Source organism: Mesobacillus foraminis, from assembly GCF_004340465.1.
In the GTDB taxonomy this organism is placed as follows: Bacteria; Bacillota; Bacilli; order Bacillales; family Cytobacillaceae; genus Mesobacillus_B; species Mesobacillus_B foraminis.
This window is the reverse complement of record NZ_SLVV01000005.1, coordinates 61,695-119,365: the sequence shown is the minus strand read 5'-3', so window position 1 is coordinate 119,365 and position 57,671 is coordinate 61,695. Positions and strand designations below refer to the sequence as shown.

The window sequence follows — 57,671 nt, the reverse complement described above, 5'->3', positions numbered from 1 at the left end:
AAATGTATGGGAAAGAATTTTCGATTTCGGTAAAGGTTCTACAGGACCATATTTTTTCTTGACTCGCAATTTGCGCGGCACTTGCTTTTCTGAGGCAGATCTCGTTGCCGATGCCGGAAGAACGTATTCATCGGGAGAATGGTTCCATGTCGCCATGTCAGTAAGGGGAACGGAAGGCGGCACATTAAGCAGCGCCGGACCGGTCATCTATGTGAACGGTGAAATCGTGGCAGATGGCTCCATCAGCCAGACGTCCAGCGGTACATATGCGAAACTTCGCAATTGGTTTGAAACGTTCTCCGATTCAGCGAATTACAGCAATAATTATATCGGCAGATCACAATATGATGTGGATGCAGATTTCAGCGGTTCCTTGTCCGATTTCCGCATTTACAAGGCAGGATTTACGGAAGATGAAGTGATCGAGGTGATGTGCGAATCGCTTACGGAAGCCGACATTGTTCAGCTTGCCAAAGATAAATATTTATCGTTTCCAGTCACAATCGTATCAAAGGATCTTTCGCTGCCTGCTTCTCTCATGGGCGGAAAGGTGAATGTCTCCTGGAAATCCAGCGACACTTCAGCTCTATCGGATGACGGAATGGTGGGGGAAATCCAGTCTCCAAAAGGCGTGACTTTGACAGCAATTTTAAGCAAAGGAACCTCGGTGGCTGAGAAGGAATTTACCGTATCGGTTCTTCCAAACGGTATTCCCTCCCACTTGTTAACGATTGACGGCAGCGAGGAAGTGCTGGATATCAGCGAAACGCTGTACGGTTTATTTTATGAAGACATCAATAATGCAGCGGATGGCGGAATCTACGCGGAGCTTGTTCAAAACCGTTCCTTCGAATCGTTCGTATTTGATACCTACTCCCACACTTCCGGCGAGTGCGGCTGTTCTACAGGCAGAAACCACCAACCGCTCCATGCCTGGTTTGGAGAGGTTGATAAAGTTGCCGTTAAGAATACAGGAGGATTGAATGAATTCTTTGGAGTTTCCGATAAAGACGTCAATTCCCATTATATAACTGCTCCTGGCGGCACCACGATCATCAATAAGGGTTTTACTGATTCCAATCATCATTGTGCCATGTTTATTAAACAAGGCGATCGTTATGATTTTACGATCTGGGCGAAAGCGGAATCACCGTCAAGCATTGCTTTGCAGCTGCAGGATCAGGACGGCGAGCCAATTAGTGATACAGCAATCATTCAGGTGGAAGGCGGAAATACTTGGCGAAAGTACGGAGTGGATTCCAAGATTATGCTGACAGGCTCCAAAGATGTCCTGGGTCAGCTTGCGTTAACCTTTAACGGTGAGGTTTCCATCGACATGGTTTCGCTGATGCCGCAGGATGTCTGGGGCGCTGGCGAAGAAGAGGGATCGAAAACGGCTCACGCTAATTATAAAGGGAATCCTAACTACCGATTGAGAAAAGATTTGGTGAATGCACTGTTCGATTTGCACCCGACATTCCTGCGATTCCCTGGGGGCTGTATTTCCGAAGGCTCCTATATTTGGGAAAACGTCTATGAATGGAAAGACTCTGTAGGCGATATCGAGCTGCGCAAGGAAAACTTCAATGTATGGGGCTACATGATGACCATGGGGCTGGGGTATATGGAATATTTTCAATTAGCTGAAGACCTGAATGCCACCCCACTTCCTGTCATGGCCTGCGGTGTCCTTTGCCAGGCGCGTTCGAATTATGTTCATCCAGCAGGAGGAGAGCTGAGAGATTACTATGTTAAGAGCTTTACCGATTTAATTGATTTCGCAATCTCTACCGATTTTGAACATAACGAGTGGGCTGCCCTCCGCAGACAGATGGGGCATGAAGCGCCATTCGACCTTCACTACCTGGGTGTCGGCAATGAAAACTGGGGCACGGAATTTTTTGCGAACTTCGAATATTTTAAAGCAGCGATTGATGAATACATGGAAAACCACTATCCGGGTTATGTATTGCATATTATTTCAACCGTCGGAGCACAGGCGGATGATGACGCCTATCAGCAGGGATGGAAGTTCCTGAGCGGCAACCTGAAGGAAAGTGCAACCGTGAATTTTACGGATGGCAAGAGCGTTACAGAAGAAACGGTAGCCTGGTATGAAAAACAGCACAACTATATGGATACGATTGCCGATGAGCATTATTACCGTTCCAACGAGTATCTGTTAAACAATGCGGACCGATACAACTATTATTACCGCGCTTACCAGCATGATGGCACCCTGAATGAAAAGGAGACCTCGAAGGTTTTTGTTGGCGAATTTGCCTCCACCGACAAGAATACGTTGGCGGGAGCGATTGCGGAAGCAGCAGTCATGACCGGGTTTGAAAGAAATTCCGATGTCGTGAGACTGGCTGCCTATGCACCGCTATTTAACAAAGTGCTGACAGATGGAACGTATCGATGGACGCCGGATTTAATTTGGTTTGACGATGAAAGTGTCTGGTACACGCCGAATTATTACGTACAGCATTTATTTGGAAAATATCTCGGCACCAAATTGCTGGGTACTTCGTTCTCGACTTACCGCAATGGAAACCTGACAGAGCTCACTCCGCGCGGGGGAATTGAAATTGCTGCCGGCAACGCGGAACTCCATGTGAAGAGTGTAAAAGTAATAGATAACCTCAGCGGTACAGTGCTGCTTGACCAAGACTTTACGAAGGAACTGAATCCTGCATGGGAGATGATTCCGGGATCTGTCGGATATACACTGGATCCGGAAAAAGGTCTTGTATTAGAGGCTCAAAATGGCGGATTGAATGGGTTGTATATCCTGAATGAGAGCTGGGCCAACTATCGAGTCGAGGTGGAAGCGACAAAAGTATCAGGTGCCGACGGTTTTTATGTAGGGGTTGGCTTGACCGATATTTCACCGGAGAAAAAGGATGTCCTCGAATACGCGGTAGGATATAACGGAAATGCAACCGGTGTGAAAGTGTATAAGCAGGGGGTCCAAGGTTATATGCTGGGAGACTATTCCTCCAGTACGGCTGCCGGAAACCTGCGTGCAAGCTGCTACGAAGAGCTTGCGGATCAGACACCCTACACCATTTCAGTCAACTATGGCGGGGAAACAGGAGATCGGCTCGTCTGCTTCTATACGGACGGTACAGTTGTGAGCAAGGTGCTGGATTACAAACTGGAAGCTTATAACTCCGATATTTTCAACTCGGTAACGAAAGACAAACAACACGTCTATGTAAAGCTTGTAAATGCCGATCCGTTTGAAAAAACAACCAGGATCCAGCTGAAAGACCTAAACGTGGCTTCAGAGGGCCGAATGATCACTGTGACCGGGGATGCCTCTCTTGTCCATACACCAAATGTGAATAAAAAGAATGCAGAACAGGTTGTTCCTTCAGAATCGGATATAACACTGGAAGACAATTGTGCAGAGGTCAATTTATCGGCAAATTCTGTGAATGTGATCGTTTTAGATGTAAAATAAAAAATACCAGGGACATGTTTGCGAGAGCAGGCATGTCCTTTTTGTGCCCGGCATGATTTCATGTCTCTGTGCTAAAATATGCCATTGAGGTGACGGTATTTTTCAGGAGGAATACCGACCATTTTCCGGAAGGTGGCCACAAAGTGGCTGGCAGAACGGAATCCTACCGCCATGGCGATTTCACCGATGGTGGTGGAATTGTTTTCTAAAAGCAGTTTTTTAGATTGCTGGATGCGTAAATTCACAAAATAGGCATACGGGGTAACGTGAAAGGTTTTTTGAAACAATGAATTCAAATGGCGTTTTGAAGTATTTATGAAGGTGGCCATTTCATCAAGGCCGACATCCGGGTTAGAAAGCTCGGCCTTCATCCAGTCAATAAGGGAATACAGCGTTACTAGGCTGCTGGTTTCTTTTAAGCTGCTGCCTTTATTGGTTTTCCCGTACTTTTTTAAAAGCAGGAGAAATTCATAGACATTCGAAGAGGCCCTTATGCTAAAGCTGTCAGTCGCCTCGTCACTTTGCTTCAGCACTTCCGTAATGAATGTTGATAAAGGTGCTTCTTGTTCCCAGTGAAAAAAGGCAGATTGATAGAGTCCCAGTGCAATCAGGATATCTTTTGCCATCATTCCGCCAAATGTTATATACAGAGTTTTCCATGGAGCACCTTCGCCTGGTTCGCTTTTATACGAGTGTGCCATTTGCGGAAGGAGGAGCACTCCGTTATTGGGCGGGAGGTTAAACTCTTGATGCTGAAATAGGACCGACCCCGCTCCGCTGACCGTTTGGATCCAATGGTAATATGGGTACCCATTTGGGCGTCCGATATTTTCCTGTACCGGATTGAAACCGATCGTTTCAGCAAACAGAGGAAGTTTGCTTTCATTTAAAGGAATGAGGAAATGTTTTTTCATCGTCATGCCCCTCCGGGAATTCTCATTTGGATTGTTCCTTTTTCTTATATCGCTTTCCATTATATTATATTTAATAGTGTTTTGTAATCGCATACAATGGAATTAAATTGATATAAAGGAAAGGTGATGACCATGATAAACGAAAAGCTTCCTAAAATTTGGTATGGCGGAGATTATAATCCGGAGCAGTGGGAAAAAGAGGACTGGGATGAAGATGTCCGTATTTTTAAACTAGCGGGAATTGATGTGGCAACACTAAATGTTTTTTCATGGGCTTTAAATCAGCCTGATGAAGAAACATATAATTTTGAGTGGCTGGATGAGCAAATTGACCGTTTATACCAAAATGGAATCTATACCTGTCTGGCAACCAGTACAGCAGCACATCCTGCATGGATGGCTAAAAAGTATCCAGATGTACTGAGGGTAGACTACCAGGGAAGAAAGCGGAAGTTTGGCGGCAGACATAATTCCTGTCCGAACAGCCCAACTTACCGGAAGTATGCAGAACGGATCGCTGACAGATTAGGAGAAAGATATAAAGATCATCCAGGTGTGTTAATTTGGCATGTTTCGAATGAATATGGCGGCTACTGTTATTGTGATAACTGTGCTGTGAGCTTTAGAAAATGGCTTCAGGAGAAATATGGAAATCTGGAAGCTTTAAATAAAGCATGGAATACTCGATTCTGGGGCCACACATTTTACGAATGGGATGAAATTGTAGTGCCTAACGCTGTAAGCGAAGAGTGGAATGGGAACTCGACTAATTTTCAGGGGATTTCGCTGGATTACCGCATTTTTCAGTCGGAAAGTCTGCTGGACTGCTTTATTTTAGAGCGGGATGTGTTAAAGAAGCATAATCCTGATATTCCCGTTACCACCAATTTAATGGGTACCTATAATGAACTCGATTATTTTAAATGGGGCAAGGAAATGGATGTTGTTTCCTGGGATAACTATCCTTCCTACAACACACCTGAAAGCTTTACGGCAATGAGGCACGATCTGATGAGAGGCCTGAAAAGCGGCCAGCCTTTTATGCTGATGGAGCAGACGCCGAGCCAGCAAAACTGGCAGCCATATAATTCTTTAAAACGGCCGGGAGTCATGCGCTTATGGAGCTACCAGGCAGTAGCCCGAGGTGCCGATACCGTGATGTTCTTCCAATTGAGAAGGTCGGTAGGAGCCTGTGAAAAATACCATGGAGCGGTGATTGAACATGTTGGACATGAGAATACAAGGGTATTCCGGGAAACAGCCGCGCTTGGCAAGGAGCTCGCGGAGCTGTCCGAGACATTGCTCGATGCACGCGTGCCAGCTAAAGTTGCCATTGTATTTGACTGGGAAAACCGATGGGCAACGGAATTATCAAGCGGACCATCAAAGGCGTTGGATTATGTAAATGAAGTTCATAAATATTACGACGCCCTTTTTGGAGAGAATATATCGGTTGACATGGTAGGCGTTGAAGAGGATTTAAGCAAGTATGAACTTGTCTTTGCGCCAGTGTTATATATGGTGAAATCGGGTTATGCGGATAAGGTGAAGGAGTTTGTTCAAAATGGAGGAACGTTTGTGACGACGTTCTTCAGCGGAATTGTGAATGAACATGATCTTGTCACCGTGGGCGGCTATCCAGGAGAACTGAGGGATCTTCTCGGCATTTGGGTCGAAGAAATTGATGCCCTGCCGCCTGAAGTGAAAAATCAAATTGTCATGAAAAATGACGAAGGCAGCCTGAGCGGAAGCTATGACTGCAGTTTGTTATTTGATATTATCCATTCGGAGGGGGCAGAAGTGCTGGCAGAGTATGGTTCCGATTTTTATGCCGGTACTCCGGTGATTACGTGCAACTCCTACGGAAAAGGGAAAGCTTATTACGTAGGAACATGCCCTGACAAAGCGTTTTTGACCGATTTCGTGAAGACCGTTTGTGAGGAAAAGCAGGTAAAACCGTTGCTTGAGGTTCCTAAAGGCGTGGAAGTGACGGAGAGAAGGAAAGACGGCAGCTCATTCTTTTTTATCTTGAACCACAATGCAGATGAAGTGGTGCTCGGGAATGTAGAAGGTACGGACCTGTTGACAGGGAAGGAAATGAACGGGAACACTTCATTGGAAGCTTATGGAGTGATGATTGTAAAGCAATAGCGGGAGAGGCAGCAGTCAGCCTTAAGTTTTAGATTGATTTATATAATTGAAGACGAACCCAGGGGGATTTAGACCTCTGGGTTTTCTTTTGTCCATGATTACGCAACCGTAGGGTTTTTGTAAGTAGAACGCTAACAATTCAAGATCATTAATCCACTGAACAGCCGGTTTTTGACTTCTATAAATCGATTGACAAATCGTATACATATGTATACATTATAGATATAATCATTGTATACATATGTATACAGAGAGGAGATTTCCAATGAAAAGCGAGGAAAATAAGCGGCATCATGACGGCCATAAACGAAAAGATCATTCTCACCATCGCGGTGCAAAAACGTTTAGAAGAGGAAGAGCCATTGCCTTTTTAGAGATGATGAATCTTAAACGTTCTACGCTGCAGCAGCAGCTGCAATCACCAGAGCTGCAGTCCATTAATCCAATTCTCGTCGGTGAATTAAAAGCAATTGATATGGTGATTAACGAATTTGTTCAACTATTTGAACTTCACGAAATCGAAGAAATGCAAGAAACGAATAAGAAAGAACATGAAAAGGAAGAGGTATCTGAACTTACACAGGATTTAGATCGTGAAGAGGAAGATAATTAACGAGCAGACATAGAAAGGAGAAGATGGGATGAAGCAAACGAATAGTTATATCGATTCAGTTTTTTACCAGAAGGATGAAGTTTTGGAGGAGGTTCTTCACTCGATAAAAGAAAATGGAATGCGCTCGATATCCGTATCACCATCCACTGGAAAACTTCTTACCATGCTTGTCTCTATTTCGGGGGCTAAAAATGTCCTGGAAATAGGGGCTCTTGGAGGGTATAGCGGAATCTGCCTGGCAAGAGGATTCGGCAGCGGAGGAAGCTTGACTTCTCTTGAATTAATTGAGGAGTATGCAAAGCTCGCTAATAGCAACCTTTCTAAAGCTGGATTCGGCAATCAAGTATCCTATCTGACTGGACCAGCACTACAAAGCCTTGAACAATTAATAGGTGAAAGTAAAACCTTTGATTTTTTCTTTATTGATGCCGATAAAGAAAATTATACTAATTACTTGAGCTGCTGCCTTAAACTGGCTGAGCCGGGAGCATTAATTGTTGCTGATAATGTCCTTGCAGGGGGAAGTGTGGCAGATCAGAGTGTGACACCTAAACGCTATACGGATTTAATGAAGAAATTCAATGAGTCGGTGGCCAATCATCCTCAATTAGAGTCGCTGCTTATTCCGCTTGGGGACGGCCTGACCGTTTCGAGAGTAAAGAAGTAAACGTGGCAGCCATGAGCGATTTTCCAAACAATAGATAACCGCACGGTGATTTTCACTCGTGCGGTCTTTTCATTTTCGATATTCGCGGGGAAATATACAAGTTGATTTGAATAAGTATGGATCTAGTCTTCTAAAAAGGTATCAAGAGCAGCTTTGTTTTGTTCCAAGTCCACCTCCAATACTTCACCGACACCATCATAGCGTGCGTTTTGAAAAGTTCCATCTTCTGGGATTCGTACCGTCTCTATATCTCCGCTATCGTTGGCCAAAATGTCTTTTCCAATGGTCAAAAGGGTCGCTGTATCGACGTTTGTATCAATATATGTATGTAATAGGTCCAATAGCTGAGGGAGCTTTACCACGCTTTGCACACTTACGGCTTCTTCCTTCAGTTTTGAGATGACTTCCTGCTGTCTTTGTACGCGTCCAAAGTCGCTCAACCGATCCTGGCGAAAACGTACATATCCCAGGAGCTCCTCGCCATGGAGCTGTTGTGTGCCTTTTTCCAGCGTCATTCCAATCCCATCGGACATTTCATAAGGAATGTCTACTTCAATTCCATTTGGAACGAGGAGGTCAACGGCTTTTTCGAATCCTTTGAAGTCGACAATTGCATAATGATGAATATTCAGCCCCAAATTCGATTTTATCGTTCTTCTCAGTAATTCAGGACCTCCATAAGTATATGCGGCATTTAACTTTTGTTGTCCGTATTCAGGTACAGTGACATACATATCCCTCATCAGGGAAATCAATTTTACCTTATGAGTCTCTGGGTTGTAATGTGCAACCATAATGGTATCTGTTCGAGCCTGCTGTCCCCCTCGGGAGTCACTTCCCAGCAATAGAACATTGATGGCTTCCATTTTATTTTGCTCTCCCTGAAATGGCTGATTTGCCTCGACTTTTTTTAGTGGCTGGCTAAGCCCTTTTACGGTTCCTTCTATGTACTGATATACGTTTACCACACCCACCCAGAAGATTCCGATGATAAGAAGGGCGGCAACGATTCTTCCCCATTTTATTTTTAATCTTTTCTTTCTGGTAACCGCCAACTTCACACCCCCTTGTAAAAATAAATCTATGTAACAATCAAATCCTGATGATTTGGAACGTACTTCGATTGCCGTGTCAGAAAATGTAGGATTTCGACAATTTCCAACAAAACTCTTGAAGTAGTCATTATCGCATAGTTAGTTTTCAGGTAGTGGAAGATTACATTACAATTCATTAAAAATCTGTTTACAATGTTGCTTTTACAGGGGGGTGAGATGGAGGCATGCAGGTTGCTAAAGCTGAAATAATAGAGCTTGAGTGATTTAGAGGATAGGTTTCCAGAGACTGGATCCGCTGGAAGTCCAGTCAGAGAGGAACCGTGCAGGGGAAGGCGTAATAGTGGGTACTCTGGGAATCAGTGAGCTGCTCTATAAATAAAATCCCCTCAGCCATTAAGGGTAAGGGGATTTGGATATTATTACACTGATTTTCGGTCTTCGAATGGAAAATCATCCTCTAGGCTGCGTCTTTTCAGCAGGCCAAAGAAATTTTCGATTTCCCGTTCCGCACTTAAGAGGGAATCAGAACCATGAATGACGTTCTCCTCTTTCGCCGCCGCAAAGTCACCCCGGATGGTCCCCGGCATTGCTTCTGACGGATCTGTTTTTCCAATCATGAGGCGGGAAACCTCGATGACATTTTCTCCTTCCCAGGCCATTGCAAAAACTGGGCCGGAAGTAATAAAGTCGACTAATTCACCGAAAAATGGCTTTTCCTGGTGCTCCATATAATGATATTCGGCTTTAGATCGGTCAATTGTCATAAGCTCGGCATTTAATAAAGTAAAACCTTTCTGCTCAAAGCGTTTGATAATTTCCCCGATTAGTCCTCGTTTGACGCCATCAGGTTTTACCATGATAAACGTGCGCTGTAAAGACATACAATCACCTCTTGATCAAATGAATTTTAATTGAATCAGCTGAAGTCTTTTAAAGGATAATTCAACACAGTATCCATTATGGGAAAATAATACGGATTTCAAACCTTATAAAAACTGCTTACGCTATTGATGGGCTTTAAGGTTCTAATAGTTAATCGTATATTTCGCTCGGGTTAATACATACTAATTTTAGGAAAAAATAATTGGAGGTTATCTAATGCAAAAAATAACACTGGAATTAGATAACAAGCTGTTTGGCATGCTGAATGAATTAAAAAATCAATACGATGAGGAAACGAGCAAGACTGTAACTCATGATGAGCTATTAAAAGAGCTTATTGTTGCCCACTATTATATGGAGGTTAAAAAGGAATAAACTCACTGGTGTATATTTGACGTCAGGAGAATTTGTATGTCTCAGGATGCTAAATGCCTGGCATTTTTTTTGAACAACCATCCTGCATAAAAAAGGCAAAGCAAATGACAAGTGATTAAGCTGTCATTTGCTTTGCCGATTTTTTTATGTGTTGTACCTAAGCATTAATGATGATTTCCTTGCCTTCTTTACGCAGTTTCGCATATTCGGCTGTTGCGGTATAAAGGACGTCGGAGGATGAATTCAGCGCTGTTTCACATGAATCCTGCAACACTCCTATGATAAAACCAACTCCAACCACCTGCATCGCAACATCATCGGGAATACCGAACAGGCTGCACGCAAGAGGAATCAGAAGGAGAGATCCGCCGGCAACTCCTGAAGCTCCTGCTGCCGATACAGCCGATAAGACGCTAAGGATAAGTGCGGTAGCTATATCCACTTGAATGTCAAGGGTGTGGACGGCTGCTAGAGTTAAAACGGAAATTGTGACAGCTGCACCAGCCATATTGATGGTAGCGCCCAATGGAATCGATACGGAATATGTATCCTTATCGAGATCCAATTTTTCACATAAACTCATATTTACTGGGATGTTTGCAGCTGAGCTCCGGGTAAAGAAGGCGGTTAGGCCGCTTTCCTTTAAACATTTAAAGACAAGCGGGTATGGGTTCTTCCGGATATTGATGAATACGATTAATGGATTAATGACAAGCGCAACGAAAAACATGCATCCAACTAGAACAATCAGTAATTTGCCGTAGTCAAGTAAGGCAGATAGTCCATTATTGACAATTGCATCAAATACGAGGCCCATAATTCCAAGGGGTGCCAGGTTGATCACCCATTTCACTAGCTGGGAGACAGCGTCTGAAAGATTGGAAAGCAGGTTTTTTGTCGTGTCGGCAGCATTTCGAAGGGCAATTCCCAGGAGGATCGCCCAGGTCAGGATACCGATATAGTTTCCATTCAGCAATGCATTAACAGGATTGTCCACAATATTAAACAATAAGGTCCTGAGTACTTCCACGATTCCTCCTGGAGGAGTCACATCTTCGGCTCCTGCTGTCAGAGATAAGGTGACAGGGAAGATGAAGCTTGCCAGAACAGCTACAAATCCGGCCAGGAAGGTACTTAAACCATATAAAGCAACGATGGATTTCATATTGGTTCTCTGGCCGCTTCTGTGTTTGGAAATGGCATGCATGACCAAAAACAAGACCAGTACGGGTGCAACGGCCTTTAATGCACCAACAAATAAAGATCCGAAAATGGTGACCCATTTTGCAGCATCAGGAATCGTTACAGCCAGGATGATACCGACGATAATACCGACTAGTATTCGTTTGACCAGGCTCACCTGATTCCACTTGAGAATTAGATTTTTCATTTTTACCCCCGAATTATATATATGTTTAATCAATTACAGTACAGCTGCGTTGCTGTGTTTAATATTTGTTAGTTTAACACGAATATTATCAATTGTGAAACAAATTATTATATTGAAATATTTGATAAAACTCATTGCTCAACTGATGCAACATCAGTGGGGAAGAGGCGGTTTTTTTTATTATTTACATTCTTCTTAACTTAGAAACCGCTATGTTTTCCTTTATAAAATCCATCTTGGAAAACTTTGCGATTGAACCATGAAAAATACTCTCTGGATAAAAACAGTATCTACAAACAATACTATACTTAAGAAACCATTAAGGAAATGGGGGAAATATCGTGACTCATTTAACCACAAAAGAATTGGCTTTTGTTGAAGATGAAATTCGTGCGGAGGAAATTACGGCTAAGACGATGAACTGGTGTGCCTCGCAGTGCAAAGATCAGGAGCTCCGAAAAACATTGGAACAGATGGCAGAAAGTCATCAATTAAAAATTGCGAGTCTTTCCCAATACTTTAATCAAACCAACCATATTCAATAAAAAGAGGTGCTACAGATGCCAAATAATATAGAGGGGCGCGGACTGACTGACCGGGAAATGCTTCAGCTATGCCTGGAGCTGGAAAAGGGACGTTGCCGCAGCATCAGCAATACGGTATTAGAGACAACCCACAAAAAACTTCGGGAAATATATGCAAGCTGTCTCGATAATTCCAGCCAAAATCAATTTGAACTATTTGAGATCCTTGCAAACAAAGGCTGGTATAAAACAGATCTTGCCACGGTGGAGCAAATAGGCAGGGTACAGGAGCTCATGCAGAACAACCTGCATCCTGATGATCAGTTTTAGACGGTAACTTCCATGTTACAAAGGTAGAAGCGTACATCGGGTGTACGCTTTTATTTTTGCAGGAGCGTGCGATGATGGCGTTTGTCTGGAGAGCCAATCTGGAATAGACGGAAGGCAATGGATTTTCAGCCTGGAATTAAAGGTTTAAGAGACAGGAACTCCAAGCAAGCATTCAACAATCAATAAAAAGCGCCAGCTAATATATTCCCTTTTTGACCGCCTTTTGATGTAAAACAAACTCTTTTTAGTAGTACTTTGGACGCTGAATGGGATTGTAGAAGCTGGTTTATGTTTGAATGGGTTTTACTATTTTCTATCTTATTACCCATTTTCCCAATCTGCTTTTATAAAAAAAAGGGGTGCCAACGTAATGTCTATTCAGATAAAAATTGCACAAAATTTCCATGAAAACGAATAAAAAACAGATTTATAGATTTAAAATCATTTATAATATAAATGGATAAAGCGCTCTCATTAAATCTTCTTCTTATCAGTCTTAAAAAACGAAGAAGGTAGATGTGTATTGGCTAGAATAATAGCCTTTGCGGGTGACGGGGGAGAAAATGCAGAGAATGATAGCTGCGAAAAAAGTGAATGTCCTGTCGCTGCAAGGGGACTTTTAATGAAGGAGAGGAAATTATGGAATTAACTCACAAACTGCGACCGCTATTAAAAAGCTTTGTCGAAAAGGGCCCTGCTGGATGTGCATGTTCTGTTTTCCATCAAGGCAAGCAGGTTTTTGAAGATTACATAGGATATGCAGACCTTGAAACCGAAAAGCCCATTTCCCAGGATACCATTTACAGAATCTATTCCAACACGAAAGTTGTAACCTGTGTTGCGGCACTGATGCTTTATGAACGGGGGCTCTTTTTGCTCAATGATCCTCTTGAAGAATATTTGCCTGAATTTAAAACTCCCCAAGTTTACCGGACAAGTGAATCAGGGGAAATTTACACTTCGGCTGCTTCCGGTTCTATTAAAATAAGAGATCTTTTCATGATGACCTCTGGATTGACTTATGGCGGGGAAGGAAATGAAACCGAACGTCATGTCTCAAGGGCTATGGAGCGTTTAAACAGGGACGGTCAGGCCGATCAAATGGATAACAGGATGCTGGCGAAATTGCTGAGTGAAATTCCCCTTGCGTTTGATCCAGGCACCAGATGGCAATACGGACTCAGTCATGATGTATTGGGAGCCTTGATCGAGGTATTGTCCGGTAAAACATTCGGACAATTTTTGAAAGATGAAATTTTCGACCCGCTTGAGATGAAAGACACCTTTTTCAAGATTCCCGAGGCCAAAAAAGACCGCCTCTGCACGCTTTATGATCGAAAAGAAAATGGTGACCTGACCCCAAATACCTCTATGGACAGGAGTTATCATCCCGATAACCTGCTTGAAAGCGGCGGAGCGGGACTGCTGTCTACGCTGGGTGATTACAGCCGGTTTGCTCATATGCTGGCAAGCGGGGGTGAACTCGACGGTGTAAGGATATTAGGCAGAAAGACCATTGAACTAATGTCCGCCAACCACTTGCAGCCTGAGCTTTTATCAGACTACAATTGGGAATATCTGAAGGGGTACGGATACGGATTAGGGGTAAGAACGATGATGAACCCCGCCTTAGGCGGAATCAATAGTTCCATCGGAGAATTTGGCTGGTCCGGGCTGGCAGGGACGTGGGTAACCATTGACCCTAAAGAACAGCTTTCGGCCGTCTATATGCAGCAAATGTTCCCGAATTTCGAGGCTTACCATCAGCCAAGGCTTCGGTCGGTTATTTATGGGGCTTTATAGGATTCATTAAAAGTGGGCAGACGATCCCATTTGTCATTATTTACCTATAAAACCGTACAGTGATTTTATCCTGTACGGTTTTTTTTGGGTAATAAAATGCACCGGACGGCTGTTTATAAATAGATTCATTTGTACGTACAATTAAGTCTTGAATTTTCTTCAATTATAGATTATTCGTTCCATATAAGTAAACAATGGTAAAAAAATTTTTCCATAATAATTTATTTTTTTCCTGGGATGTGTTTGAAAAAGTACTAATAAAAATATAATATTCCATAAACATGAGATTAGAGTTTAGTGAAACCTTGATGCTGAGCCGTTTCGGAGGGCTATATGAGTTTTTTATGTTAGGGAAGCAGGACAATAATCGTATTGTAAGCTGAATAAAACATAGACTAATTGTAGTATTCTTTTTGTACGTATGTGTTATTTTACCTATTTACACTTGTCCGTATGACTACTATAATAGGGGGCGTTTACAAAATACATAGATTGTTCGTTATGGAGGTAGTTTTATGGGCAAGACAAATTACGAGTATTTGAATCCGTTAGTTATTCAAAGGGCAGATCCGTGGATTTACAAGCATACAGATGGATACTACTATTTCGTTGCATCTGTACCGGCTTATAATCGAATTGAAATTCGCCGTGCAAAGACCATTCAAGGGTTAAGCTTTGCACCTCCCCGTACGGTTTGGCGCAAACATGATACAGGGGAAATGAGCAAGTTGATCTGGGCTCCGGAATTGCATTTTATCCAAGGGAAATGGTATGTCTACTTCGCAGCAACTCATACCGAGGAAATTATTGATGGATTATTTACACACAGGATGTACGTCATCGAAAATGATTCCGAGAATCCAATGAATTCTAACTGGGTTGAAAAAGGCCAAGTAAAGACGAATATGGAAACGTTCTCGCTGGATGCCACAACTTTTGAACACAGGAATGAACTGTACTATGTGTGGGCACAAAAAGACCCTGCAATTAAAGGCAATTCTAATTTATACATCGCGAAGATGGAGAACCCGTGGACGATCAAAGGAGAGCCTGTTCTGATTTCAAAACCTGAATATGAATGGGAAACCAGGGGTTTCTGGGTAAATGAAGGGCCTGCCATTCTAAAGAAAAATGGGCGAATCTTCCTGACTTTTTCCGCAAGTGCAACAGATGAAAATTATTGTATGGGGCTGCTCACGGCCAGTGAGGATGCAGACTTGTTAGACAGCAAATCGTGGATAAAGTCACCGGAGCCAGTATTTAAAAGCGATCCGGAAAATGATCAATTCGGACCAGGCCATAATTCATTTACAGTCAGCGAAGATGGAAAAGAAGACATTCTCATTTACCATTGCCGCGACTATACGGAAATTATTGGGGACCCGCTTTATGATCCAAACCGTCATACGAAAGCACAGGTTATCCATTGGAATGAGGATGGAACACCTGTCTTTGGAAAGCCTGTTCCTTATTCAAAGCTGTAAAAAAGAAGAAATAAATGGTTGGGAGAGATTCATATGCTAGGAACAAAGAAGAACTTTTGGAACTTTGGAGGCTTGTTCTTCTTCTACTTTTTCATTTGGGCTACTGTGCTGACGTTTTTGCCGATATGGCTGGAAGACCAGGCAGGATTAACCGCTAAAGAATCAGGATTTGTGTTTTCCGCCATGTCTCTGGTTGCCCTTTTATATCAGCCGTTTTTTGGGGTCATTTCGGATAAGCTGGTATTTAAGAAAAATTTATTTGCAAGTGTTGTCATCGTAGCAATGTTTATGGGACCATTTTTCAATTTTCTTTTCATCCCATTACTGGATTTTAATATTTACATAGGTGCTTTGCTTGGAAGTTTATATCTTAGCTACGTCTTCTTCGGCGGTGTAGGCGTTGTTGAATCGTATATCGAAAGGTGCAGCAGGTCGAATGGCTTTGAATATGGCCGTTCGAGATTGTTTGGGTCCATTGCCGGTGCAACAGCAACCTTCGTTGGCGGAGTTCTCTTTGTGAAGGATCCGGGAAGCATCTTCTGGCTGGCATCAGCCTCTGCGGTTGTTCTTGGAATCTTGTTATATACTGCTAAAGTAAACGTTAACACGATGGGAGGAAGTCAAGGAGGTTCAGAAGCTTTAACGAAGGAGACGATTCTATCGATCTTTAAGCTGAAAAATTTCTGGATGCTGGGACTCTTTATTGTCGGTGCGGCTTGTATATATGATGTGTTTGACCAGCAATTCCCTAATTATTACAATCAATTCTTTGATTCACCTTCAGAAGGAACAAATGTATTTAGTAAACTAGTTTCCCTTCAGATTGGACTTGAAGCGATTATTATGGTGTTTATGCCTGCTTTGATTAACAAGATTGGGGCAAAAAACGGATTGCTTTTATTCGGTCTATTGACAGTTGTACGTATATTTGGAAGCGCTATTGCTGTCGGGCCAATTTCGTTAAGCTTAGTCCGTTTGATTGCTGCTGTGGAAATGCCATTGCTGCTCATCTCCATTTTTAAGTACATTACAGGTGTCTTTGATGTACGTTTATCTGCCACCGTATACCTGCTGGCTTTTAATTTCGCCAAGCAGCTGTCCGTCATGGTCTTTTCCAGTGTGGCCGGGGGATTATACTCTATGATTGGGTTTAAAGAGACCTACTATATTTTAAGCGCGATTGTTTTAGTCATCACCATTATTTCTGTGTTCACTCTTGAGAATGATAAGCCAAATAAACTGGCTTTCAAAAATAACTCTCTAAAAAAAGCGATTTAATTACTTTTTAAAAGGAATCAAACATCACCGGATTGAAAACTAGACTAATTACAGGCCCCTGCAGAAAGCAGGGGTCTTTGCCTGCTTTTAGCTTTTAGATGGATTGCCCATTTTTACCCATTCCCTTTAGTCGTGGACTCATATATTATAGTATCAACACAGCATCGTGAAGCACCTTTTGAGGCGGAAAGGGGGAAAAGTATGAACACTGACGAGGCTTTTGAGCTATTAACGGATGCAGGAGTGGCTGAAGATCTTAGTATTCAATTGGTTAGGCGCTGGCTGCGTGAAAGAAAGATTAATTATGAGGGAACTGTACGGCGAAAGCAGGGATACATACTCAAGGATACGGATCAAGCGTTGAACATGCTAATGGAAGCGGGCATACCGGAGAATGCTGGCATTCAAATTGTCCGGCGCTGGCTGAGCCAAGGCAAGATCCACTCCGTTGGAGATGGGAAGCAAAGAAACGACACGGTCCCAAAAGAAACAGCCTCCAAGAAATCTTCACCTCATACCAATGAGCACGATAAAATCATCCGCCAATTAAAAGTAAGAATCAAGACACAGGATGAACATATTAAAGGAATCGAACAGCTCCACAAGTCCTCCATCCAATCTTTAATACAGCAAAGAGAAAAATTAACAAAAGAGATTGTCGAGCTGGAAAAGGAACTCAATCAATTACAAAAGGAAACGAACCATCTATTAAAAGAGAATATTCATTTACGGAATGAACTATTAAGCTTAAAAGATGTGCTGTCAAAAAGCGGGAAGATGGACAAGGCCAGAATGAGGACGACCCTTCCCAAAAGTGGAGATTATCGTGAAAAACTGGGACTTTCAAAAACAGCAGGCCACAAAGAAGTCCTGGCAGGATTTAAGCAGCTTTTAAAAGTCACCCACCCTGATCACGGCGGAAATGCCGCGTTCTTTCATTATATAAAATCGGATTATGATCAATATAGAAACAGCAGAAATGGAGAGTAAGGCTTTCAATCATGATCCCATGGGTCCGCTTTTTTTAGAGGGAAAATATTAGATGATGTCTTTTTGAAATCCCGCACTCCTCCATTAACCCATTCAATAACTCTTGCGACTGTTACTGAATTAGTACCGGTCCATAGATTTGCAGCCTTCAAAACTAAAGTTGAAGGTTTTTTGTTTTGAATAAAATAATTCCAAAGCGCAAGGATCCCTTTTTAAAGGGCAGGGTAACCCGAAGTCTATGACCTTTTACATGATGGACAGAAAGTACAAAAAGTTCATATCAGACACATTACTTTTTTTAATGCCAAAATCTATCAATATGAAAGGAATGATACTAAGATGTAGGTAGAAAAACGCCAGCTGCTGTATTATGTAAACGGTTACTACATGCCCTTTGGCGAGTGGCTTAACTTGGCGTTAAAAAAGCACTCTGTTTGCAGCTAGTTCACGATTAAGAGGTATAAATTATAAAAGGATGGGAGACAGGAGCCAATGTCAACTTTGAAAGAAAAAGCATTAAAAATGCATAAGGAACACCAGGGAAAGCTTGGTGTCCATTCGAAGGTCCAGGTCAATAATGCACAGGATTTAAGCTTGGCGTATTCACCGGGTGTTGCGGAGCCTTGTATGGAAATCCACGAGGATGAAGGCAAGGTCTACGATTACACTGCAAAGGGAAATTTAGTTGCAGTCGTATCGGATGGCAGTGCAGTCCTTGGACTTGGAAACATCGGGCCGAGTGCGGCCATGCCTGTAATGGAAGGGAAGGCAGTTTTATTTAAATCCTTTGCAGATGTGGATGCTTTCCCAATTTGCCTGGCAGCTGCGAACACAGATCAAATTATCGAAACGGTAAAATTGCTGGAACCAACATTTGGGGGAGTAAACCTGGAGGATATTGCCGCTCCGCAATGCTTTGAAATTGAAGACCGTCTCCGCAAGGCATGCGATATTCCTATTTTCCATGATGATCAGCATGGCACGGCGATTGTCACCGCTGCCGGATTAATCAATGCATTAAAACTGGCTGGTAAAAAAATAGAGGAAATCTCCGTTGTCGTCAATGGGGCGGGGGCAGCAGGAGTAGCAATCGTTAAACTGTTATTACATATGGGTGTGAAGGATGTTATTTTATGTGATACGAAAGGCATTATCTACGAAGGGCGCACTGTTGGGATGAATCCTTTCAAAGACGAAATGGCAAGAATCACAAATCGGAAGAAGAAACAAGGAACACTTGCAGATGCCCTTGTTGATTCGGATGTGTTTGTCGGAGTTTCGGCAGCCGGGGCGGTTACCAAGGAAATGGTTCGTTCCATGAACACTGAACCGATTATTTTTGCCATGGCGAACCCTTTGCCCGAAATTATGCCGGAAGAGGCAAAGGAAGCAGGAGCACTTGTGGTCGGTACAGGGCGTTCTGATTTCCCGAACCAGGTCAACAATGTCCTTGCTTTCCCGGGAATTTTCCGAGGTGCCCTGGATGTAAGAGCAAAGGAAATCAATGAAGAAATGAAACTGGCTGCGGTATACGCCATTGCCGATTTGATCTCAGACAAAGAGCTCCATGCCGATTACGTGATTCCAGACCCCTTTGACCCAAGGGTTGCAGCACATGTTGCCTCTGAGGTAGCAAAAGCCGCAATGGAAACGCAGGCTGCCCGTAAAAAAGTGAATGTTGACGAAATTAAACAACGATTATTGCAACTGGGGGAGAAAGAACAGCGGGTTTTTGTATAAACGATTACTGGCTATAGGTCGTGGTAACGCAAGGAGAAAATGCGTGACCTGTACAGAAGGGAAGCAGTGGTGGAGGTAACGCAAGGAGAAAATGCGTGACCTGTACAGAAGGGAAGCAGTGGTGGAGGTAACGCAAGGAGAAAATGCGTGACCTGAAAGAAGGGAAGCAGTGGTGGAGGTAACGCAAGGAGAAAATGCGTGACCTGAGCAGAAGTGAAGCAGTGGTGGAGGTGACGCAAGGAGAAAATGCGTAACCTGAGCAGAAGTGAAGAGGTGGTGGAGGTAACACAAAGAGAAAATGCGTGACCTGAACAGAAGGGAAGCAGTGGTGGAGGTAACGCAAGGAGAAAATGCGTGACCTGAGCAGAAGTGAAGCAGTGGTGGAGGTAACGCAAGGAGAAAATGCGTGACCTGAAAGAAGTGAAGCAGTGGTGGAGGTGACGCAAGGAGAAAATGCGTGACCTGAGCAGAAGTGAAGAGGTGGTGGAGGTAACACAAAGAGAAAAATGTGTGCCCGAAGCAGAAGGAACCTTATAGTGGCGGTAACGCAAAGTGCCTCCAAGGAGAATAGCCATAGAAAGCAGCTGCATCTTTATTAAAACAATCATGAAAAACCCTCTTGATGCAAGAGGGTTTTCCATTTTATAAATAAGGGCTCTCATGCTTTGCGCGCAGCTGCCTCCAGCGGCGTTCGACTTCCTGATCGAACTGCTGAAGCATTTCCTGGCTGCCTTCTTTGAGCAAATGCTTTGTTTTGCCCATTAGCTTTAGCCATTCAGATACATTGATTCGCTTGTTCTTTTCCTCGGGGTCATAGGTGACGGTTGTAATTCCGCGATCTACTTCATAGAGAGGGAAGAAGCAGGAATTGACCGCCGCTTCAACGATTGTCTGGCCGAGTTCATCCTTTGATTTCCAGTTTAAGGGACAGGTGATCAGGATCTTGCCGTAGACCAGACCCTCATTTTTGGCATACCATTGTGCTTTTGCCGCTTTCTTCAGGAGATCACGGTCAAAGGCTTCCGTTCCGGTGAAGACGTAGGGTATATGTGTTGCAGCCATGATTTGGGCGGTATCTTTATGGTGGAATGGCTTTCCGTTTTGGAAGCTCCCGACGCTGGATGTACTTGTCATATGGCCCATCGGTGTGGAATAGGAGAGCTGGCTGCCTGTATTCATATAGCCTTCATTATCGTACTCGAGAATGATCATTTTATGGTTACGCAGAGCGGTTCCTATTGCAGGCCCCATTCCAATATCCATTCCTCCGTCGCCGGTGACCATGACAAACGTATAATCATCACTCAGTCCGAGTTCCGCCAGCTCGCCGCGCCTTTTTCGCTCATGGAACATTTCGACGAGTCCGGACAACGTTGCTGAGCCATTCTGGAACAGGTTATGGATATAGGTTGCCTTGTGGGAGCTATAAGGGTAGCCTGTCGTCACAACCATGGCACAGCCTGTATGGAACAGCGCCACAATATCTCCTTCAATTCCTTTGAAAAAGAGCTCCAGTCCGGAGAAGATTCCGCAGCCCGGACAGGCTCCATGTCCGGAAGCCAGCCGTTTTGGTTTCTTTGTCAAGCTTCGCAGCGGCGGGATTTTTACTTTCAATTCGCCTGTTTTCTCATCCGGGGTGACCGTGATCAAACCAGTGTTCAAGTCTTCCTTTTTCATCGGATTGAGGACCCTTTGCGGCGCATTTTCTGTTTTTCCCGGTGCATGGCCAAAGTAGTCGAAAGGCTTTTCAACAATGCCTTTCATCGCAGCTTCCTGTGCCAGCAGGAAAAACTGCTCCGCTTCATCGGCATAAAAATCCTTTCCGCCCAGCCCATATATCCGGTTGATGACTTTTGTGCTCACATTTCCGTGAGTCTGCAGAGCCGCACGCAGTTCAATCGCCATATTGCCGCCGTAGCCGCCGTAGGAGTCTGCCCGGTCTCCAACCGTTACCGCTTTAACGTTCTTTAACACTTCAGCCAGCTTCTGCTGCGGGAAGGGGCGAATCATATTTGGAGAGATGACTCCGGCTTTAATCCCTTTTAAGCGGAGCCTGTCTGCAACATCTTTACAGACCTCTGCTGCTGAATTCAGCATGAACACGGCCACCTCGGCGTCCTCCATCCGGTAGAGGTCGAGAACTGGATATTCGCGTCCTGTCAGCTGAGCATATTCAGCGGAAATGCGTTCAAATACTTTCTCGGCATTGTACATGGCAACAGACTGCTGGTAGCAGTTGTTAATATAATCAGGTTCATTCATGTACGGACCGATTGTGACTGGATTTTCCCGGTCAAGGGCATGAGGGAAGCTTGTTGGCGGATCGCCAATAAACTTCTGGACGTCCTCTTTATTTTTAAGGACCTGCACCCTCCGCTTTTGGTGGGAAGTAAAATAACCATCAAAAGAAACGATAACAGGAAGCCGGACTTCTGGATCCTCTGCCAGCTTGATTGCAATCAGGTTCATATCATAGACAATCTGTGGGTCACGGGCCATCAGTATGGGCCAGCCTGTGTTTAAGGCAAAGTAAAGGTCGGAATGATCACCATGTATATTCAATGGGCCTGAGACGGAGCGGTTCACCAGATTCAATACCATGGGAAATCGGGTTCCGGATTGTACAGGGAGCTGTTCGAGCATATAAAGGAAGCCGTTGGCGCTCGTCGCATTGAAAACACGGCCGCCGCCGGTTGCTGCCCCGTAGCAAATGCCAGCTGATCCATGTTCTCCGTCAGCAGGGATCAGTACGATGTCATGTTCACCCTTGGCCTTCATTCCGTCCAGAAATTGTGCAACTTCCGTTGAAGGGGAGATTGGATAATAGCCCATGATATGATAATTGATCTGGTGTGCGGCGTAAGCGGCCATTTCATTTCCCGATTCAAAAACAATGTTTTGTTCAACTGCTCCGCCAGGTTTGAGGAGCTCTTCCTGGTTTACATCAATACTCATTCCATTTCCCGCCCTTCTCTAATTTTGTGCAGCCAGGTCAAACAGGTGTGGCACCCGGTTCCGGTCGGCATAGCCGTCGTTATATTCACGAGCCTCTGTCAGCGCTTCCACCGGGCACGCCTGCACGCACTTTAAGCAGCCTTTGCAGTACTGGTAGTCAATTCCTTTAAGGAACATCTGAGGGCGGCCGCGTTTGTCCGCTTTTTCTTCCCAAACAAAGCAAAAGTCGGGGCAGGCAGTATCGCAGGCAGCGCAGTTGATGCACTTATCATCATGGAAATGCGGCAGCATCCCGGCGCGAGAAATGCTTAAGTCCTTGAGGATGCTGTTTCCAGGATTGATGACAGTCCCGCCAATTGGCTGGGTTTCGTAGCCTAGTACTGGTTCATGCCTTTTAAAAGGTCGAGGCATAGAGCCTTCATCAGGTGTAAATGTCATAAACTCTACTTCATGGAATCCTCTGTCAAATGTCCGGATATTAGGCTCCACAAAATGTGGGTATTTCTTTTCGAACGTCCGGCGAATGGTATCCTTCATGGAATCTGGATCAAGGAAATTGAGGATGCGGTAGAGTGCACCAAGCATCGCTGTATTGACCTTTGTTTGCTCTTCCAACGCAATCTCGGTGGCGTTGACAACGGCAATCGTACCGCCATTAATCTTCATTAATTCTCTTAGTTCATCAGGGGGTCTTTGTGAGTTGACAAGGATGGTGCTGTCAGGGTAAACGCCGCTGGCGCAATCGATGGTTTTTAGCAGGGCATCATGGAAAATTCCTACAACATGGGGGCGTTCTATTGGTGTGGTATCGCGAATGTTTGTTTCTGGATCGCAGAAACGGATGTATGCTTTGACTGGGGAGCCTTTTTTCTCGGAACCATAGGATGAAAAGCCTACTCCATTCAATCCATTTCCAACGACTCCATCCTCCGAGAGCATCTTGCCAGCCAGGTTTGCTCCCAGGCCGCCAATCGACTCAAGCCGAATCTCAAAAAAACCTAACTCATTAACTTTTGGCAATCTGGACAAATAGATTCCTCCAATCATATTAAATGAGTTCGCTTTTGGTTAGAATATTATAAATTTTCTAAAAACGTGTTTCTTGAATTTATTGTAACAAGTTAAGAAAGGGATTACAACACGTAATTTAAATGGGGACTAATAAAGACCACGTATAGTTCTTTTATGTTGGTATTCAAGGAATTATGCCAGTTTGTCGTGGAATTGCTGGTTCGTCCCATTGATATATAACAGTTATATTTTGTATTATAACAGGGTGAGCGGGGGCAGAAGTTGGTTAACAGAGTTACCATTGAATCTATTTACGGATCGCATAAGAATCAAAAAAAGATTTGTAGATAAAGATATAAGGTTCTATAGTAGGAAGAAAAAGCTTTGGAGGATTTATGAAGAATGTAAAAGGCTTTTTCTTTATTTTATTTGTTTTAGCTGGAAGTTTAAGTGCCTGTGGCCACGATCATGCTGAAGTAAACGAGTCTTCTGGAAAAACGGAGGGCAACAGAAGCGAAAAGCTGGAGAGTGTAAAAGCATTTAAATACTATCTTGATGCTGGAAGCGAGTCGGTCCTGTCAAAAATGAAGCAGCAGGATTTAGTTATTGTTGAACCGGTCGTAATGGAAAGGAAATACATCACAGAAGCACAAGAAAGCGGGACACTTGTGTACGGATACATCAATTCCATGGAAGCAGATAAATGGAATAGTGAACTGATTGCCCGGTTCAAGGAGGAAGCCTTTTTTCACAATAAGAATGGAGACCGTCATTATATCCCTAAATGGGATGCTTATTTAATGAATATTTCAAATCGGCACTATCAAGATGTGTTGCTCGACGAGATCCAAAGAAGAGTGGTTAATACAGGATTAGACGGTGTCTTCCTTGATACAGTTGGAAGTATTGAAGATTATCACCATGGTGACGATAAGGTCTTAAAGCAGCAACAAAAAGGGATGGAACTATTCATGAAAAGAATAAAAGAAAGATTCCCAGATTTATCAATTGCTCAAAATTGGGGCTTTGAAACTCTTAGCGATTACACCGCTCCCTATGTAGACTTTGTTATGTGGGAACAATTTGATTATAGCAAGATCTCAGTAGATTCATGGTGTTAAAAAAGATAAGGAAACAATACGGAATTCAAGTAATGACGATCTCTTTCAAGGAAGAAAAAGACAGCAGAGCACTGGCAGAAACACATGGATTTAAGAATCTGTATCATCCAGCTGGTTCTTACTACAACGAGTGGGAATAAATAGAGGGAAATCATTTTGGCTGGTCTCGTTTCGGGTGAACCCATCTTTATGGATTGATCGTCAGGGTAATGGAATAAGAGGAATGGCGGATTGAAAAGCTCTATAATTCCCTTATTCGAGGACCGGAGAACAAAAGAGTCGTTATAAAAATACCCATGATGCCCGAATAAGCGTATGACAATCCAAAAGAGTCATTTTAAGAGCTTCATAGTACACGTTCTGGCAGGATGAAAAAGAGGAGTGTCTAATACGCACAAGAAGAAAGAATGGAAAAGCTCATAGAAGAAGTTTTGTGGTCATTGGTGAAGTGTTTATTTTCAGATAGCATAAGGACTATGTATCATAAAAAAACAGACCAAATTTTTTTATCGGTCTGTCATTTTATAAGTTAATTTTGACTCATTTTTATATGTCATAATGGCAATCAAGGCAGCCAAATGAATTAATTTAATTTGTTGACATCAGTCAGGATTGATTGGAGGATATCAAGGTATTGGCCTAGCTGCATTCGCTGGTGGTCAGATGCATAGGAAATGGCAGTCTGGATTTGCTGAATGGCTTCGTTCACTTCCTGCATTAGATTGCTTAATTGGGATCCATACTCCGGACTTGACGGATCCATCCCGGTGTAAACATCCGTTGCCTGCTTCATCCCTTGCTGAGCCGCCTGAAATAGCCCCTGTTTGTCTGGATGTTCATAGTAGGACAATTGAATTCCTCCTTATTTTACTTATTAAGGCTAGTTTTTCCAAAAGGCAAGGAAATTATGTACTGTGCAGGAAAGAAATTTACTTCAGCATACTTAAATTTGTTTATTATACTGTAAAAACTTTTGCCAGTTAGAAACGTACATGTTTACTTAGGATCCTCGGACACTCCTTTTTAGGACATTGCTACGGTAAAATAGAATCTAGTCTTAAGCAAAAAGAACCACCGTGAATAATAGTGAATAGATAATTCAAAACAATAAAAACATATGATATTATCTGAATAGATATAAAGTCGCACAAAAGGGGAGGGGGCAAATAATGATAAAAAAACTATTTTCCTTTAATGTCCTTTTGTTTTTATTTGTAAGCGGTTGCAGTTTGGGCGCGGCAAACACCGATGAATATAAAGTGGTTTTTAATAATAGGCCATCACAGCAAGGGGATGAAGAACAGCACTTAACCGAATACACGGTTGCGATAATTCCAAAGGTGATTAATATTCCTTATTTTAATGCTGTGGAAGAGGGCGCCATAGAAGCAGGAAGAGAACTCGGAGTCAAGGTCATTTACAAAGGACCTACTGTGGCCGATTCGAAACAGCAAATAAAAATCATTGATGAACTGATTGAAAATGAAGAGATTGACGTGATTGCAGTTTCAGCCAATGACCCCGAAAAGCTGATTCCCGTCTTAAAAAAGGCACAGAACCATCAAATTAAGGTCATCACCTGGGATGCTGATACGCTCCAGGAAGGCAGGGACTTTTTTATCAACATGGTAAATCCGGAAACCTTAGGCCGGCACTTAATGGACACTCTGGCGTGGAATGTAGGCGAACAAGGGGAATTTGCCATTATGACAGGGGCAAATTCAGCCTCAAATTTAAATGAATGGCTGAAATGGATTCAGCAGCACCAAAAGGAATATTACCCTAATATGAAATTAGTCACAATTGCAGCCACAGATGACAATCCGAATAAAGCCTATTTAATTGCCCAGAAGCTCATCAAGGACCATCCACAGCTGAAAGGTATTATCGGCAATTCGTCCGTTGGGCCGCCAGCTGCTGCACAAGCGGTCAAGGAAGCGGGGAAGGCGGGGAAAATAGCTGTTGTTGGACTATCTCCGCCAAACCCGATGAATGAATATCTAAAAGATGGGTCAGCTCAGATCATTACGCTGTGGAGTCCTAAAAAACTTGGCTATCTCACTGTTGCCCTAAGCAAGAATATGGCAACTGGAGTCCACCCTTATGACAATCAGGAAATTCCGGGAGTAGGGAAGATCCGGATGCTGGATGATGTGGTGACAATGGGAGAACCGATCGATTTTACTAAGGATAATGTGGACCAATATGATTTTTAGACATGTAAGGCTGAGAAATTATAAATTAATGACCAAGCTGATGATTACCTATCTCCTTCTGACTGTCATCCCGATTTCTGTGCTGGGCTATGTAGCGTATAGCCAGTATACGAACTCGGTTGAAGAACAGGTAGGAGAATACATTCCCAAGCTTTTGGAGCAGGCTAATGGAAATATTGATCATCATTTAGATGAAATGAAACGGCTGCCCGATTCTTTGTATAATTCACCCCAGGTGATCGAAATCCTCAGAAAGGATTCCTACCAAAGCAAATCCAATTTATTAAGAGATGAATTTTTGGTGAACAGCTTTCTGTCAAGAACCTATATTAATGGAGGAAATTCTGATATTCTGGGCGTCTTCCTGCTCTCAAAAAACAGGCTGTATAAGAGTACAAAGGTCACGTATAGCGGATTGGGATTAGAGTCTTCATTCCTGCCTTATGGACAGGATCTCGATTTGGAAGGGAAAGAAGAGGTTCTCCTTCCTTACGAAACAAACCTCAAATTCAAGGGGAACCCGCCCTTTATTTTATTGATGAAGCAATTAAGGGACTTTGAGAACCAGGAAAACCTGGGAACCATGCTTATCGCTGTTGAACTGACATTTTTTGAAAAAGCCTTAAGTAACTTAAAAGAAGAAGGACAGTCAAGTATATGGATGACGGATTCCGCGGGAAGGATTTTCTTTCATACCGATCCTGAATTCATTGGCAAGTTTGATGACAAGTATTCCGAATATCCGAGGATCAATGGCAGCTTTCGGACAACTGGACTGGCGGATAACGACTTGATTAGCACGGCGGATTTTCAAGGCAACGACTGGAAAATATTCCATAGCATTCCCTTAAGTGATTTAACCCAGGAAGCCGATGCTGTACGAAATGGGACAATCATTGTTTTTATTCTCGTCGTGCTCCTCAGCATTGGGATTTCGATCCTGCTGGCATGGAATGTATCCAATCCTTTAAACAAGCTTGCGAAACTGATGAAACAAGTAGAAAAAGGGAATTTTAATGTCGACCTTCTGATTGATTCAAGGGATGAAGTCGGTACCCTTGCCAAGAGCTTTAATTCAATGATGCAGGAAATTAACCAATTAATAAAAAAGAATTATCAGATTGAATTGCGGCAAAAGGATGCGGAGCTTTATGCGCTGCAATCTCAAATTAATCCCCATTTTATGTACAACACACTTGAAACCATAGGATATGCAGTTGAGGAAGAAGAGACAGAAGTTGTCGTCAAAATGGTGACGCTATTGGGTCGGATGTTAAGATACTCACTTAATAATAAGGACCGTGTCGTCCCGATTTCCTTTGAAGTCCTACATACGAATAATTACTTGACCATTCAAAAATTTCGATTTGAAGATCGGATTCATTTCGAGATTTACGAAGAAATTGATACAAATCGCTATTATACGCCGAAGTTCATTCTGCAGCCGATTATTGAAAACGCGATTAAATATGGACTTGAAGAATATCAAACCTGTGTAATCCAAATTTTTATCCGTAAAACAGCCAATAATGAGCTGATGATCAAGGTAAAGGATAACGGCCCTGGAATCGACGAGACAGTGCTGTCGAAATTAAATGGATTACTAGGGAAAGATCCAATGGCCGGACGGAATTCAGGTTTTGGATTAAGAAATGTCCATGCAAGAATTGCCATGATCTTTGGCGATCCCTATGGTCTGGAAATAAAGAGCAAGATCCATGAAGGTACAGAGGTTATCATTAAGATTCCCATGCTGACAGGTGAGCAAGCTGCAAATATAAGTGGGGGTGTGGAAAGTGCCTAGGAAAATAAGAGCCATCATTGTCGATGACGAAGCAAGGCTGAGGCGCGGAGTGGAACGACTGGTCCTTTCGAATGAGGAAGAATGGGAAGTGGCTGGAAGCTTCAGCAGCGGAGATGAATGTTTAACAGCGATTCAAGAAGAGGAGATTCCCTTTGACCTGCTGATTACTGACGTCAAGATGCCTGGCATGGATGGACTGACGCTCATTAAAAGATTAAAAGAATTATCGGCCTTTCACGCGATGGTGATAAGTGGATTTGATGACTTCCAGTTCCTGCAGACCGCGATTCGTGAAGGTGCCAGTGATTACATGATTAAACCGATTGACCGCGATGACTTCAAGTCACAGCTGAGGAAGATCAAAGAAAAAATTCACGCTGAGTGGAATGACTCCCTGCGGCTGGAAGAAATTGAGTCAAAAGCCTCACAATTCACCCATGTTAAACAAACGCAGATGTTAAGTGAAGTCACCTGGAAACAGGATATAGACCTTTCCCTTCTAGAATGGACAAAGGATTTTCCCAACGGCGAGTATGTGCTCATGTATGTCGGTCTGGATAACCTGTTGAGCAAGTCAAAAGCCTTTGAAAAAGACGACTGGAATGCCTGGACATTTGCCATTGAAAATATGTATGAAGAAATGAGGGGAAACCTTGTGCGTTCCTCCATTCATACGTGGAGATGGAAGGGAGAAGATTTATCATTCTGGCTGCTCCTTCATGCACAGGAAGGGAAGGGGGACTTATCAATTGATGAGGGCGGACTTCAGTTCGCAGATGAGCTGCGATTGAATATTAAAAGGTACACGCCTTTTACTTGTTCGATTGCTGTGAGCCGGAAGATCAATGACCTTGCCTTACTGCCTAGTTTAAAGGATGAACTTCTTACTTATATCCAGTTCCGCCTGCTCTATGGCGGCAATCGGATCTTTTCTTCTGAAGCCATCAATCAATTGAAGATGAACAAAAAAGGAATGGACAGCAAAGAGGCAGAACATCAGATTAATCGAATCATCTATTCGCTGGACAGCAGGAATCCGGAGAAAACGAAGAATGAAATAATGGGATTCCTTAATAGGATACAATCCCTGAGTTCACCGGAGGAAATCGAGCATTCTTTGCACTTGCTGGGCATTCAGATCATTAATTACATGATTAAAAATAACCAGGGCAGAGCCGAATTCCCACTTATGAAAGAGGTATTTGGTTTAACCAAAAAAATGGTTAATTTAATTGAACTGCGGAACGAAGTATATGAGTGGGTTAAAAAGGTACTCGCCATAATGGAGCAAAAATCTGAAACACAGAGTGCAGATCCAATTGAAGTTGCGAAAAGATGGATCCGGGATCATCTTGACCAAAACATAACGATTCAAAAAATCGCCAGCGAGGTTTATTTGAATCCGACTTATTTTTGCGAGTATTTTAAAAGCCAGACTGGGGAAACCGTTCTGGACTATGTAACCAGGATCAGGATGGAAAAAGCACGGATGCTTTTAGTCAGTTCAAACTTTAAAATATATGCGATTTCTGAAATGGTTGGGTATACCGACACGAAATATTTCACAAAATTATTTAAAAAGCAATATGGAGAAACACCGTCAAAGTATAAAGAGAGTATTTTATTTGAGCAACATTAACTTCCTTTTTTAGGAAGTTTTTTTATATCTCTTTCTCTTCCGCTTTTATTCCTCGCTGTTGCCATTCGCGGCCAGTAATTTTCAAAACAGCAGAAAATCATCCCCCTAAACCGAAAAACGTCTCCTACTACAATAGCTAAAGGTTTATTAAGATGTATGTAAGCGCTTTTAGTCGGAAGGACTACTAATTGTTCTTTAATAGATTGAAAGGACGGGAGTAAGCAATCTCAAACATGTAGGAGTGATAGCATGTCAGAATATGTTCTCGAGCTGAGAGGGATTACAAAGAAATTTCCCGGTGTAAAAGCTCTTGATAATGTGCATTTTAAGCTGAAGGCTGGAGAAATCCATGCTTTGATGGGGGAGAACGGGGCCGGCAAGTCTACCTTTATTAAGGTGATCACCGGGGTCCATGCCCCAAATGAGGGTGAAATGTTCCTGTACGGGGAGAAGGTGCAATTTGCGAATCCAAAGGATGCCCAGAACAAAGGGATAGCTGCTATTTATCAGCATGTGACCAATTATCCGGACTTAAGCGTAACAGAAAATATCTTCATGGGTCATGAAAAGGTTCATAAAACAACCAAGCGGCTGCGATGGAAGGAAATGCATGCTGAAGCAAAAGCAATTTTGCAGGATTTAGGGTCTTCCATTGATCCAAAGACCGAAATGGGTTCCCTCAGTGTCGCCCAGCAGCAGATTGTTGAGATTGCCAAGGCGATTTCAACAAAAGCAAAAATTATCATCATGGACGAACCAACAGCTGCTTTAACAGCCAGGGAAAGTGAAGAGTTATATAAAATTACCGAGCGCCTGAGAGATCAGGGAGCATCCATCATTTTTATTTCCCACCGCTTCGAAGACATGTACCGGCTGGCCAGCCAGGTGACGGTATTCAGAGATTCCAGGTACATTGGATCATGGGGAGTGAATGAAATCACCAATGACCAGCTGATTGTGGCTATGGTCGGCCGTGAAATCACCCAGGTATATCCACACAAGAAGAATAAAGCTGGCGAAAAACTGCTGGAGGTAAAAAACCTGGGGAAAATGGGCTATTACGCAGACATTTCCTTTACCCTCAACAAGGGAGAGATTCTTGGATTAACCGGACTGGTAGGTGCAGGTCGAACGGAAGTATGCCAGTCACTTTTTGGAATCACCACTTATGACAATGGAGAAGTTTATCTAAAGGGACAAAAAATTAGAGTGAGGAACCCAAAGGAAGCCATGAACCTTGGGATCGGGTATTTGCCTGAAGACCGGCAGCTGCAGGGGCTGGTGCTGGACTGGGGGATTGGGCGGAACATTACCCTTCCAGCTTTAAAAGACCTGTCGAGCAAAGGCTGGTTAAACGAAAAAAAAGAGGCCTCCCTTGCGAAAAAATTAGCTGAAAAAGTAAATGTGAAGGCGAACAGCATTTTCGATCTGGTAAGCTCGCTTTCTGGAGGGAACCAGCAAAAGGTAGCCGTAGCAAAGCTGCTGACTGCGGATCTCGAGATTATCATCCTTGATGAGCCCACAAAAGGAGTGGATGTCGGGGCAAAATCCGCAATCTATGAAATTATCAATAATCTGGCAGCGCAAGGCTATGGAATTATCATGATTTCTTCAGAAATGCCAGAAATATTAGGAATGAGTGACCGAATCGTTGTCATGAGGGAAGGAAGAATCACGAAGGTAATAGATAAAAAAGAGGCCACACAAGAAGTGATTCTTGAGGCGGCTATGAGTGAAATCAAAGAGCAGGTTGTCTAATGAAGAATTATTGAAAGGGTATTAAAAGCCCTTTCTTATCACAAAAGAGGTGAAGCATATGCCCGAGAATGTCATACAAAACTCTGCACAGCTCCAGTCACCAGTGAAAAAGACATCTAAGCTGGCCAATATTTATAAGTTCAGGGAGCTGGGATTACTAGCGTTCATTGTCATTCTTTCTCTTGCAGTCCAGCTGCGCAACCCCAGCTTTTTAAGCGGGGAAAATATCAATGACATGATTACAAACACAGCGATCTTGAGTATTTTGGCACTGGGAATGATGCTGGTGCTTGTAACAAGAGGAATTGATTTATCGATAGGTTCCACCATCGCTTTTTCAGGAATGATTGCGGCGCAGGCTGTCAGTGCCAATCAAAACTTAAATCCGTTTGTCGTCATTCTAATGGGGATTGTCATCGGGATGGCTTGCGGCGCTGTTAATGGAATTTTAATTGCCAAGGTCGGCCTGCTTCCGATCATCGCGACATTGGCCATGATGAACATATACCGAGGAGTCACATTTAAAATCAGCGGCGGGGAATGGATTTCATCCTATCAAATGCCGGAAAGCTTTGTCTCAATTGCAACCGGAAAAACCTTTGGCCTTAATAATTTAATTGTTATTGCAATCGTTATCTACCTGTTATTCTACTACCTTATTAATCATACAAGAACGGGACGGCAGATTTATGCAGTGGGCAGCAACCCTGATTCGGCAAAAGTCAGCGGAATCAAGGAAGGCCGGATCCTTCTGCTCGTTTATACGATTATGGGAGGGTTTGCAGGTCTTTCAGGCGTTCTTTGGGTTTCAAAGTTTGCCTCTGCTCAGGGGGATACGGCATCTGGCTACGAATTGACTGTTATCGCTGCCTGTATACTAGGCGGGGTGAGCATCGCTGGGGGATCCGGCAAGATTTCAGGAATCATCCTCGGGTCGGTTCTGCTTGGAATCTTGAACAATGCCTTGCCATTATTGAATGTATCACCGTTCTGGCAAACAGGGATCCAGGGTCTGATCATCCTCGTTGCTGTTATCATTAACACGCTCGTCAAAAGAGGTGTTGACCGCAATAATCTCATGAGGAGGAAAATATAAGTCATGGAACAGAGAACAGCACTTGATAAGCAAGGATATATTCAGCGAAATCTCCTCGATAAGAAAGATTTCAGTCTTAAAGGATTTTTCCTTCAATGGGAATGGATGCTTGTCATTATCTTAATCGCCGTCATGATGATCAACGCCAGTCTTTCTCCGTATTTCCTCAATTATGCGAGTTTGCGTGACGGCACGATGATATTCATGGATAAGGCCTATATCGTGTTCCCGATGGCCATGATCATGATTCTTCGTGACATTGATATTTCTGTTGGTTCAACCGTCGCCTTATCATCAGTTGTGATGGCGACGATGTATAACAGCCTGGGTGTTCCAATGGAGCTTGCTGTTGTGATTTGCCTGGCAGTTGGTGCGCTTTGTGGGTTTATCAATGGCCTGCTGATTGTAAAGTTCAAGGAACTGTCCGCCGTTATTGTCACTTTGGGAACGATGATTCTCTATCGAGGAATCGCGTACGTCATCCTTGAAGACCAGGCATCAGGCAATTTCCCTGAATGGTTTGGATTCTTTGGCTGGGGTTATGTATTCGGAATCCCCTTCATTCTTATCTTATTTATCATTATGGCAATCCTTTTCGGATTCCTCCTTCATAAAACGACCTTTGGGCGCGAAGTCTTTGCGATGGGCAAAAACCCAACTGCCAGCCGCTTTTCGGGGGTCAAGGTGGATAAAATTAAAATCATTGTATTCACCCTTGCAGGTCTTATGGCTGGCCTGACCGCACTGTTCCTTGCTTCCAGGATGGGAAGCACAAGGCCAAATGTAGCAACCATGTATGAGCTGGATGTAATTGCCATGGCCGCATTAGGCGGAGTCAGCACGGCAGGAGGAAAAGGCAGAATCATCGGGACCGTGATTGCAGTATTCATCATTGGCTACCTTCAATACGGTTTGGGGCTGATCAATATTCCGGCGCAAACACTTCTGATCATTGTGGGTATCCTCCTGATCCTTGCAGTTGCAGTTCCAAAGATCAAGCTGCCAGCTTTTGTAAAACGAAAATAGGTCAAGGTTATACAGCAGCCTCAGCTGCTTTGTATCAATAAAAACAGTCAAAAAAAGGGGAGAAAAGGCTTGAAGAAATTTTTATCGATCATTTTATCAGTTGTTTTACTCTCATCCATTCTTGTGGCCTGCAGCCAGGGAACACCTCAAAGCGGAGGAGCCGCAAGTGAGGGGGAAAAGGAGAGCAGCGGTCCAAAGAAATATGCCTTTGTTTTTAAAAATACTGGAAATCCGTATGGGGAAAAAATGATGGATGGATTTCAGGCAGCTGTTGAGGAGCTTGGCGGCGAAGTGATCCTTCGTTCACCAGACCAGCCAACCGCCGAAGGCCAGATCCAGATCATTGAACAGCTTATCACCCAGAAAGTCGCTGCGATTGCCATTGCAGGAAATGACCAGGATGCACTGGAGCCGGTGTTGAAAAAAGCAATGAATCAAGGAATTAAAGTCCTGTCTGTTGATTCAGCGGTTAACGCTAACAGCCGCCATATTCACGTCAATCAGGCAAACCCGGAAAGAATCGGCCGTGTGCAAATTGAAGCAGTAAACGAAATGATTGGCGGCGAAGGGCAAATAGCTGTCTTAAGTGCCACATCACAGGCAACAAACCAGAACCTTTGGATTGAGTGGATGAAAAAAGAGCTTGAAAAGCCAGAATACAAAAATATTGAACTTGTAAAAGTAGCCTATGGCGATGACTTGAGAGACAAGAGCGTTTCCGAAACAGAAGCATTGTTAAAGTCTTATCCAGACCTAAAAGCGATCATTGCGCCAACAACCGTTGGCATAGCAGCTGCAGGGAAAGTGTTAACTGATAAGGGATTAAAGGATAAAGTAAAGCTTACTGGCCTGGGTTTGCCTAGTGAAATGGCCAGCTATATTGAAAGTGGTGTCTCTCCGTGGATGTATCTGTGGAATCCGATTGAGGTCGGAGAAGCAGCTGGTTTTACAGCCCATGCCCTTGTGGAAGGGAAGATCAAAGGTGAAGTTGGCGATACATTTGAAGCTGGTGACCTTGGAAATCAGGAAGTCGTTGAAGATGGCGATGGAACACAAATCATGCTAGGAGATCCATTCAAGTTCGATGCTGAGAACATCGCTGAGTGGAAGGATGTTTATTAATAACTAAATACTCTTAAGAGAATCTTAGAAAAGCCTGTGGAGTTAGTTTTTTACATCTGCAGGCTTTTGCCTTTCTTTAGGAATAAGAAGCTGTGGAGGGTTTCTAGATTGAACTTTTTCTTATTCTCTATTGTCGTTGTATCTTTTAAAATACCCGAAAACTATCCCCCTTACCTGAAGTTTATCTACTTTTTTGAATAGTTAAAATAAATTAAGATTTTAATAGGGCAACAGTTATTGCCAATGAAAACCCGAACAAAAATTGAAAGCGTTAACAACTATTTGCGGAAACTCTTATACAACCAGTACATACAAAGTGCTGATCTGTATAGAACGATTCTGCAGAAAGGAGGGCGGTCTGCTGCTTCATCCTAACATTACATATCTGCAAAAAAGGAGGTTTATATTTTTATCAGAAAGAAGCAAAATTTTAAAGGAGGCTATTATGAACAATTCATTTTCACTAGGTTCAAAGCGGATAATAAGTATTTTCTTATTAACCCTGCTGATTATAAGCACGGCTGTGAGCAGTTTTAGTCCAGTGGCATTGGCCAAAGGCAGTAAATTTAAAGTCACAAATCTAATGGTGGATCATACGTCAACACCATTGGGGATTGATGTTGAAAAACCGAGTTTTAGCTGGCAGATGGATTCTGATAGGCGCGGGGCTTCTCAGACAGCCTACCAGGTAGTAGTCAAGGACTCTAAAAACAAAGTCGTATGGGATACAAAAAAAGTCCAAAGTGATGTTTCTGTTGGCATTCGGTATGCCGGAAAGGATCTGAAAGCGACAACAAGATACAATTGGACGGTAACGGTATGGGATGAAAGCAACAAAAAAGCATCATCCACTTCCTGGTTTGAAACTGGCCTCATGAATCCTGATCCAAATTTATCAGGCTGGGATGGAGCTTCCTGGATTGGAGGAGATGATGAGGACCTTGTTTTATATTCACAATATTTAAGTGTGTTTAAGGTTAATTATTCCCTTCAATTAGATCAAGCGACAAGAGCAACTAAAGCGAGTTTTATCCTGGGGGCAAACGATGCTAGACTGATGGATAAAAATAAGAACATCTACAATATCGAGAAGAAAAAGAATGAAAGCTACATTGACATTGAACTGGATATTTCAAAAGTAGACGGAAGTGAGAATGGTTTAGCTAAGTTAAATGTCTACCGAGCTGGCTACAAGCAAGGAGACTCTCCAGAGGTGCCTTTATTTAGCTATCATGTTCCTTTGAGTTTGATTAACGTCGACAATAAATACAAGGAACACAAATTTTATATCTGGGGCAACTCAGGGATATTCAATATTTACATCGATGGAACGGCAGCAGCCAATAAAATTTCCGAAGGCAACGGCATTAATCTAAATCCGGTTGGTTCAGGAGGGAACTATATCAGCTTCCCTATGCTTGCAGATATTGGTTTCTTTGTGGATGCAGGGCAAAAAGCCTCGTATAAAAACCTGGAAGTTACCAACTATCGAACTCCGGAAAATGCTTTATTTCTAGAAGATCTGGAAGGAAAGGCTTATAACGGCATCTACTCTGAAGCTTTGAAGAAAAATACAGGTTTTACGATCAAAAATGGTTCCTACATTTTAGAAGGTAAAAAGGATGGTTCCTTTGTTGTGGCTGATCCTAGCAGTAACTCCATGCCAATGTTAAGAAAAGAGTTTACAGCCGATAAAAAACAAATTGAAAGTGCGAAGGTTTATGCCACTGCACGCGGAATTTACGAATTGTATATCAATGGTGAACGGGTTGGGGAAGACTATTTTAATCCAGGTCTGACTCAATACAATGTAACACATATGTACCAGACCTATGATGTTACCAACATGATTAAACCAGGGAAGGCTAATGCAATTGGTGCGATGCTGGGAGAAGGCTGGTGGAGCGGGGCTACCACATTTACTACGGCCAACTGGAACTTCTTCGGAGACCGATCATCCTTGCTTGCCAAGCTTGTGATTACCTATAAGGATGGCAGCAAAAGAGTGATTTCTACCAATCCAGACTGGAAATACAGTAATGAAGGTCCGGTTGTTTACGGAAGCTTCTTCCAGGGAGAAGTGTATGATGCAACCAAAGAAAATGAGTTAAAGGGATGGAGCAAAGCCGATTTTGATGACAGCAGCTGGAAAAAAGCTGTTGAAGTACCGCTTGACAGTAACACAACCGCACCTGGCCTTAGCTATGACAACATGCAGCTGATCGGGCAAATTGGAGAAAATGCCTCTGTGGTTAAGACACTCACCGCCCAAAAGGTAACGGAGGTCCGCCCAGGTGTCTATGTTTATGACATGGGTCAAAATATGGTCGGAGTACCTAAAATCAAGCTGGAAAACGAGACTGCCGGAAATAAAATAACCATGAGATATGCGGAAGTATTGTATCCAGATCTTCCTGAATCCAAGGATAATGTCGGCATGATCATGCAGGAAAACCTTCGTGCGGCCTTAAACCAGGATACGTATATTGCGAAAGACGGAGATCAAGTAATTCAGCCGCGTTTTACTTTCCATGGTTACCGTTATATTGAAATCACGGGTATTGATGAGGCTCTGCCTTTGGACGCTGTCCAGGGAGAGGTGATTAGTTCAGTAAAAGACATCGATTCAAGCTACAAGACTTCGAATCAGCTGGTAAACAAACTTTGGGAAAATATTACCTGGTCCATGAGGGGCAATTTCCTATCCATCCCGACCGATACTCCGGCACGGAATGAACGGATGGGCTGGAATGGCGATATTTCCGTCTTCTCCCGCACAGCAACTTACCTCGATAATGTAAACCAGTTCTTTAGGAGGCATAATCTTGCAAACCGAGACATGCAAAGTGCTGCAGGACGATATGCAGACGTTGCTCCTGTAGGACCTGGCTTTGGCGGCATTCTTTGGGGAAGTGCAGGCTTGACCGTCCCATGGGAAGCTTACCAGCAGTATGGAGATATTACGATATTAGAAGAGCACTATGATTCAATGAAGAAATACATGGCTTATTTAGACACCAGGGTTAATCCGGCAACGGGCTTGATCAATGAAGGCCCATTAGGGGATTGGCTAAGCCCGGAAAGCAGCAAGACGGAAAATGTGATTCTCTGGTCTGCCTACCATGCATATGATTTATGGATTATGTCCAAGGCGGCAGAAGCCCTTGGCCATGAAGGTGACGCTGAGGGTTATTGGAATAAGTATATGGAACGGAAAGAGTTTTTCAATAATAAGTTTGTGGATGCCAAAACAAAGAAAACCCTTAAATCGAATGGTACACTTGCTGACAGCCAGGCTTCCTATGCAGTGCCATTGGCACTTGGCATTTTTAATGAAGAGAATACTCCACATGCGGCGGACCATCTTGCAGCAGCAGTCATGCGTGAAAACACCGATGACAGCGGAGTGACCCGTCCTTCGTATTCATTGATGACCGGGTTCATTGGCACAGCTTCGATTAGCCAGGCACTGTCCGATAACGGATACGATGATATTGCCTACCGATTGCTGCAGCAAACTTCCTACCCGTCATGGCTGTATTCAGTGAAGAATGGGGCAACAACCATTTGGGAAAGGCTGAATTCGTACACGGTGGAGGACGGCTTCGGCGGCAATAACAGCATGAACTCGTTCAACCACTATTCCTTTGGTGCTGTAGGCGCATGGATGTACAATGAATCACTGGGAATCGAACGTGATCCCGAGAATCCTGGTTTTAAGCATTTCATCCTAAAGCCAACCCCGGATCCGGATGGAGTCATGACGTGGGCAGAGGGCCACTATGATTCCGTATATGGCCGAATAAAGAGCAAATGGGAAGTTAAAAATGGCACATTAAACTACAGTGCTGCGGTCCCTGCGAACACAACGGCAACCGTTTATATTCCTGCGAGCAGCGTCAAAACCATCAAAGAAAGCGGCAAGCCGATTTCCAAATCTGAGGGAGTAAAGTTTATCGAGTTCAAGGACGGAAAAGCAGTCTATGAGCTTGAAGCTGGTTCTTATGATTTCAGTTCAGCTATTGCTGGACAGTAGGATTATAGATTAAGCGATAGAATGGGGGAAGCCTGCAGTCTATAGGACCTGTTTTTCATAATGGCCCCTATCTTTTCTACTCTCTCAGTGAATCCACTAGAAAACGTGTTTCAAGGTAGGTAGTAACAAGTGACTTCCAGTAGGAAGAATGATACCCGTCTGGAAAACCATATTAAAAAAACGTCATTATAAAGCCAATGAACGAACCTCAATAAGGAAGGAATGGAAACAGGTCAACTAAGTTAAGAGAAGGTGAAAAACATCAAGGGTGGTTTGGAAAAAGGGCATCATAAGACCAGGTAAAGACGTAAATCAAAATAGTTTTCACAGACTAGACACAGCTTTTTCATTAACTGAAAAGAATCAATGCATAAACAAAAATAATCTATGCATAAACCTGAAAAATCAACCGATAAACCTCAGGAATCAATGCATAAAGGATCAGGAACCCTGTTTGTTAAAGACTTACTAATGAAATTGAGTGCCAAAATAAACTATTAAAGTAATATCTGCTGCATTTTATCTATTTTTGTTCTATTCCAAGCTCGATTAAGGGCGTTTCAGCCGTTTTTTACCTTTATAGAAGAAATAATTCGAGTACAGGAGGAAGAAGAATGAGCAAATTCAATACTTTTCTGGAAACGAAAGTGATGCCTGTTGCCGGCAACCTTGCTGGCCACCGTCATCTGTAATCGTGGGGATGATATTATGCTATTGATTATCAATGGTCTGTTTCTTATTTATCGCCAATTTTCCCATTATGGCATGAAAGATTGTCCCGGTTTCTAAAAGTGATCAAGGTGTAAATATTAAAGACGAATCTAGTGTACTCTTACTAATTCGTCCTAATACAAAAATGGAATCAGGAACCATTAAAACTGAAACCCGCCGACCGGCGGGTTTTTTAGTTGAATTCCCGATAGGTTGTGTGATTGATTACCGTTATTCGATATGGATTGAGAGCTGAAAAAAAGTCCTGCTCCTTTAGCGCTTCATTCTTGCAGATATTAGCCGATACTAAATGGAGAGTATTAACTATAAGCACAGTAATAAACTGGAAAGAGAGTGTGTTCCATTGATGTACAAGATTGAATCACTAGAATCATTAGTTAGAATGATCCCCCTATTGAAGTCTTCCGTGCCAGCGGACTTATCAATCGCAATCTGTGACATGGAAAAGTTTATTGCCTATTTTCCTGGAGAAACGATTAATCTGGCTATAAGGGTCAACCAGCCATTAAACCCGCAGGAACCCCTTTCGGTCGCTTTAAAAGAGAATCGTTCCCTACGCTCGGAGGTTCCTGCCGATTTTTATGGTTATGAGTTTACAGGGACCGCTACCCCTCTGCATGATCACAGCGGGAAGGTTATCGGCGGGATTGCGGTCCAGCTGCGAAGGCAAACCGAACTTAGAATGATATCCGACCAGATCTCTGCTTCGCTCCTGCAGGCAAATGATCAAATAAGCACCATTTCTGATGGATCAAATGCACTTGCAAATTTTTCCAGGGATCTTTTAAACCAGTCTCACCGCGCTGTTTAGGACGTAGAGAAATCAGCCAATGTTCTTTCCTCATTAAAAGAGTGGCGGATCAAACCAATTTGCTGGGATTGAATGCTGCAATCGAAGCGGCCAGAGCAGGCGAAGCGGGGAGAGGGTTTGAAGTTGTAGCAAAAGAGATCAGGAAATTATCAAATGAAACACTGGGATCAACAAAGGAAATCAATAGTACAATGAAAGGGATCCGAACTGCGATGGAGAATATCGATAAATCGCTTGATAAAATTGCATCCATCGGAGAAGTGCAAGCGAAGTCTGTTGAACAGACGATCATGTTTATAAAGGAGATCCAGGGATTGGCTGAAAGACTTAACCAGTTTGCACAGAAGCTGTAACCTACTCTGCAGCAACCTTTTATTCATTAAAAAAATCAGAGAAGTTCGGCTGATGGGGGAGTATCGCAAATGATATCGCATTGTCTAGCAACTGACTAACTCGGTTGCTATTTTTATGATGTTTAGCAAGCCCTGACAGTACTGGTCCTATACGGCATGATGGTGAAAAAGTCGGCAGGCCTTTGTATGAAGAAAATCACAAATTTGCGGGAACCCCTTTTAGAATCTACCTTTTTTCTTAAAAAAATGGTCATAAAAAATTCATATCTTTTCGTTTTAATAAGATAGGTAAGGATGATTTTCCTATTGCTAAGAAAATACCAATTCACACTACCGGGGGAGCTTGCCAGCTTCCTTTTTGAATTTACGGGAAAGGAGATTCCAGAAATGAGGGAAAAGAGAAGGATCCTTTATTCCCGCTTCAATATCCTTTTTATGATTGTCTTTCTCCTGTTTTCCATTCTTATTTTACGGCTGGGCAAGATTCAGATCGTAAAAGGAGAAGAGTATCGGGAGGAAAGCGAAAAAACCAATCAAACGGTGTACTCCTGGAATACTCCCCGAGGGAAGATTTATGACCGGAATGGCACGGTTCTGGTCGAAAATGAACCTATTTATACGTTAACCTATGCTGATCCAGCAGGGAGTACACAGCAGGAGAAACTGGAATTGGCGAAAAAGCTGGCTGGAATGATTTCTGTGGATACCAAGAACATGACAGAACGAGACAAAAAGGATTATTGGATACTGACCAGAAAAGATAAGGCTTACGCGAAACTTAGTTCAACCGAACAGGCAAATCTGGATGACAATGAGGAATACGATCTGATTTTAGAGCGGATTACAGACAAAGAACTAAAGGAGATAACGGGAGAGGAAATGGAGGTTCTCGCCATTAAGAAGGAAATGGACACAGATTCTTCTTCTGCCAAAAGACTTAAGTCTGGACTGACAACTGAAGAAAGAGCGGTATTGAACGAAAACCTTGGCAAACTTCCCGGTGTGGAAGTGAAGGTTGATTCCCAAAGAGATTATATCTATGGCGACACGCTTCGCCAGCTTTTCGGCAAGGTAGGGAGAATTCCGGAAGAGGAAGCTGATACCTATGAGGAGAACGGCTATGATTTAAACGATTTGGTTGGAACCAGCTTTCTGGAACAGTATTATGAGAAATGGCTTCAAGGGGAGAAAGAGAAGACGACCTATATAAAGGACGGAACAGGGGAAATCTCTGAAGTAAAGGTGGATCCAGGGGAAAGCGGGAAGGATTTGATTTTAACCATTGATTTAAACCTGCAGCAGGAGGCTGAAAAAATCATTGTGGAAGAGCTGAAAAAGGACAATGGTGCAAAGAGTGCCTATGTCGTGGTGACGAATCCTAAGACGGGCGAAATCCTGGCCATCGCCGGGAAGAAAGAAATGGAAAAAGACATCCAGGATGAAGCATATGGCGCCCTTTACAATTCCTATGCAATGGGGTCGACCGTAAAAGGAGCCACCGTGTTAACGGGGTATGAGACAGGAGTTATTTCTCCGGGCGATACTTTTCTTGATGCCCCAATCAAACTGAGTGGAACACCTTTGAAAAAATCATATGTCAATATGGGAAGAATCAACGAATTAACCGCTTTGGAACGATCATCAAATGTTTATATGTTCCATATTGCCATGAAAATTGGAGACTATGATTACGGAGCGAGATCTGGATTTGAGGATCCAGAGGAATCCTATGATACATTCAGAAAGTATTTCGCCCAATTTGGGCTTGGAGTGGAGACCGGGATTGATCTCCCAACTGAAGCAACTGGCTATGATGGAGGGGTCCAAAAATTGGGGAATTTAATGGATTTCGCCATTGGCCAGTTTGATACCTATACACCGCTGCAGCTTGTTCAGTATGTATCAACGATTGCCAATGACGGGAACCGGGTACAGCCTCATTTGATGAAGGAGATTCGGGAACCTAACCATGAAAGCGGGCAGTCTGGAGAGGTCCTGGAACAATTCAAGACAAATGTATTGAACACAGTGGACATGGATTTATCCTATATCAAGCGAGTGCAGGAAGGATTCAGGCTTGTCATGAACGGAAGCCATGGAACAGCAGCGTCACACTTCAAAGGGGCTGCCTATCATCCCGCCGGTAAAACAGGAACTGCACAGGTCCTGGATGAAGATGGGGGTTACAATTATAATCTGACCCTCGTCGGGTATGCTCCATATGAAGATCCTGAAGTGGCCATTTCAGTAGTGGTTCCTGATGTGGAAAACGATACCAGTACAATCAATAAAGCAATAGGGAAAAGGATCCTTGATGCTTACTTTGACAAGGATTAACAAGACTTCTCTTTAAAAATGGTTTAGTGAAATTTCGCAACAAGTAATGGTTACGAGGGTTTATCTCTCAAACGGTTAAATGGCAAATGAATAGAGAGAAAACTAAAAGGTGTCATTGGACACCTTTTTTTTAATTTGCATTTATTATTTGATATTCCTTCACCCGGTTAACAGGAAGTTTCCCGAGAAGAAATTCGTTCTGATAGCAAAAAAACTTTGAATCTTGGGGGAGGCGGCTTAGTGCCCTCCTGATCCCTTCTTTGGTCAAGTAAGGCCACTCAGACATTCTTCTATTTTCTTTACTGATATAAACATTTGTAATCGATGTCCCATCAACTAATGTAAGATTCACCCTCATTTGATTTCACCTCCTTTTACATGTTTATATAATTTTATCAAGAGGTATTCCCCCCATCTTTCTTACTACTATTTATTCCACTTTTTTTTATTTTCCAACAATTATTTTGAAATTGGTTAAAATTCCTATTTTTATAGGAGGAATTGTCATCCGGGAGCTGGGGAATTACCCCTGTAATACATTTCACTATTAATTTTCTATATCAGAATACCCAGGGATATGCTAAATTAGTTGTACTAATAAGTTGTTGAGTGTAAGGGCTTACTGCCTTGTGGAGGAGGTGGATGATGTTTTTTTCATTGCGAAATCGTTTATTTCTGATTTTTACCTGTTTGCTTACCATCCCATTTATCGTTTTCTCTTTCCTAATTCCAAAATGGTTTGCTTCGGTTATTGAGGAACAGACCCAGGAACTGACAGTGGAAATGATGGATCAATACTCCTTGTATATCAATTCAATTGCTACTCAGGCAACGGATCTTGGCAAACAGATCCTAGTAAATCAGACTGCCCTGCAGTGGATGAAAACAGATGAGGCCTCATCAAGCGCCCCTCAGGAACAAAAGCTGCTGATGAGGAACCAGGTGAAAAACCACCTCTCTTCCATGACTGTCAATAATTCGAATGGAATGTCGGTTTCAGTGATGCTCCATGATGGCACCGGAGCATGGGGAAATAATCCGCTTTTAAAGGAAGAAGAATGGTACAAGGAGTATTCGGAAGAAGGAAACTCATTTGTAACTGCCCATGCAGATCCCTATCAGCCTACTCCCGGAGCAATTAATAGTTATATACTGCCGTTAATTGATATGAATACACTCGTTTCCTATGGAATCATTAAGGTTAACTTTCCAACTGCCTTGCTTGAAGCCGCTTTGAAGAAAAACAAAATTGGGCAAAAAGGTCATGCCTATTTGATCAACCAGCACGGAGACAATGTTTTAACGGGGAAAATCAGTGGGACCCCGAAACAGGTTTTGGCAAGAAGTCTCGCAACTATTCGTAAAAGCGAATCGGGAACCGGCTTATTGGAATCTGCGTTTAAAGGGGAAACATACTTTGTGTTTTACCAAAAGCTTTCAGTTGGAGACTGGATTTTACTGAGTGAAGTAGCACAGTCAGATTTGTTTTCAGAAGTCAATAATCTGCGGCGAAGCATGCTTATCATGAGCGGCATCGTGTTCTTGCTGACGATTTTGGCTTCCTACATGCTTTCATCGAATATTGTAAGTCCATTGGGGAAGCTGGCAAAGGCGATGGGATTCATTGAAAGAGGTGATTTCGCCGGTGCGAAACGGTTCATGCCGACCATAAAATCCTCTAATAACGAAGTGGGCTATCTGATAAATGTAGTAGGACATACCGTTGATCAGTTGAAGGATAGAATCGAAACTGAATATGAGGCGAACATTCGCAGGCGAGATGCGGAATATAAAGCCCTGCTGCTGCAAATCAATCCTCACTTCCTGAATAATACCCTGGAAATCATTGGCGGTCTGGCGGCCCAGGGTAAAAATAGAGAAGTGATGAATGTCAGTGCGTATCTGGGCAAGATGATGAGGTACTCTTTAAACACGAAAAGTGATGTCGTGACACTTGCAGAAGAAATGATGTACATCCGGAGTTATGCGAATATTTTAAAAGCAAGGTATGTAGATTCCATCTCGGTTGAGATCGAGGAGGAAACGGAGACAAAACATCTGCCTATCATAAAATTTATCCTGCAGCCCCTTGTGGAAAATGCTGTAAAATATAGTTTCAGCGAAAAAAATAAGGCTGAAATCTATATTTCTGCAAAAATAGTAAATGATCAAGTGGTCATCTGCGTTCAAGATAAAGGCGCTGGCATGGCAAATGATGTGCTGATGGAACTTGTACATCAGGAAAATCGCCAGGAAGCTGTCAGTGTGCTGCAAAGCAAAGGCACAAGCATTGGACTCAGGAATGTCCTTGGAAGACTAAAGCTCTACTATGGAAGCGACTTTTCTTACAGGATTCAATCGGAAAAGGGCATGGGCACGAAAATTGAATTATGTATCAAGTATCCTGGAGGTGAACTCGATGCTGAAAGTCCTGATCACAGATGATGAGATGCAAATCCGCCAGGGGCTGCGGATGAAAGTGGACTGGGAAGAAGAGGGTTTTGAAATAGTCGGGGAAGCTTCAAATGGCCTTGAAGCACTGGAGTTTCTTAGGTCCGTAAAAGTTGAAGTGGTGATCACAGACATGAGGATGCCCATCATGGATGGCCTTGAATTGGCAAGACAATGCCAGCAAGAATTTCCACATATAAAAGTTGTTGTGTTATCAGGCTACTCAGACTTTGACTATGTTAGAGGTTCTATGAAGGAAGGGGTCAAGGACTATTTGTTAAAGCCGGTTGCCCCGGATGAATTGGAAGAAACATTGAAGAAGATCCGCAAAGAAACAGAAGAAGAGAAGAAAAAACAGGCGGAGGCTGCACAAATGCGGAGGCTTGCCCTAACTCAGCTTCAGGAAGTACAGGAACAATATTTGCTCTATTTAGTAAAAGAAGAATGGCTGGAGCCGGCGATGGTGCGGGAAAGGCTAAGGCAGCTGCAGCTGGAAGAACTGATAAATGAAAGAGTAGAGTTTCAATTCATCACGGTGGAAATAAGGGGAAGCAGGGAAGATACCAATCGCTTAAAAGAATTACGGCTCCCTTTTCAGATGGTGTGCAGGGAAATGGCAAATGCGCAGGATGGAATCTATTCCTTTTATGATCCAAGCTACGCCAATATGATCCATTTTATAAGACTGTTGGGCAAGGGGAAAGAAACTGCTTTGGGTCTTGCCAATATGATTCAGAATCAGATAAAAAGACTCCTTGGTTTAGAGATTGTTATAGGCATAGGGAATGCGGTGGCCGGAGTGGCAAACCTAAAAACGGGCTATATTTCCAGCCTGATGGCCTGGAGCAAGAGCCAGTTAGGTTCCTGGTCACAAGTCGTTGATGTATCAAATCTGAAAGAAGAAGACTTTGAGTTTTCTCCTGATATGGAAAGAAAATTAACTAATTCTGTTGAAAATGCCAACTTCGGGGTATTTAAGGAAAATCTCCTTACTCTTCTGGGCAGTAATGAAAATCAGTCCATCATGGCCTTTTCTTTTATATCAAATCGTGTGCTGTTTTTACTGGGAGCGATTGCACGTAAATACGATACTGAAACGAAGGATATTCAAAAACTGATGTGGAGCTGCCAGCAGAGCATCTGGGAGCTGAATTCCTATGATAAAGTAATGGATCAGCTTGCTGAATTGGCCCAGATGATTATTGAAAAGGTAAGAACAGCGCGTTTTTCAAATGGAAGATTAATTGTTGAGGGGGTACGCCAGTATCTGGATCAGCATTATGCGAACGAAATATCCCTTTCGCTCTTGTCAGAAATGTTTCATATTAACAGCGCGCATTTGTCCGAAACCTTTAAAAATTATGCGGGGCAGAATTTTAGCGATTATCTGGTTAATGTAAGAATGGAAAAAGCAAAAGAATTCCTGAAGGACAAGCAGCTTAAGATTATTGATGTAGCCAACCTGGTTGGCTATTCGAACTCTGGTTATTTCAGTACGGTCTTTAAAAAACATTATCGCCAAACACCCGTGGATTATCGAAATTCACTCGAAAATCTAACCAGTTGAGGAAGGGAACAATCAGATGAAAAAAAAGCTGGCACTTATTCTATCTTTCAGCATTCTACTAGGCATTTGTGCTGCTGTTCTCTATCTCTATAAACCTGGCGGCTATGAGAAAACAGAAATCCGGGAAAAACCACTCAAACAAGTTCAGCTGACTTTTTGGAGAAATAAAGGGAATGACTCCGAGAATAAGGCCTATGAAGAATTAGTGAAGGCGTTCGAAAAGGCCAACCCCGACATTAAGATCAAGATGAAGCTGATTCATTACAGCGATTACGAAATAAAGCTCCGTACAGAGATTGCGACAGGTACTCCGCCAGATATTATGGCCATAGACAGCCCTACACTCGCCCTTTATGCTCATGCAGGTGCCCTCTTATCAATTGATAATGTAATGAAAAAGGAAGGGAATATCGAGGACTTTCCAGCATCTACTTTAGAAGGGTTAAAATTCAACAATCAAATCTATCTGGCGCCAATTGCCGAATCAAGCATTGCCCTTTTTTATAATAAGCACGTTCTTAAAAGGGCTGGAGTGCCATTTCCATCTCCTGATCCCAAGATGCCCATGTCCTGGGATGAAGTGGTTGAGGCAGCAAAAAAAATAAGTGATCCAGAAAAAGGGATCATCGGCATAGACCCTGCCCAGGGATTTGGGGACGGTGAAGCTCCGGCTTATTTTAAAATGCCATTCCTCTGGCACTTTGGGGCAGATGTTTTAAGCCCGGACGCAGCTACGGCAAGCGGATATTTGGATTCAAAGGAGGCATTGAAGGCATTGAAATTCTTCCAGGACCTTTATCATAAGCATGGGGTGGCCTCGGTGGAAATGCCGCCAGATGCGTTTGAGAAAGGAAAACTGGGAATGACTGTTTTAGGCTCCTGGAGGGTAAAAGACTTTGAGCGGAATGGCGACTTCATTCTTGGAAGGGATTTCGGTGTGGCTCCATTGCCAAAAGGAAGGTACCAGGCGGCTCCAAACGGAGGGTGGGCACTGGGGATTTCAGCAAAGACAGACCATCCGGAAGAAGCATGGAAGTTTATTAAATATGTGACAGGCTACGAGGGCATGAAGAAATATGTCACGATCACAGGAGACCTGCCTGCAAGATCCTCGGTAGCAAAGGATATTCCCGAATTGAATCAGTATCCACTCAATATTTTTATCAACCAGACACTCAGTCACTCTAAAAACCGCCCGGTTACACCAGCATACCCGGTAGTAAGCAATACAATCAGGACTCTTTTTGAAGATGTAGGCCTTGGCGGCAAGGACGTCAGGTCCTCAGCTAAGGAGGCAGTCGAAAAGATTAATGGTGGAATAAAGGAGTTTCAGGAGCAATAAAAAACGTTAAATCCTCTGGCTTAATAAAGCTTGAGGTTTTTTTATGTTTATTTTGAAAACGATTCCATATACCGAAAATTTTAAACATCAGAACCCGAAAATGTCAAAATACTGTCCTTCAGCATCTTGCTATAGTTAATACAAGAAACCGAGGAAAGACGAAGGGTATGACACGCCGGAAATGTAATCGGTTGCTTGGTAGTTATAAGTGAAATTTCTTTTGCATTTTAAGAAAAATTAGATAGGAGGTTACTAGAGTGCAGGAATTAATGAAAGCTGATAAAAATACAGCAATCCCGATGCAATCGAAAAAGGGGTATTCAAAGTTAAAAACCAATCTCAAGTATATTCGGGAAAATTATTTTCTCTATTTGTTGATTGCTCCGGCTCTTATTCTGACGATTGTTTTCAAATATGTTCCTATGTATGGGGCGATTATTGCTTTTAAGGATTTTAGCACGATCAAGGGAATCCTCGGAAGTGAGTGGGTGGGATTTGCAAATTTCACCAAGTTCCTCTCATCGCCGAACTTTGGAACTATTTTTATGAGCACTCTTAAGCTCAGCTTTTACGGGCTGATCCTGGGGTTCCCGGTCCCGATCATCCTCGCACTTATGCTGAATCAGGTTCGCAGGGCAGCCATTAAAAAGAATATCCAGCTTGTCCTGTATGCACCCAATTTTATCTCGGTTGTTGTCATTGTTGGTATGCTGTTTATTTTCTTGTCTCCAACAGGGCCCATCAACCAGATCGTTACCTTGCTGACTGGAGAACCTGTCTCCTTTTTATCGGATCCGGATTACTTTCGAACGATTTATATCCTCTCGGGAATCTGGCAGGCAGCTGGCTGGTCGTCCATTATCTATGTGGCGGCACTGGCAAATGTAGATCCGGAACTTCACAATGCTGCAACGATTGACGGCGCCAATATTCTGCAAAGAATTATCCATATTGACTTGCCAACGCTGAAGCCACTTATGGCCGTGACATTCATTTTAGCTGCAGGCGGAATAATGGCCATCGGTTTTGAAAAAGCCTATCTCATGCAAACGGCTATGAATCTGCCAACCTCGGAAATCATTCCGACCTATGTGTACAAGGTTGGTTTACAGGCGGGTGATTATGCCTACTCCGCAGCTGTCGGATTGTTTAACTCGGTCATTAATGTGGTGATGCTCATCGTTGTAAATTATATCGTCAAGAAACTCAATGAAGGCGAAGGTTTGTATTAACAGGAAAGGAGTTCTGACAAATGAACATAAAGTATACCCGCATGGACCGGATGATCTTGAGTTTAAACAGTATCTTCCTCTTCCTTGCCATTTTAATCGTCCTGGTTCCTTTAGTGTATGTGGTGCTTGCCTCCTTTATGGATCCCACCGTCCTATTGAACAAAGGACTCTCGTTCAAGCTGAAAGATTGGAGCCTGGAAGGATATAAGCTGATCCTTGGAAATGATGCGATGATCAGAGGCTTCATCAATTCGATTCTTTATTCCGTAGGTTTTGCAATTGTAACTGTTGTGGTGTCCCTTTTTGCCGCCTACCCGCTGTCGGTCAATGGGTTTGTAGGAAAAAACCTTTTCATGACCCTTTTTATCATCACGATGTTCTTTAGCGGCGGGTTGATCCCTACCTACCTTGTTGTCAAAGATTTGGGCATGCTGAACACGGCTTGGGCGATCATCCTGCCTGGGGCCTTGAATGTGTGGAACATCATACTGGCCAGGACCTATTTCAAGGGGATCCCTTTTGAACTGCATGAAGCGGCGAAGGTTGACGGAGCTTCAGATCTCCTTATTTTCTTTAAAATCGTTTTGCCATTATCCAAACCAATTATTTTCGTTTTAGCCATGTATGCGTTCGTAGGTCAATGGAATTCCTATTTTGATGCCATGATTTACCTTGAGGATCCCAGCCTTCACCCGCTTCAGCTCGTATTAAGGTCCATCCTGATCCAAAACTCGACGGATCCGGGAATGATCAGTGACCAATTGGCAATGGCCGAGCTTAAAAAGCTTTCGGAAATGATTAAATACTCTTCGATTGTGATTTCAAGCCTGCCGCTGATTGTGATGTATCCATTCTTCCAGAAGTACTTTGAAAAAGGGGTTATGGTTGGTTCATTAAAATAATGGACGGCCAGCTATAAATTGAAAATGCTTACAGATGAAAATTAGGAGGGGCAATTCTATGAAAAAGGCAAAAAAGGCCGCTGCTGTCACATTGGCAGCACTATTACTCGCTTCTGGCTGCAGCAACAACAGCAAAAGTGAAACAGCATCAAAAGAGTATAACTTAAAGGATATCAGCTTCCCGCTGGAAGAGAAAGTGACGTTAAACTTCATGACACAAAGCTCTCCGCTTGCACCAAAGGATCCAAATGAAAAATTGATCTATCAGCGTCTGGAAGAAGAAACCGGTGTCAATATCAAGTGGAAGAACTACACTTCAGATGTTTTTATTGAAAAGCGAAATCTTGCAATGGCCAGCGGAGATTTGCCAGATGCTGTCCTGGATGCGGCCTACAGTGACTATGACCTGTTAAAGCTGGCAAAAGACGGTGCCATTGTACCTGTAGAAGATTTAATTGAAGAGTATATGCCGAATCTAAAAAAGGTTCTCGAAGCAGCGCCTGAGTACAAAGCAATGATGACCGCTCCAGATGGCCACATCTATTCATTCCCTTGGATTGAGGAGCTCGGCTCTGGAAAAGAAAGTATTCACTCCGTTGATGACTTCCCATGGATAAACGTCGAGTGGCTAAATAAATTAGGTCTTGAAATGCCTAAAACAACAGAAGAATTGAAGAAGGTATTAATTGCTTTTAAAACGCAGGACCCTAACGGCAACGGAAAAGCAGATGAAATTCCAATGTCATTTATCAACAAGTCTGGCGGTGAGGACCTGGCCTTCCTGCTGGGGTCTTTCGGACTCGGTGAGAACTGGGATCATACAGTCGTAACGAACGACGGCAAGGTTACCTTCACTGCCGCGGACGAAGGGTACAGGGAAGGGATCAAATTCCTCAATGAGCTGCATAAAGAAGGTTTAATCGATGTAGAAGCGTTTGAACAGGACTGGAATACGTATATTGCAAAAGGAAAAGACAATCGCTATGGCCTCTATTTCACCTGGGACAAGGCAAACATCACTGGCATGAATGATAAATATGACCTGATGCCGCCACTCGCAGGGCCGGATGGACATGTAAATGTAACCAGAACAAATGGAATGGGCTTTGACCGTGGAAGAATGGTCATCACCTCTGCGAACAAAAACCTTGAATTAACGGCTAAGTGGATTGATGAACTCTATGATCCGGTCCAATCCGTTCAAAATAACTGGGGAACATATGGGGATGAAAAACAGCAAAACATCTTTGAATATGACGAAGAAGCCAATATGCTGAAGCATTTGCCTCTGGAAGGCACTGCGCCGGTTGAATTGAGACAGAAGACAAACATTGGCGGACCATTGGCCATCCTCGATGAGTATTACGGCAAAGTGACGACCAAACCGGACGATGCAGCATGGAGACTGGGCTTGATGAAAGAAGTCATGGTTCCTCATATGAAGGCAGAGAATATTTATCCTAAGGTATTTTTCTCCATTGAAGAGCTTGATCGCCTGTCTGCAATTGAAACCGATCTCTTCGCCTATGTAATGAGGAAACGGGCGGAGTGGATCCAGAATGGCAAGGTTGAACAAGAATGGCGCGGCTACTTGAAAGAACTGGATCGCTTAGGCTTGAAAGAATGGCTAAAAATTAAGCAAACAGGGTATGACAGAAACCAGAAATAATGAGAGGTTCATAGAAAAGGCTGTAGCACCTTGCAGCCTTCTTCTTTTTAAACACGACTATGGAGTGAAGGAGAGGCTTGAAGCATGCTGAATCTGTATAACCAGAAACACCGTCCGCAATTTCATTTTTCCCCGGAAGAGAAGTGGATGAACGACCCGAATGGAATGGTCTTTTTTAATGGGGAATATCATCTTTTCTATCAGCATCATCCGTTTGGCACAACCTGGGGACCGATGCACTGGGGGCATGCGGTCAGTAAAGATTTGATTCATTGGGAGCACTTGCCAATTGCATTGCATCCAGATGAGCATGGGGCGATTTTTTCTGGAAGTGCAGTTGTAGACTGGAATGACACAACTGGCTTTTTTGATGGAGAGGCAGGGTTAGTGGCTATTTATACAAGCGCTGATCATTATCCCGATTCTGACAGGCCGCGCCAGCGACAAAGCCTGGCTTACAGCAAAGACGATGGAAGAACGTGGATGAAATACGAAGGAAATCCGGTGCTATCAGAAGAGAAGATCACTGATTATCGCGACCCTAAAGTATTTTGGCACAATCAGAGTAATAAATGGGTGATGATTCTCGCAACCGGCCAAAGTGTTACTCTCTATACATCGGCTAATCTGAAAGAGTGGGAGTTTGCCAGTGAATTCGGCCGTACCGCAGGTTCCCATGACGGAGTCTGGGAATGTCCCGACCTGTTTGAACTGCCGGTGGACGGTGAGGCAAATGACAACAGGTGGGTGATGCTAGTTTCCATTGGCGATAACCCAGACTTTCCGGAAGGTTCCAGAACCCAGTATTTTGTTGGCCAATTCGACGGCAGGAATTTTAAGAACGAGAATAGTGATGACACCATTCTGTGGCTTGACTTTGGACGGGATAACTATGCTGGAGTTAGCTGGTCGGATCTTCCCAAAGAAGATGGGAGGCGAATTTATCTCGGTTGGATGAGCAACTGGCGTTATGCCAACCAGGTTCCGACGGAGGAATGGCGCAGTGCCATGACCTTGCCAAGAGAGCTCTCCCTTGCACGCACGGAGTCAGGGGTTCGTTTGGTTCAAAAAATGGTGTCCGAAATCAATTCTATACGGGAACATACGGAAGTCATTCAGGACCTGACGGTTAAATCTGACTCTCCCGTAACGATTGACATGCTGAGTCCGTTAATGGAAGTGAATGTCCGTCTTGAAAAGAAAGACTCCACTGCCTTTGGGATTATTTTTAAAAATGCTGTTCAAGAATGGACTGTGATTCAGTATGATGCGGAAAGTGAAAAAATCATGCTTGATCGAAGACAGGCAGGAATCAGCTTTTTCTCAGAATCCTTCCCTGCGATGCAGGAAACCATGTTGAAAATGGAAGAGGGCAAAATACACCTTCAGATTTTTATAGATACTTCTTCAATTGAAGCAGTGGCCAATGGTGGGAAAGCTGTTTGCACAAGCCTGGTCTTTCCGAATCAGCCTTACGATAAAATCGTTTTGTTTTCGAACAATGGGGAAACACATGTCTCGTCTTTGAAGCTTACCAGCCTGAACTCAATCTGGGGGTAGGGATATGAGCAAAGTTTCATCCTGGACTTCAGGGTGAAACTTTCTTGAGGAATATTATTTTTTTTAAAAAGGAAGGTTGATTGTAAATGGCAGCAAATTCTTCATCCATCCTCTGCATAGGAGAATTGCTCATCGATTTCTTCTGCAAGGATGCAGGCGTACACTTGGCAGATGGCCATATCTTTGAAAAACAGGCTGGAGGAGCACCCGCCAACGTTTGCGCCGCTATTGTAAAGTTGGGGGGCAAAGCCGTGTTTGCAGGGAAGGTTGGCAATGATCCCTTCGGACACTTTTTAAAGAAAACCTTAAATGATATACAGGTCGATACCTCGCTGCTTATTATGGACAATGACCATCCGACCACGATGGCATTTGTCTCATTAAAAGCCGATGGAGAAAGAGATTTCGTTTTCAATCGAGGCGCGGATGCATTTCTGACAGAGGACGAACTTGATTACAGTCACATGATGGAGAGCGGGATTCTTCACTTCGGTTCTGCAACGGCGCTGCTGGACAACCCATTCCAGTCTTCGTATTTGCACTTAATGAAGCTGGCAAAGGAGAAAGGCAAGTTCGTTTCTTTTGATCCGAATTTCAGGGCCGACCTTTGGAAGGGAAGAATCCCCCATTTCATACAATTAGCCAAACAGGGGATCTCTATGGCTGATTTTATAAAAGTGAGTGATGAGGAACTTAGAATCATTTCAGGCAGAGATGACCTGGAAGAAGGAATTGAGGCCTTTCATCAGTTGGGAGCCCAATCAGTTGCCGTAACGCTAGGGAAGGAAGGGACCATGATCTCAAATGGTCAGGAAGCTGAGACGGTTCCAAGTGTGAGGATTCGTTCCATTGACTCTACCGGAGCAGGAGATGCCTTTGTTGGAGCCACCCTGTATCAGCTGGCCAAAGCTCAAAACCCCAGCCAAGTATTAGCGGATTTTCAGGAACTAAAGAGAGTGATCTCTTTCAGCAATAAAGTGGGGGCATGTGTTTGTACAAAGATAGGGGCACTTTCAGCATTGCCTAATATGGAAGAAGTGTACAGCATGTGCTAAAGGGTCGGCGAAGTCCTGCGGCAGTGCATCCAGATGCAGCAATTGATCGCTGGAATACTTTTATTTCCTGTGACATTCCCCAGACAGATTGCCATGTACCTGTCCCGTGAGCTGACAGACTTTTCCTTTTCGAAAATCGGGTCTTTTTTAGTAAGGCCGGCTGGAAATACAAGCAGATTTTAGGACATGCCTTCCACCAGGGCTATAAATGTCCTTAAGATGTGTTCTTTAGGGAAGACCCGGGTCAGCCTGGTCTTCCTCACTAAGTCATTATTGTTGCTGCTGCCTATTGTTAATCTTTTTTAGAAGAGAGGGCTAAGGATGAAGCCGTATATCATAAAATGGACTTCTGCATTATTGTCTATTTTTCTAGTTGCCTCTACGGGGTTGACTATTATGCCTCCCACAGGCGGGGCAACTTCGTCGGATGAATCAAGGGAAGATTTGAGGAGGAATGAATCTATTTTTGAAAGCGCAGCCAAATCAGCTACTAATCTGACAGACTGGCAAATGAAAGGGGGCGGCACACTGGAAGATACAGAACAGGGATTATTGCTAACTTCTCAATCCGGAGAAAATGCGATGGCGATTTCAGGTGTCAGCTCAGAGAATTTCATTTATGAAGCAGATGTAAAAATCATCGATAAAAAGGCAGACGCTGCTTTAGTCTTCCGTTCCGGTGAAGATGGATGGGACTCATACATGCTCCAGATTGTTCCTAATGCGGGAATCATTCGCCTTCGTGATGCTCGGGACGAAAACAATTGGAAAGAGGAATATCAGGTTACTCTCCAAGAAGGAGGAATCTATCATCTGAAGGTGAAGGTCGTAGAAGATCATATTCAGGTTTATTGGGAAAATAAGTACGCTCCTGTCATTGATGTCCATAACAAGACCTACGGGAATGGTTTCCTTGGGCTTCATGTATGGGACGGTGCAGCCTTGTTTCAAAACGTGAAGGTGAGCGAACTATCAACAAATTTAGGGACGCCCATTTATAAGGAAGGAAGCTGGGCACCGGACATCCTGGGGATGAAAGGAATGTCTGCAGACGGGGAAAAGGCCAAGTTCATTTACAATAACTCTGCAGATGACTTTGTCTATGAAGGAAATGTATCTTTTGACCAGAATTCAGCAGAAGCATCCCTGGTATTTCGTTCGAATGAACAAGGAACAACGGGCTACCAGGCTGCATTGATTAAGGATGGAAGCACAGTGAAAGCCCAATTGAGGAAGGGAGACGGTACGGTTCTAAAGACATCGGACCGAAACTACCAATCTCAAGAGGGATCCAAACACCATCTGGAGATTATCGCCAACGGCAATCAAATCGAACTCTTTGTGGATGGATATTCCGAACCAGCTTTAAAAGTAACCGACAGCAGTTATGAGACAGGTTTCGCAGGCTTTGCCGTGACCTCAGGTTCTGCTTATTTCCAGGATGTTTATCTGGTTCCGGATTCCAGCTACTATAAAGAAAAATATCGGCCAGATTATCATTACACCCCGGCCCGCGGCTCGGTCAGCGATCCAAATGGGTTGGTTTACTATGAAGGCGAGTATCATTTGTTCCATCAAGACGGAGGAACCTGGGCTCATGCAGTAAGTACCGATCTCGTAAAATGGAAGCGCTTGCCTATCGCCTTGCCGTGGAATGACCACGGGCATGTTTGGTCAGGCTCTGCAATAGCGGATCTGAATAACGCTTCTGGTTTGTTTACTGATTCTGGAGGAAAAGGACTTATTGCCTATTACACTTCCTTTAATCCAGATGGTCCAAACGGCAATCAGCGTATTGGGCTTGCCTACAGTACAGATAAGGGTCGCACGTGGAAATATTCTGCGGAACACCCCATTGTCATTGAAAATCCAGGTAAAAATGGCGAGGATCCCGGAGGATGGGATTTCCGTGATCCCAAAGTAGTCAGAGACGAAGCCAACAATCGATGGGTAATGGTCGTGTCTGGAGGAGATCATATCCGCTTTTTTACATCGACTAATCTCATAGATTGGGGGCTTACGGATCGTTTTGGCTACGGAAATTATGTCCGGGGCGGTGTTTGGGAATGCCCGGATCTTTTTGAGCTTCCGGTGGGGGATACAGGTGAGAAAAAGTGGGTTCTGATGATTTCTACAGGGGCAAATCCGAAGACCCAGGGCTCCGATGCAGAGTATTTTATCGGAAATTTGACACCTGAGGGTAAATTCGTC

General features: G+C 43.3%; 41 protein-coding genes and 2 pseudogenes (2 of these 43 cut by a window edge). 35 read left to right on the top strand and 8 right to left on the bottom strand.

Annotated features, from left to right (window positions below):
• Positions 1-3,469, top strand: partial view of an alpha-L-arabinofuranosidase C-terminal domain-containing protein gene (locus EV146_RS09375; RefSeq protein ID WP_132005112.1) — the 3' portion only. 287 nt of this gene lie to the left of the window's left edge; only the last 3,469 of its 3,756 coding nucleotides appear in the window; the start codon falls outside the window, past its left edge; the stop codon is at positions 3,467-3,469.
• Positions 3,470-3,540: 71 nt separating this feature from the next.
• On the opposite strand, the gene EV146_RS09370 is transcribed toward EV146_RS09375, so the two are convergent.
• Entirely contained in the window at positions 3,541-4,383 is an 843-nt protein-coding gene (locus EV146_RS09370; RefSeq protein WP_158287064.1) for an AraC family transcriptional regulator, read from the bottom strand.
• A gap of 132 nt (positions 4,384-4,515) precedes the next feature.
• Here EV146_RS09370 and EV146_RS09365 point away from each other — a divergent pair, with 132 nt between their 5' ends.
• From EV146_RS09365 to EV146_RS09355, 3 genes are all read left to right on the top strand, one after another.
• The gene (locus EV146_RS09365; RefSeq protein ID WP_132005104.1) at positions 4,516-6,534 is read left to right on the top strand and encodes a beta-galactosidase; all 2,019 of its coding nucleotides are present in this window, start codon (positions 4,516-4,518) and stop codon (positions 6,532-6,534) included.
• Between the two features lie 265 nt (positions 6,535-6,799).
• Complete coding sequence (locus EV146_RS09360) at positions 6,800-7,147, top strand: hypothetical protein (RefSeq protein ID WP_132005101.1); 348 nt, start codon at positions 6,800-6,802, stop codon at positions 7,145-7,147.
• A gap of 28 nt (positions 7,148-7,175) precedes the next feature.
• Entirely contained in the window at positions 7,176-7,814 is a 639-nt protein-coding gene (locus EV146_RS09355; protein ID WP_132005098.1) for an O-methyltransferase, read from the top strand.
• A gap of 122 nt (positions 7,815-7,936) precedes the next feature.
• Here the strand turns inward: EV146_RS09355 and EV146_RS09350 are convergent, their stop codons facing one another.
• Positions 7,937-8,869 (bottom strand): LCP family protein, encoded by a 933-nt coding sequence (locus EV146_RS09350; RefSeq protein ID WP_219916282.1) that lies wholly within the window; start codon positions 8,867-8,869, stop codon positions 7,937-7,939.
• A 419-nt stretch (positions 8,870-9,288) separates the two neighbouring features.
• Positions 9,289-9,750 (bottom strand): nucleoside-diphosphate kinase, encoded by a 462-nt coding sequence (gene ndk / locus EV146_RS09345; protein ID WP_121613711.1) that lies wholly within the window; start codon positions 9,748-9,750, stop codon positions 9,289-9,291.
• Positions 9,751-9,967: 217 nt separating this feature from the next.
• On the opposite strand from ndk, the gene EV146_RS26955 reads away from it, so the two are divergent.
• On the top strand, positions 9,968-10,126 hold the full coding sequence (locus EV146_RS26955) for a hypothetical protein (protein WP_158287063.1): 159 nt from the start codon (positions 9,968-9,970) through the stop codon (positions 10,124-10,126).
• Between the two features lie 157 nt (positions 10,127-10,283).
• On the opposite strand, the gene sstT is transcribed toward EV146_RS26955, so the two are convergent.
• Positions 10,284-11,516 (bottom strand): serine/threonine transporter SstT, encoded by a 1,233-nt coding sequence (gene sstT, locus EV146_RS09340; protein WP_132005092.1) that lies wholly within the window; start codon positions 11,514-11,516, stop codon positions 10,284-10,286.
• Between the two features lie 341 nt (positions 11,517-11,857).
• Between sstT and EV146_RS09335 the strand changes: the two genes are divergently transcribed.
• The 7 genes from EV146_RS09335 (at position 11,858) to ystJ (ending at position 19,665) form a co-directional block, all read left to right on the top strand.
• Complete coding sequence (locus EV146_RS09335; protein WP_132005089.1) at positions 11,858-12,061, top strand: hypothetical protein; 204 nt, start codon at positions 11,858-11,860, stop codon at positions 12,059-12,061.
• Between the two features lie 15 nt (positions 12,062-12,076).
• Positions 12,077-12,370, top strand: coding sequence for a spore coat protein (locus EV146_RS09330; RefSeq protein WP_132005086.1), 294 nt, complete (start codon positions 12,077-12,079; stop codon positions 12,368-12,370).
• 639 nt (positions 12,371-13,009) lie between these two features.
• Entirely contained in the window at positions 13,010-14,173 is a 1,164-nt protein-coding gene (locus EV146_RS09325) for a serine hydrolase domain-containing protein (protein ID WP_132005083.1), read from the top strand.
• 515 nt (positions 14,174-14,688) lie between these two features.
• Positions 14,689-15,657, top strand: coding sequence for a glycoside hydrolase family 43 protein (locus tag EV146_RS09320; RefSeq protein ID WP_132005080.1), 969 nt, complete (start codon positions 14,689-14,691; stop codon positions 15,655-15,657).
• 33 nt (positions 15,658-15,690) lie between these two features.
• Positions 15,691-16,935 (top strand): oligosaccharide MFS transporter, encoded by a 1,245-nt coding sequence (locus EV146_RS09315; protein ID WP_132005077.1) that lies wholly within the window; start codon positions 15,691-15,693, stop codon positions 16,933-16,935.
• Positions 16,936-17,136: 201 nt separating this feature from the next.
• Positions 17,137-17,925 (top strand): MreC domain-containing protein, encoded by a 789-nt coding sequence (locus tag EV146_RS09310; RefSeq protein ID WP_132005074.1) that lies wholly within the window; start codon positions 17,137-17,139, stop codon positions 17,923-17,925.
• A gap of 492 nt (positions 17,926-18,417) precedes the next feature.
• Entirely contained in the window at positions 18,418-19,665 is a 1,248-nt protein-coding gene (gene ystJ, locus EV146_RS09305) for an NADP-dependent malic enzyme (RefSeq protein WP_132005071.1), read from the top strand.
• Positions 19,666-20,307: 642 nt separating this feature from the next.
• On the opposite strand, the gene EV146_RS09300 is transcribed toward ystJ, so the two are convergent.
• Together EV146_RS09300 and EV146_RS09295 are read right to left on the bottom strand one after the other, a co-directional pair.
• The gene (locus EV146_RS09300) at positions 20,308-22,620 is read right to left on the bottom strand and encodes a thiamine pyrophosphate-dependent enzyme (protein ID WP_132005068.1); all 2,313 of its coding nucleotides are present in this window, start codon (positions 22,618-22,620) and stop codon (positions 20,308-20,310) included.
• Positions 22,621-22,638: 18 nt separating this feature from the next.
• Positions 22,639-23,649: a 2-oxoacid:acceptor oxidoreductase family protein gene (locus EV146_RS09295; protein WP_132005065.1), complete on the bottom strand. Its 1,011-nt coding sequence runs from the start codon at positions 23,647-23,649 to the stop codon at positions 22,639-22,641.
• Between the two features lie 377 nt (positions 23,650-24,026).
• Here EV146_RS09295 and EV146_RS09290 point away from each other — a divergent pair, with 377 nt between their 5' ends.
• Both EV146_RS09290 and EV146_RS26950 read left to right on the top strand, forming a co-directional pair.
• Positions 24,027-24,752 (top strand): endo alpha-1,4 polygalactosaminidase, encoded by a 726-nt coding sequence (locus EV146_RS09290; protein WP_132005062.1) that lies wholly within the window; start codon positions 24,027-24,029, stop codon positions 24,750-24,752.
• Entirely contained in the window at positions 24,743-24,892 is a 150-nt protein-coding gene (locus EV146_RS26950; RefSeq protein WP_158287062.1) for a hypothetical protein, read from the top strand. Before EV146_RS09290 ends, EV146_RS26950 begins: the two co-directional genes overlap by 10 nt.
• A 443-nt stretch (positions 24,893-25,335) precedes the next feature.
• Here EV146_RS26950 and EV146_RS09285 read toward each other — a convergent pair whose 3' ends face one another.
• The gene (locus EV146_RS09285) at positions 25,336-25,602 is read right to left on the bottom strand and encodes a hypothetical protein (protein ID WP_241993879.1); all 267 of its coding nucleotides are present in this window, start codon (positions 25,600-25,602) and stop codon (positions 25,336-25,338) included.
• Positions 25,603-25,921: 319 nt separating this feature from the next.
• On the opposite strand from EV146_RS09285, the gene EV146_RS09280 reads away from it, so the two are divergent.
• The 11 genes and pseudogenes from EV146_RS09280 to EV146_RS09235 all read left to right on the top strand — a co-directional run bounded on the left by EV146_RS09280 (position 25,922) and on the right by EV146_RS09235 (position 43,682).
• On the top strand, positions 25,922-26,968 hold the full coding sequence (locus EV146_RS09280) for an autoinducer 2 ABC transporter substrate-binding protein (RefSeq protein WP_132005059.1): 1,047 nt from the start codon (positions 25,922-25,924) through the stop codon (positions 26,966-26,968).
• Positions 26,958-28,772: a sensor histidine kinase gene (locus EV146_RS09275; RefSeq protein WP_158287061.1), complete on the top strand. Its 1,815-nt coding sequence runs from the start codon at positions 26,958-26,960 to the stop codon at positions 28,770-28,772. Before EV146_RS09280 ends, EV146_RS09275 begins: the two co-directional genes overlap by 11 nt.
• Complete coding sequence (locus EV146_RS09270; protein WP_158287060.1) at positions 28,765-30,411, top strand: response regulator; 1,647 nt, start codon at positions 28,765-28,767, stop codon at positions 30,409-30,411. The genes EV146_RS09275 and EV146_RS09270 overlap by 8 nt, the downstream gene beginning before the upstream one ends.
• 249 nt (positions 30,412-30,660) lie before the next feature.
• Positions 30,661-32,169: a sugar ABC transporter ATP-binding protein gene (locus EV146_RS09265; protein ID WP_132005050.1), complete on the top strand. Its 1,509-nt coding sequence runs from the start codon at positions 30,661-30,663 to the stop codon at positions 32,167-32,169.
• A gap of 58 nt (positions 32,170-32,227) precedes the next feature.
• Positions 32,228-33,265, top strand: coding sequence for an ABC transporter permease (locus tag EV146_RS09260; RefSeq protein WP_132005047.1), 1,038 nt, complete (start codon positions 32,228-32,230; stop codon positions 33,263-33,265).
• Positions 33,266-33,268: 3 nt separating this feature from the next.
• The gene (locus EV146_RS09255; RefSeq protein ID WP_132005044.1) at positions 33,269-34,291 is read left to right on the top strand and encodes an ABC transporter permease; all 1,023 of its coding nucleotides are present in this window, start codon (positions 33,269-33,271) and stop codon (positions 34,289-34,291) included.
• Positions 34,292-34,360: 69 nt separating this feature from the next.
• A complete protein-coding gene (gene rhaS / locus EV146_RS09250) occupies positions 34,361-35,413 on the top strand; it encodes a rhamnose ABC transporter substrate-binding protein (RefSeq protein WP_121613694.1) in 1,053 nt (350 codons plus the stop codon).
• Positions 35,414-35,858: 445 nt separating this feature from the next.
• A complete protein-coding gene (locus tag EV146_RS09245) occupies positions 35,859-39,449 on the top strand; it encodes a family 78 glycoside hydrolase catalytic domain (RefSeq protein ID WP_132005041.1) in 3,591 nt (1,196 codons plus the stop codon).
• A gap of 1,078 nt (positions 39,450-40,527) precedes the next feature.
• Complete coding sequence (locus EV146_RS26945) at positions 40,528-40,992, top strand: hypothetical protein (RefSeq protein ID WP_158287059.1); 465 nt, start codon at positions 40,528-40,530, stop codon at positions 40,990-40,992.
• A gap of 38 nt (positions 40,993-41,030) precedes the next feature.
• Positions 41,031-41,345 (top strand): annotated as a pseudogene (locus EV146_RS26940) (methyl-accepting chemotaxis protein); the annotation flags it as partial.
• Positions 41,346-41,732: 387 nt separating this feature from the next.
• Positions 41,733-43,682, top strand: a complete 1,950-nt coding sequence (locus EV146_RS09235) for a peptidoglycan D,D-transpeptidase FtsI family protein (protein WP_199232672.1) — start codon at positions 41,733-41,735, stop codon at positions 43,680-43,682.
• Positions 43,683-43,812: 130 nt separating this feature from the next.
• Here the strand turns inward: EV146_RS09235 and EV146_RS09230 are convergent, their stop codons facing one another.
• Positions 43,813-44,040: a hypothetical protein gene (locus tag EV146_RS09230; protein ID WP_132005035.1), complete on the bottom strand. Its 228-nt coding sequence runs from the start codon at positions 44,038-44,040 to the stop codon at positions 43,813-43,815.
• Positions 44,041-44,324: 284 nt separating this feature from the next.
• On the opposite strand from EV146_RS09230, the gene EV146_RS09225 reads away from it, so the two are divergent.
• The 10 genes and pseudogenes from EV146_RS09225 to EV146_RS09180 all read left to right on the top strand — a co-directional run.
• The gene (locus EV146_RS09225; RefSeq protein WP_241993878.1) at positions 44,325-46,127 is read left to right on the top strand and encodes a cache domain-containing sensor histidine kinase; all 1,803 of its coding nucleotides are present in this window, start codon (positions 44,325-44,327) and stop codon (positions 46,125-46,127) included.
• Positions 46,102-47,700 carry a response regulator transcription factor gene (locus EV146_RS09220; protein WP_241993877.1) on the top strand — a complete coding sequence of 533 codons (1,599 nt, stop codon included), beginning with the start codon at positions 46,102-46,104 and terminating at the stop codon, positions 47,698-47,700. The genes EV146_RS09225 and EV146_RS09220 overlap by 26 nt, the downstream gene beginning before the upstream one ends.
• Positions 47,701-47,716: 16 nt before the next feature.
• On the top strand, positions 47,717-49,042 hold the full coding sequence (locus tag EV146_RS09215; protein ID WP_132005032.1) for an ABC transporter substrate-binding protein: 1,326 nt from the start codon (positions 47,717-47,719) through the stop codon (positions 49,040-49,042).
• A gap of 299 nt (positions 49,043-49,341) precedes the next feature.
• Complete coding sequence (locus tag EV146_RS09210; RefSeq protein WP_241993891.1) at positions 49,342-50,274, top strand: ABC transporter permease; 933 nt, start codon at positions 49,342-49,344, stop codon at positions 50,272-50,274.
• Positions 50,275-50,294: 20 nt separating this feature from the next.
• Positions 50,295-51,176, top strand: coding sequence for a carbohydrate ABC transporter permease (locus EV146_RS09205; protein WP_132005029.1), 882 nt, complete (start codon positions 50,295-50,297; stop codon positions 51,174-51,176).
• A 58-nt stretch (positions 51,177-51,234) separates the two neighbouring features.
• A complete protein-coding gene (locus EV146_RS09200; RefSeq protein ID WP_132005026.1) occupies positions 51,235-52,845 on the top strand; it encodes an ABC transporter substrate-binding protein in 1,611 nt (536 codons plus the stop codon).
• A gap of 84 nt (positions 52,846-52,929) precedes the next feature.
• The gene (locus tag EV146_RS09195) at positions 52,930-54,405 is read left to right on the top strand and encodes a glycoside hydrolase family 32 protein (RefSeq protein ID WP_132005023.1); all 1,476 of its coding nucleotides are present in this window, start codon (positions 52,930-52,932) and stop codon (positions 54,403-54,405) included.
• A gap of 86 nt (positions 54,406-54,491) precedes the next feature.
• Positions 54,492-55,460, top strand: coding sequence for a carbohydrate kinase family protein (locus EV146_RS09190; protein WP_132005020.1), 969 nt, complete (start codon positions 54,492-54,494; stop codon positions 55,458-55,460).
• A 69-nt stretch (positions 55,461-55,529) separates the two neighbouring features.
• Positions 55,530-55,601, top strand: a pseudogene (locus tag EV146_RS28135) (helix-turn-helix domain-containing protein); the annotation flags it as partial.
• A gap of 180 nt (positions 55,602-55,781) precedes the next feature.
• Positions 55,782-57,671, top strand: partial view of a GH32 C-terminal domain-containing protein gene (locus tag EV146_RS09180; protein ID WP_181215848.1) — the 5' portion only. It continues 1,905 nt past the right edge of the window; 1,890 of the gene's 3,795 nt are visible here — the first part of the coding sequence; it begins with the start codon at positions 55,782-55,784; the stop codon falls past the right edge of the window.

Coding starts and splice junctions, on each gene's coding strand:
- EV146_RS09370 (WP_158287064.1), bottom strand. CDS start 4,383: ATGAAAAAACATTTCCTCATTCCTTTAAATGAAAGCAAACTTCCTCTG.
- EV146_RS09365 (WP_132005104.1), top strand. CDS start 4,516: ATGATAAACGAAAAGCTTCCTAAAATTTGGTATGGCGGAGATTATAAT.
- EV146_RS09360 (WP_132005101.1), top strand. CDS start 6,800: ATGAAAAGCGAGGAAAATAAGCGGCATCATGACGGCCATAAACGAAAA.
- EV146_RS09355 (WP_132005098.1), top strand. CDS start 7,176: ATGAAGCAAACGAATAGTTATATCGATTCAGTTTTTTACCAGAAGGAT.
- ndk (WP_121613711.1), bottom strand. CDS start 9,750: ATGTCTTTACAGCGCACGTTTATCATGGTAAAACCTGATGGCGTCAAA.
- EV146_RS26955 (WP_158287063.1), top strand. CDS start 9,968: ATGCAAAAAATAACACTGGAATTAGATAACAAGCTGTTTGGCATGCTG.
- sstT (WP_132005092.1), bottom strand. CDS start 11,516: ATGAAAAATCTAATTCTCAAGTGGAATCAGGTGAGCCTGGTCAAACGA.
- EV146_RS09330 (WP_132005086.1), top strand. CDS start 12,077: ATGCCAAATAATATAGAGGGGCGCGGACTGACTGACCGGGAAATGCTT.
- EV146_RS09325 (WP_132005083.1), top strand. CDS start 13,010: ATGGAATTAACTCACAAACTGCGACCGCTATTAAAAAGCTTTGTCGAA.
- EV146_RS09320 (WP_132005080.1), top strand. CDS start 14,689: ATGGGCAAGACAAATTACGAGTATTTGAATCCGTTAGTTATTCAAAGG.
- EV146_RS09315 (WP_132005077.1), top strand. CDS start 15,691: ATGCTAGGAACAAAGAAGAACTTTTGGAACTTTGGAGGCTTGTTCTTC.
- EV146_RS09310 (WP_132005074.1), top strand. CDS start 17,137: ATGAACACTGACGAGGCTTTTGAGCTATTAACGGATGCAGGAGTGGCT.
- ystJ (WP_132005071.1), top strand. CDS start 18,418: ATGTCAACTTTGAAAGAAAAAGCATTAAAAATGCATAAGGAACACCAG.
- EV146_RS09300 (WP_132005068.1), bottom strand. CDS start 22,620: ATGAGTATTGATGTAAACCAGGAAGAGCTCCTCAAACCTGGCGGAGCA.
- EV146_RS09290 (WP_132005062.1), top strand. CDS start 24,027: ATGAAGAATGTAAAAGGCTTTTTCTTTATTTTATTTGTTTTAGCTGGA.
- EV146_RS26950 (WP_158287062.1), top strand. CDS start 24,743: ATGGTGTTAAAAAAGATAAGGAAACAATACGGAATTCAAGTAATGACG.
- EV146_RS09280 (WP_132005059.1), top strand. CDS start 25,922: ATGATAAAAAAACTATTTTCCTTTAATGTCCTTTTGTTTTTATTTGTA.
- EV146_RS09275 (WP_158287061.1), top strand. CDS start 26,958: ATGATTTTTAGACATGTAAGGCTGAGAAATTATAAATTAATGACCAAG.
- EV146_RS09265 (WP_132005050.1), top strand. CDS start 30,661: ATGTCAGAATATGTTCTCGAGCTGAGAGGGATTACAAAGAAATTTCCC.
- EV146_RS09260 (WP_132005047.1), top strand. CDS start 32,228: ATGCCCGAGAATGTCATACAAAACTCTGCACAGCTCCAGTCACCAGTG.
- EV146_RS09255 (WP_132005044.1), top strand. CDS start 33,269: ATGGAACAGAGAACAGCACTTGATAAGCAAGGATATATTCAGCGAAAT.
- EV146_RS09245 (WP_132005041.1), top strand. CDS start 35,859: ATGAACAATTCATTTTCACTAGGTTCAAAGCGGATAATAAGTATTTTC.
- EV146_RS26945 (WP_158287059.1), top strand. CDS start 40,528: ATGTACAAGATTGAATCACTAGAATCATTAGTTAGAATGATCCCCCTA.
- EV146_RS09235 (WP_199232672.1), top strand. CDS start 41,733: ATGAGGGAAAAGAGAAGGATCCTTTATTCCCGCTTCAATATCCTTTTT.
- EV146_RS09230 (WP_132005035.1), bottom strand. CDS start 44,040: ATGAGGGTGAATCTTACATTAGTTGATGGGACATCGATTACAAATGTT.
- EV146_RS09225 (WP_241993878.1), top strand. CDS start 44,325: ATGATGTTTTTTTCATTGCGAAATCGTTTATTTCTGATTTTTACCTGT.
- EV146_RS09220 (WP_241993877.1), top strand. CDS start 46,102: ATGCTGAAAGTCCTGATCACAGATGATGAGATGCAAATCCGCCAGGGG.
- EV146_RS09215 (WP_132005032.1), top strand. CDS start 47,717: ATGAAAAAAAAGCTGGCACTTATTCTATCTTTCAGCATTCTACTAGGC.
- EV146_RS09210 (WP_241993891.1), top strand. CDS start 49,342: ATGCAATCGAAAAAGGGGTATTCAAAGTTAAAAACCAATCTCAAGTAT.
- EV146_RS09205 (WP_132005029.1), top strand. CDS start 50,295: ATGAACATAAAGTATACCCGCATGGACCGGATGATCTTGAGTTTAAAC.
- EV146_RS09200 (WP_132005026.1), top strand. CDS start 51,235: ATGAAAAAGGCAAAAAAGGCCGCTGCTGTCACATTGGCAGCACTATTA.
- EV146_RS09195 (WP_132005023.1), top strand. CDS start 52,930: ATGCTGAATCTGTATAACCAGAAACACCGTCCGCAATTTCATTTTTCC.
- EV146_RS09190 (WP_132005020.1), top strand. CDS start 54,492: ATGGCAGCAAATTCTTCATCCATCCTCTGCATAGGAGAATTGCTCATC.